General features: G+C 42.5%; 58 protein-coding genes and 1 pseudogene (1 of these 59 only partly in view). 27 read left to right on the top strand and 32 right to left on the bottom strand.

Annotated elements, in window-relative coordinates; translation table 11 throughout:
- Positions 1-387: 387 nt before the first annotated feature.
- The 15 genes and pseudogenes from C3F22_RS02075 to acnD all read right to left on the bottom strand — a co-directional run bounded on the left by C3F22_RS02075 (position 388) and on the right by acnD (position 12377).
- Positions 388-750, bottom strand: a complete 363-nt coding sequence (locus C3F22_RS02075; RefSeq protein ID WP_005237097.1) for a 5-carboxymethyl-2-hydroxymuconate Delta-isomerase — start codon at positions 748-750, stop codon at positions 388-390.
- 115 nt (positions 751-865) lie between these two features.
- Complete coding sequence (locus C3F22_RS02070; RefSeq protein WP_005237099.1) at positions 866-1204, bottom strand: zinc ribbon domain-containing protein YjdM; 339 nt, start codon at positions 1202-1204, stop codon at positions 866-868.
- A 124-nt stretch (positions 1205-1328) separates the two neighbouring features.
- Positions 1329-1775, bottom strand: a complete 447-nt coding sequence (locus C3F22_RS02065) for an SRPBCC domain-containing protein (protein ID WP_005237101.1) — start codon at positions 1773-1775, stop codon at positions 1329-1331.
- Positions 1776-2014: 239 nt separating this feature from the next.
- Positions 2015-2410 (bottom strand): ribonuclease E inhibitor RraB, encoded by a 396-nt coding sequence (locus C3F22_RS02060; RefSeq protein ID WP_005237106.1) that lies wholly within the window; start codon positions 2408-2410, stop codon positions 2015-2017.
- Positions 2411-2646: 236 nt separating this feature from the next.
- Positions 2647-3591: a DUF4041 domain-containing protein gene (locus C3F22_RS02055; RefSeq protein WP_034581229.1), complete on the bottom strand. Its 945-nt coding sequence runs from the start codon at positions 3589-3591 to the stop codon at positions 2647-2649.
- A 569-nt stretch (positions 3592-4160) separates the two neighbouring features.
- Complete coding sequence (locus C3F22_RS02050) at positions 4161-4826, bottom strand: pseudouridine synthase (protein ID WP_005237110.1); 666 nt, start codon at positions 4824-4826, stop codon at positions 4161-4163.
- 87 nt (positions 4827-4913) lie between these two features.
- Positions 4914-5369, bottom strand: coding sequence for a hypothetical protein (locus C3F22_RS02045; protein ID WP_005237111.1), 456 nt, complete (start codon positions 5367-5369; stop codon positions 4914-4916).
- A 745-nt stretch (positions 5370-6114) separates the two neighbouring features.
- Positions 6115-6828: an SIMPL domain-containing protein gene (locus C3F22_RS02040; RefSeq protein ID WP_005237113.1), complete on the bottom strand. Its 714-nt coding sequence runs from the start codon at positions 6826-6828 to the stop codon at positions 6115-6117.
- 126 nt (positions 6829-6954) lie between these two features.
- Positions 6955-7203: pseudogene (locus C3F22_RS18465) on the bottom strand (DUF6868 family protein).
- 149 nt (positions 7204-7352) lie between these two features.
- On the bottom strand, positions 7353-7574 hold the full coding sequence (locus C3F22_RS02030; protein WP_004785142.1) for a hypothetical protein: 222 nt from the start codon (positions 7572-7574) through the stop codon (positions 7353-7355).
- Between the two features lie 129 nt (positions 7575-7703).
- Positions 7704-7910 (bottom strand): hypothetical protein, encoded by a 207-nt coding sequence (locus tag C3F22_RS02025; RefSeq protein ID WP_005237115.1) that lies wholly within the window; start codon positions 7908-7910, stop codon positions 7704-7706.
- 196 nt (positions 7911-8106) lie between these two features.
- Entirely contained in the window at positions 8107-8685 is a 579-nt protein-coding gene (locus C3F22_RS02020) for a DUF4126 domain-containing protein (protein ID WP_005237117.1), read from the bottom strand.
- A 120-nt stretch (positions 8686-8805) separates the two neighbouring features.
- Positions 8806-8949 carry a zinc ribbon-containing protein gene (locus C3F22_RS02015; protein WP_175968102.1) on the bottom strand — a complete coding sequence of 48 codons (144 nt, stop codon included), beginning with the start codon at positions 8947-8949 and terminating at the stop codon, positions 8806-8808.
- Positions 8950-9085: 136 nt separating this feature from the next.
- Positions 9086-9583: a hypothetical protein gene (locus tag C3F22_RS02010; RefSeq protein WP_005237119.1), complete on the bottom strand. Its 498-nt coding sequence runs from the start codon at positions 9581-9583 to the stop codon at positions 9086-9088.
- 187 nt (positions 9584-9770) lie between these two features.
- Positions 9771-12377 carry a Fe/S-dependent 2-methylisocitrate dehydratase AcnD gene (gene acnD / locus C3F22_RS02005; RefSeq protein ID WP_005237122.1) on the bottom strand — a complete coding sequence of 869 codons (2607 nt, stop codon included), beginning with the start codon at positions 12375-12377 and terminating at the stop codon, positions 9771-9773.
- 745 nt (positions 12378-13122) lie between these two features.
- Between acnD and C3F22_RS02000 the strand changes: the two genes are divergently transcribed.
- From C3F22_RS02000 to C3F22_RS01990, 3 genes are all read left to right on the top strand, one after another.
- Positions 13123-15285 carry a multicopper oxidase family protein gene (locus tag C3F22_RS02000; protein ID WP_104425803.1) on the top strand — a complete coding sequence of 721 codons (2163 nt, stop codon included), beginning with the start codon at positions 13123-13125 and terminating at the stop codon, positions 15283-15285.
- Positions 15286-15400: 115 nt separating this feature from the next.
- Entirely contained in the window at positions 15401-16126 is a 726-nt protein-coding gene (locus C3F22_RS01995; RefSeq protein WP_104425802.1) for a YgfZ/GcvT domain-containing protein, read from the top strand.
- Between the two features lie 273 nt (positions 16127-16399).
- On the top strand, positions 16400-17197 hold the full coding sequence (locus C3F22_RS01990; RefSeq protein WP_034171121.1) for a tetratricopeptide repeat protein: 798 nt from the start codon (positions 16400-16402) through the stop codon (positions 17195-17197).
- 72 nt (positions 17198-17269) lie between these two features.
- Here the strand turns inward: C3F22_RS01990 and C3F22_RS01985 are convergent, their stop codons facing one another.
- The 3 genes from C3F22_RS01985 to C3F22_RS01975 all read right to left on the bottom strand — a co-directional run bounded on the left by C3F22_RS01985 (position 17270) and on the right by C3F22_RS01975 (position 20731).
- Positions 17270-18196 (bottom strand): AEC family transporter, encoded by a 927-nt coding sequence (locus tag C3F22_RS01985; protein ID WP_104425801.1) that lies wholly within the window; start codon positions 18194-18196, stop codon positions 17270-17272.
- Between the two features lie 58 nt (positions 18197-18254).
- On the bottom strand, positions 18255-19364 hold the full coding sequence (locus C3F22_RS01980; protein WP_034171119.1) for an NADH:flavin oxidoreductase/NADH oxidase: 1110 nt from the start codon (positions 19362-19364) through the stop codon (positions 18255-18257).
- 104 nt (positions 19365-19468) lie between these two features.
- Entirely contained in the window at positions 19469-20731 is a 1263-nt protein-coding gene (locus tag C3F22_RS01975) for a carbohydrate porin (protein WP_034171118.1), read from the bottom strand.
- A 382-nt stretch (positions 20732-21113) separates the two neighbouring features.
- Between C3F22_RS01975 and mutM the strand changes: the two genes are divergently transcribed.
- Positions 21114-21974, top strand: coding sequence for a bifunctional DNA-formamidopyrimidine glycosylase/DNA-(apurinic or apyrimidinic site) lyase (gene mutM / locus C3F22_RS01970; protein ID WP_104425800.1), 861 nt, complete (start codon positions 21114-21116; stop codon positions 21972-21974).
- On the top strand, positions 21971-22255 hold the full coding sequence (locus C3F22_RS01965; RefSeq protein ID WP_005237136.1) for a peptidylprolyl isomerase: 285 nt from the start codon (positions 21971-21973) through the stop codon (positions 22253-22255). The genes mutM and C3F22_RS01965 overlap by 4 nt, the downstream gene beginning before the upstream one ends.
- A gap of 136 nt (positions 22256-22391) precedes the next feature.
- On the opposite strand, the gene mscL is transcribed toward C3F22_RS01965, so the two are convergent.
- Positions 22392-22829 carry a large conductance mechanosensitive channel protein MscL gene (gene mscL, locus C3F22_RS01960; RefSeq protein ID WP_005237137.1) on the bottom strand — a complete coding sequence of 146 codons (438 nt, stop codon included), beginning with the start codon at positions 22827-22829 and terminating at the stop codon, positions 22392-22394.
- A 152-nt stretch (positions 22830-22981) separates the two neighbouring features.
- Complete coding sequence (gene typA / locus C3F22_RS01955; protein WP_004785176.1) at positions 22982-24817, bottom strand: translational GTPase TypA; 1836 nt, start codon at positions 24815-24817, stop codon at positions 22982-22984.
- Between the two features lie 162 nt (positions 24818-24979).
- Between typA and C3F22_RS01950 the strand changes: the two genes are divergently transcribed.
- The 3 genes from C3F22_RS01950 (at position 24980) to C3F22_RS01940 (ending at position 28914) form a co-directional block, all read left to right on the top strand.
- Positions 24980-26350, top strand: a complete 1371-nt coding sequence (locus tag C3F22_RS01950) for a uracil-xanthine permease family protein (RefSeq protein WP_034171116.1) — start codon at positions 24980-24982, stop codon at positions 26348-26350.
- 66 nt (positions 26351-26416) lie between these two features.
- Positions 26417-27451 (top strand): methyltransferase, encoded by a 1035-nt coding sequence (locus C3F22_RS01945; protein ID WP_104425799.1) that lies wholly within the window; start codon positions 26417-26419, stop codon positions 27449-27451.
- Positions 27451-28914 carry an amino acid permease gene (locus C3F22_RS01940; protein ID WP_104425798.1) on the top strand — a complete coding sequence of 488 codons (1464 nt, stop codon included), beginning with the start codon at positions 27451-27453 and terminating at the stop codon, positions 28912-28914. Before C3F22_RS01945 ends, C3F22_RS01940 begins: the two co-directional genes overlap by 1 nt.
- Before the next feature lie 57 nt (positions 28915-28971).
- Here the strand turns inward: C3F22_RS01940 and C3F22_RS01935 are convergent, their stop codons facing one another.
- Positions 28972-29505, bottom strand: coding sequence for a cysteine peptidase family C39 domain-containing protein (locus tag C3F22_RS01935; RefSeq protein WP_104425797.1), 534 nt, complete (start codon positions 29503-29505; stop codon positions 28972-28974).
- A gap of 103 nt (positions 29506-29608) precedes the next feature.
- Positions 29609-30670, bottom strand: a complete 1062-nt coding sequence (gene omp38 / locus C3F22_RS01930; RefSeq protein WP_104425796.1) for an outer membrane protein Omp38 — start codon at positions 30668-30670, stop codon at positions 29609-29611.
- Between the two features lie 375 nt (positions 30671-31045).
- Here omp38 and C3F22_RS01925 point away from each other — a divergent pair, with 375 nt between their 5' ends.
- The 3 genes from C3F22_RS01925 to C3F22_RS01915 all read left to right on the top strand — a co-directional run bounded on the left by C3F22_RS01925 (position 31046) and on the right by C3F22_RS01915 (position 33498).
- Complete coding sequence (locus C3F22_RS01925) at positions 31046-31567, top strand: GspH/FimT family pseudopilin (protein WP_104425795.1); 522 nt, start codon at positions 31046-31048, stop codon at positions 31565-31567.
- Between the two features lie 112 nt (positions 31568-31679).
- The gene (locus C3F22_RS01920) at positions 31680-32855 is read left to right on the top strand and encodes a thiolase family protein (protein ID WP_104425794.1); all 1176 of its coding nucleotides are present in this window, start codon (positions 31680-31682) and stop codon (positions 32853-32855) included.
- A 187-nt stretch (positions 32856-33042) separates the two neighbouring features.
- On the top strand, positions 33043-33498 hold the full coding sequence (locus tag C3F22_RS01915) for a VOC family protein (RefSeq protein ID WP_104425793.1): 456 nt from the start codon (positions 33043-33045) through the stop codon (positions 33496-33498).
- Between the two features lie 51 nt (positions 33499-33549).
- On the opposite strand, the gene C3F22_RS01910 is transcribed toward C3F22_RS01915, so the two are convergent.
- The 3 genes from C3F22_RS01910 to C3F22_RS01900 form a co-directional block, all read right to left on the bottom strand.
- Complete coding sequence (locus C3F22_RS01910; RefSeq protein ID WP_004785193.1) at positions 33550-34035, bottom strand: DUF934 domain-containing protein; 486 nt, start codon at positions 34033-34035, stop codon at positions 33550-33552.
- The gene (locus C3F22_RS01905) at positions 34028-35671 is read right to left on the bottom strand and encodes a nitrite/sulfite reductase (RefSeq protein WP_104425792.1); all 1644 of its coding nucleotides are present in this window, start codon (positions 35669-35671) and stop codon (positions 34028-34030) included. Before C3F22_RS01905 ends, C3F22_RS01910 begins: the two co-directional genes overlap by 8 nt.
- 226 nt (positions 35672-35897) lie before the next feature.
- Positions 35898-37022 (bottom strand): CaiB/BaiF CoA transferase family protein, encoded by a 1125-nt coding sequence (locus C3F22_RS01900; protein ID WP_104425791.1) that lies wholly within the window; start codon positions 37020-37022, stop codon positions 35898-35900.
- Between the two features lie 213 nt (positions 37023-37235).
- Between C3F22_RS01900 and C3F22_RS01895 the strand changes: the two genes are divergently transcribed.
- The 4 genes from C3F22_RS01895 (at position 37236) to C3F22_RS01880 (ending at position 42336) form a co-directional block, all read left to right on the top strand.
- Positions 37236-38246 carry an AraC family transcriptional regulator gene (locus C3F22_RS01895; protein ID WP_104425790.1) on the top strand — a complete coding sequence of 337 codons (1011 nt, stop codon included), beginning with the start codon at positions 37236-37238 and terminating at the stop codon, positions 38244-38246.
- Positions 38247-38470: 224 nt separating this feature from the next.
- Positions 38471-39676: an acetyl-CoA C-acetyltransferase gene (locus C3F22_RS01890; protein ID WP_104425789.1), complete on the top strand. Its 1206-nt coding sequence runs from the start codon at positions 38471-38473 to the stop codon at positions 39674-39676.
- Positions 39677-39686: 10 nt separating this feature from the next.
- Complete coding sequence (locus C3F22_RS01885; RefSeq protein ID WP_104425788.1) at positions 39687-41819, top strand: 3-hydroxyacyl-CoA dehydrogenase NAD-binding domain-containing protein; 2133 nt, start codon at positions 39687-39689, stop codon at positions 41817-41819.
- A 163-nt stretch (positions 41820-41982) separates the two neighbouring features.
- On the top strand, positions 41983-42336 hold the full coding sequence (locus tag C3F22_RS01880) for a hypothetical protein (protein ID WP_171284712.1): 354 nt from the start codon (positions 41983-41985) through the stop codon (positions 42334-42336).
- A 54-nt stretch (positions 42337-42390) separates the two neighbouring features.
- On the opposite strand, the gene C3F22_RS01875 is transcribed toward C3F22_RS01880, so the two are convergent.
- Together C3F22_RS01875 and C3F22_RS01870 are read right to left on the bottom strand one after the other, a co-directional pair.
- Positions 42391-42828, bottom strand: a complete 438-nt coding sequence (locus C3F22_RS01875) for a GNAT family N-acetyltransferase (RefSeq protein ID WP_034171105.1) — start codon at positions 42826-42828, stop codon at positions 42391-42393.
- The gene (locus C3F22_RS01870) at positions 42822-44042 is read right to left on the bottom strand and encodes a class I SAM-dependent methyltransferase (RefSeq protein WP_104425786.1); all 1221 of its coding nucleotides are present in this window, start codon (positions 44040-44042) and stop codon (positions 42822-42824) included. Before C3F22_RS01870 ends, C3F22_RS01875 begins: the two co-directional genes overlap by 7 nt.
- 102 nt (positions 44043-44144) lie before the next feature.
- On the opposite strand from C3F22_RS01870, the gene trhA reads away from it, so the two are divergent.
- The 3 genes from trhA to C3F22_RS01855 all read left to right on the top strand — a co-directional run bounded on the left by trhA (position 44145) and on the right by C3F22_RS01855 (position 46806).
- Positions 44145-44789: a PAQR family membrane homeostasis protein TrhA gene (gene trhA / locus C3F22_RS01865; protein WP_104425785.1), complete on the top strand. Its 645-nt coding sequence runs from the start codon at positions 44145-44147 to the stop codon at positions 44787-44789.
- Between the two features lie 143 nt (positions 44790-44932).
- The gene (locus C3F22_RS01860) at positions 44933-46249 is read left to right on the top strand and encodes an MFS transporter (RefSeq protein ID WP_004785216.1); all 1317 of its coding nucleotides are present in this window, start codon (positions 44933-44935) and stop codon (positions 46247-46249) included.
- Between the two features lie 143 nt (positions 46250-46392).
- Positions 46393-46806: a hypothetical protein gene (locus C3F22_RS01855; protein ID WP_104425784.1), complete on the top strand. Its 414-nt coding sequence runs from the start codon at positions 46393-46395 to the stop codon at positions 46804-46806.
- Between the two features lie 21 nt (positions 46807-46827).
- Here the strand turns inward: C3F22_RS01855 and C3F22_RS01850 are convergent, their stop codons facing one another.
- Positions 46828-47838, bottom strand: a complete 1011-nt coding sequence (locus C3F22_RS01850; RefSeq protein WP_104425783.1) for a metallophosphoesterase — start codon at positions 47836-47838, stop codon at positions 46828-46830.
- Between the two features lie 101 nt (positions 47839-47939).
- Here C3F22_RS01850 and C3F22_RS01845 point away from each other — a divergent pair, with 101 nt between their 5' ends.
- A complete protein-coding gene (locus C3F22_RS01845; RefSeq protein ID WP_171284711.1) occupies positions 47940-49574 on the top strand; it encodes a phospholipase D family protein in 1635 nt (544 codons plus the stop codon).
- Positions 49575-49609: 35 nt separating this feature from the next.
- On the opposite strand, the gene C3F22_RS01840 is transcribed toward C3F22_RS01845, so the two are convergent.
- A complete protein-coding gene (locus tag C3F22_RS01840; RefSeq protein ID WP_034171100.1) occupies positions 49610-50419 on the bottom strand; it encodes a lysophospholipid acyltransferase family protein in 810 nt (269 codons plus the stop codon).
- Positions 50420-50609: 190 nt separating this feature from the next.
- Between C3F22_RS01840 and C3F22_RS18705 the strand changes: the two genes are divergently transcribed.
- The 8 genes from C3F22_RS18705 to C3F22_RS01810 all read left to right on the top strand — a co-directional run bounded on the left by C3F22_RS18705 (position 50610) and on the right by C3F22_RS01810 (position 55216).
- A complete protein-coding gene (locus C3F22_RS18705) occupies positions 50610-50741 on the top strand; it encodes a hypothetical protein (RefSeq protein ID WP_265735211.1) in 132 nt (43 codons plus the stop codon).
- Between the two features lie 76 nt (positions 50742-50817).
- Positions 50818-52158, top strand: a complete 1341-nt coding sequence (gene hflX, locus C3F22_RS01835; RefSeq protein ID WP_104425781.1) for a ribosome rescue GTPase HflX — start codon at positions 50818-50820, stop codon at positions 52156-52158.
- A 34-nt stretch (positions 52159-52192) separates the two neighbouring features.
- Positions 52193-52564, top strand: a complete 372-nt coding sequence (locus C3F22_RS01830) for a hypothetical protein (protein WP_004785228.1) — start codon at positions 52193-52195, stop codon at positions 52562-52564.
- 9 nt (positions 52565-52573) lie between these two features.
- The gene (locus C3F22_RS01825; protein WP_004785229.1) at positions 52574-53248 is read left to right on the top strand and encodes an LrgB family protein; all 675 of its coding nucleotides are present in this window, start codon (positions 52574-52576) and stop codon (positions 53246-53248) included.
- A gap of 87 nt (positions 53249-53335) precedes the next feature.
- Positions 53336-53782, top strand: a complete 447-nt coding sequence (locus C3F22_RS01820; RefSeq protein WP_104425780.1) for a DUF2147 domain-containing protein — start codon at positions 53336-53338, stop codon at positions 53780-53782.
- Positions 53783-53948: 166 nt separating this feature from the next.
- On the top strand, positions 53949-54119 hold the full coding sequence (locus tag C3F22_RS18240) for a hypothetical protein (protein WP_158651671.1): 171 nt from the start codon (positions 53949-53951) through the stop codon (positions 54117-54119).
- 60 nt (positions 54120-54179) lie between these two features.
- Entirely contained in the window at positions 54180-54629 is a 450-nt protein-coding gene (locus C3F22_RS01815; RefSeq protein WP_005237150.1) for a DUF2147 domain-containing protein, read from the top strand.
- 140 nt (positions 54630-54769) lie between these two features.
- Positions 54770-55216, top strand: a complete 447-nt coding sequence (locus C3F22_RS01810) for a DUF2147 domain-containing protein (protein WP_034171097.1) — start codon at positions 54770-54772, stop codon at positions 55214-55216.
- Between the two features lie 54 nt (positions 55217-55270).
- On the opposite strand, the gene C3F22_RS01805 is transcribed toward C3F22_RS01810, so the two are convergent.
- The 3 genes in view from C3F22_RS01805 to pdxA are tightly spaced (at most 30 nt apart) and all read right to left on the bottom strand, a layout consistent with a single transcriptional unit that may run on beyond the window.
- Positions 55271-56116, bottom strand: coding sequence for a symmetrical bis(5'-nucleosyl)-tetraphosphatase (locus C3F22_RS01805; protein WP_104425779.1), 846 nt, complete (start codon positions 56114-56116; stop codon positions 55271-55273).
- Positions 56117-56121: 5 nt separating this feature from the next.
- Positions 56122-56934 (bottom strand): 16S rRNA (adenine(1518)-N(6)/adenine(1519)-N(6))-dimethyltransferase RsmA, encoded by an 813-nt coding sequence (gene rsmA / locus C3F22_RS01800; protein WP_034704111.1) that lies wholly within the window; start codon positions 56932-56934, stop codon positions 56122-56124.
- 30 nt (positions 56935-56964) lie between these two features.
- Positions 56965-57671: the 3' portion of a 4-hydroxythreonine-4-phosphate dehydrogenase PdxA gene (pdxA, locus tag C3F22_RS01795; protein WP_104425778.1), read on the bottom strand. 262 nt of this gene lie beyond the right edge of the window; the window shows 707 of its 969 coding nt (coding positions 263-969); its start codon lies off the right edge, out of view — the gene reads right to left on this strand; its stop codon occupies positions 56965-56967.

Below are 57671 nucleotides of genomic sequence, written 5' to 3'. Positions count from 1 at the left end.
AATACCTCTCTATAAGGTTTTATTCAGACTTGAAAACCGAGATTTCAAGCATCTCATCATTTTTCAGTCTTTCTTGTTTTTCATTATTTTTAATTATGTGGATGGGTTCTGGTTTTACCCATCCCCCATAGATTAGGTCAAAAGTGTGACCTAATACCTAAAATTACACCATTTTTTAATCATAGGCAAAATTTTCTGATCAACTGCAATCATCAGGTGAATTTTGACTGATTATTTAAATTTTTATGCTCTAGTTTTATTTATCGTTCTTTATATTTCAAAATTGCTTTGATACTTCTCAATTTTTTATTAAATTCTTATACATTCAAGATAAAGAGAGGAACTAGGAAAACTTCATTTCCTAGTCCTCACTTCAATCTAAAAAATTCAAATAATAGCTTTAGTGTAAGTTTCTTTGTCCATTTCCAGAATTTCAACACAGAGCTGAATCTTTAGCCCTGGCTGCGAGACAATGTGCTGCTGCATGACCTGAAGTACCAGCTTGGAAATTGCTTGACGAATGTCCAGACTACGACCAGTCAGGAGAGAAACTTTAGCATGCACATAAGCCTGATCTGTCTTCTGCTCTAGTCCAATCACAAAATCTTGCTGTACAATCGCCCGGCTTTTTAAATCATTCGGGTCATTAATATAACCGGCGTTAAATAAGGCCTGATGAATTGCCAACATTAAAGGTTGGGTTTCGAGCTGCTGAATATTATCTGAATATTCAAAATGAAGATGAGGCATAAAGCATAGATCCAGGCATGATATAGTGATCAGAAGAGATTGATCTTCGAGTTTGAGGAAGAAGCATAAACCTTCAAACCCGAAGACCGAAAGCACTCATTCGTATAAGAACGTATTAGGCTTTTTTCACATATTCAGATTTGAGCTTCATGGCGCCAATGCCATCAATTTTACAGTCAATATCATGTCCATCAGTTGCATCGGGTAATAGACGAATATTTTTGACCTTAGTCCCGACTTTAACCACTGAAGAAGACCCTTTAATTTTAAGATCCTTAATCAGCGTAACTGTGTCGCCATCAGCCAGCAGATTGCCATGCGCATCCTTGATGACCACGGGTTCCTCAGTTGCTTCCCCTTCTTTCCACTCATATCCACATTCTGGGCAGATTAACAAGTCACCATCTTCATAGGTATATTCAGACTGGCATTTTGGGCATTGTGGTAGAGCCATAGCAACCTCGACAAAATAAAAAAATAAAAGAAAAAACAAAAAATTAAAGCTGAATTATAGCATCTTTGGATAGGTTCATGCTCAAGCTTTAAAAGGATCTCCCGCTCAACTTAATTAACTGAACTTAACCATCCAAAATATGTGGATTGACCAGCCAGGACAAAAGCTGCAATGACTCTTGCCAGCTTAAGTAGCATGCAGATGGCGGTACTAGATCCGGATAACCCACCTGAATAATATGCAGGCTGGTGCCTACAGACACTTTTTCAAAGATGAGCGTGACTTCAATTTCACCTTTGACTTCAGGTGTAGAAAAGCAATCGGTATAGCGCAGTAGCTGGTTGGGAATAACTTCATGATAGGTGCCATGTAAATGATGCTGGGTACCGGTAGCAAAATTGGTCAGGGTGATTTTATAGCTGCCTCCCGGTTTGACTTCGGCATGCTCAACTCTGGCAGTGAAGCCATGCGGTGCCAGCCATTTTGCAATAGCATCTGGATGAATAAAGGCCCGGTACACCCGTTCCGGTGGCGCACTGAATACGCGATGCATTTTTAGGGTATAACTCATTTCAGCCTACCTTTTTTTCTTGTTCTTACTGAAAGATTATTTTTATTTATTATTCGGACGGATCATCCTGATTTCGTCGGCCTCAGTATTTAAATAACTGCCCAACATACTGTACGGCCTAAATATAATTGTTATCTATCCATTTTATAGGATGTATAACAAAAAACTACAGTTGACCCGACCAATACCGCAGGCGATAAAAAACCCGGCTTAACCGGGCTTGAATAAGGAAATTTTGATTAGCTGCTACGCAGTTTGCTTTCGCCCTCTTCCGGGTCGACTTCATCATCATAGACATAGGCCATACAGCCCCAGCCGTCATATTCACCCTGAAATTCAGCGGCAATTCTGGTAAACCATTGTTCCAGATCGACAATATTTTCATAGGTAGGCTGCATATAGACATGAATAGTAATTGTCCATTCCAGCGTATCGCTCTCCTCATCCTGATATAGGCTTATCTTTTGTTCTTCTTTAAGCAAGTTCAATGCACAGCGGTCAGCCTGTTCTTCACTATTAAAGGCTATCGAGAATTCAATTTCATGGTCGTCCTGCAGATCATCACCATCCTGATACATTTGCCACAGTACATGACCATTTTCATCGTCAGGGAATTTGTCATAATCGCGTGCCATAGAGATACCCTTATTATGATGTTTTATTATTCGATTCAGCTTAACTTATTTTATTTGAATTATCGAGTACAGAATATGAAAAAAAATTAACTTTCTCTAAATAACCAACTGAATTTTATCAATATAAATTTAATAATTTGAGAAAAAAAGCTGCATTTTCATCTAATTTAAAATACCTACATATCAATCTGCAGATTAAAAAATTTCATCGGTTGATTTGTCTTTTTTAATTGGAGTTAGGAAGCGATTACTGCAGATGGCTCAGACACTTGATTCTGTCGAAGCTCGAGTAAAATGGCGGCGAATTTAAGCTCTTCCAGACGTAAGTTCAGATAAGACTCCTGAATCATGGCTTGGCTCAAGCTTTGTCCTTTATAGTTCATCAGGCGATAATCATCTTTTAAGGATTGCAGCATTTCTCCCAGATTATGAGTATTTAACTGGGACAAATAGAATTCTGCCCTGCTATTAAATGCCAGACTCAAAATCTCGATGGTGCTCTTGCGACGGTCTTCATCAACATAGTTACAGCTAGCCATCTGCTGCTGTTCTTTGGCCTGCTCAATCTGTGTTCTGATAGTCAGTAAATGCCGAGCTGCATCAGTATCATTGTAGCCACTAATGAGCTGATCCAGAAGCTGCGTGACCGGCACATCAAAACCATGTTGATAGCCCTTGATCTTCTGCTCGAGAGCCTCAACTACTTCTTGCAGTCGCTGCTGTTCTTTGGCCTGCTGATAATAAGCCTGTAAAGCTTTTCGGGCCTGCTGCTCAATATCAGCTTCGGCCTGAGCCTGTAAACTCTGTAAATATGCTTTGACCTGAGCGATATAGGCTTTGAGATCATCCAGCATGATGGAAGCATCAAGCTTGGTTACTTCTACGAAATTTTCAGCCTGCAAACTGCGGTTAATAATGTACTGCTCGATGTCACAGATATCCTGATATTTTTTATATTTATTCAGTTCAGTTCTGGCGCTCCCCAACTGCATCCGTAGCTGGGTCATTTCATAATTTAATTCATCAACTTGTGTTTCATAATCAGCTAATTTACTGCGTGAATGATCCAGATTTTCCTGTAGAGACCGAATATTGTTTCTTGATAATTTCAGGCTATTGAATACCCCTAGTAATACAATGATTAAAACACTTGCGAGAACAAAGAGCGCGCCACTTAGCATCATCCTGTCCCTTACCCCTTGCACCATATATAGGCACTAAAAAATTAAAAATTTATGATGTTTTAAAGTTATTCTGCATAATTTAATGATGAGAATCAAAGATAAAAATTGACCATAAATATTTAATATATTTGATCTTTTAAATGATCTTTCACCTATAAAACCTTAATATTTTTATGCCTATCAATTTACTTAACATGAATCTGTTGGTGATAAGCGATTAGAGTGGTTTTTATTTTTATATCAAAAGTTATAAGATCGAATTTCGGATAGGCTGAAAATCTTGAGAAAAACCTAATAAAAATAGACAGATCAAACAGTTAAACTAAAGATAAAGTGATAAATCCCCCTTAAATGATTCCTGCAATGTTTTCTGGTACACATTTTTTATTTCAAAAATTCATTACTTGATAAGACATGATTCAGAACATAATTTTTCTAGAAAACTGTTTAAATTCAACTCCATAATTTTCCGATGATTGAAATAAATTCTAACATTTCTGTTGCAGCTTACTGAAATTCAAATATTTATCAGAATCTATATTCATTTTTTGAATGGTTAAGTCTCACTAAAATGGCGCAGGTGCAAGAATCTCAACTTTATGACCACTCAAGGGTTGAGTAAAAGTCAGTTCACTGGCATGCAAGGCCATGCGATTAAGAGCACTACGCGTTGGTTCCGGATGATAAATTTTATCGCCCGTAATCGGATGACCGATATGCAGCATGTGGACTCTGAGCTGATGTGAACGTCCGGTAATTGGCGTCAGTAATACCCGGCTGATGTCTTGCTCAGGCAGATATTCCAGCCGTTGATAGAGTGTTTTGGCAGCTTTACCCAGTTCAAAATGTACCATTTGCCGTGGGCGATTTTCCCAGTCAGTAATTAAAGGCACATCGACACTGCCCTCGGTCTGAATCTCTCCCTGTACCAGCGCAATATAGTGCTTGCTGACTGTACGTGCCTGGAACATTTTACTGACCGCCACTTCGGCTTCGCGATGTTTGGCAAACATCAGTATTCCGGACGTCGCCATATCCAGACGATGGGTAATTTTGGCATTCGGATAACGCTCTAGTACCCGTAGATAAGCACTGTCATGATGCTCAGGCAAACGTCCCGGAACAGACAACAAACCAGCCGGCTTCTCAATGACGACTAGATCATCATCTTCATACAGAATATGCAATGGGTCTTGAGGCGGCGCGTAGACAAAGTTGTCGTTAATAGGCATGTGCTGTAAGCATTCAGGAGAAAACGCGCAAAATAACAATGTCAGGGAATACTGTCAATCCAGCCCTGTTATAGAATCAATGCCCGACTAAGCTTTGGACGCTGCACTGATGGGAGATACTGAATGACCTGACTGATACTGGGTTTTCAGGCTGTCGAGATCTTCATTTAAGAATGTCATAAGATATTGCTGAACCTGTGACATAGTCAGACTGCGAAATGACACATAGTCTTTGTTTTTCAGGCTAAACAGTCCCAGAATTTTATGCTGAGCTTCGACTTCAATATCACTTTCCAGCCTGAACTCAAGCTGACCTGAGGGCGCCAGTTCATTTAGCGTGATCTGGATCGACTGTTCAGTATCGGAATCTGTTACGGTAAAAGTGGTAATGGCGGCTTGCATCTGTAATTGTAAAATCCGTAACTGTTGCCAATTGATGGACTTAAAAGTAGAGAGAATTTCTTCTGCCGATAAGCTGCCTAGCTGCTCTGCTTCGTCTTCTTCCTGATGCGGATAACTGATTTCTAATTCATATTTTTTCATGAGACGTGCCCCTTTCTTATATGTAAAATTATCATAGCATTCTGTTTTATTTTTCAAGGATATAATTTGTGAGCAAATATTAAACATATTATATTTTAAATTATTTATATCAAATACTTATAAACAACCGGTGACATTAGAATAGTATTTAAATAAAGGATAATTGAAAGCAATAGGCTACAAATAAAATAGATTAGATATGTGATTTTAATAGTATTTGATTGAATCTCAAATGAATTTAAAGCTATTTGAGGAAGAAGATAAGTGACTGGGTAAGGAAAGTATTAAGCAGTTTGGAGGAGAAGATTTATTATTAGAAGAGAAAATTTTGAGGGTGTTGGGAAAACATCTTGATGGTTTACTTCAACTATCACTCTTTGTAAGAAATGATCTTATAGCCTATAAACTTTTGGTCTATAGCGTCCTAAGCCGAATCGAGACCTTTTGGGTTCGTACTGCACTCGCGTTTTGCGCCACTCACAGCATGCTACTCTTTTCGATCCCATCACACCCTTGAGATATATAGTAGCCAAGCTGCGGTAAAATTAATTTCCTAAGATTTTTTAATTTTCCCAGTTTTTGAAAATATTTTTCTTAGAATATATTTATAGAAGAATTTTTTATCTTTTAGCTCAAAATAAAGATCTTTTATTGCGGAAAGAGCAGAATTACTGGAATTTATCTTCACTTAAAACTTCATTCTGCTCTAAATTTTTCAAACCGCTAAGTTCAGTTTTCCAGCCATTTAATCAGCCAGATAATAATCCACTGTAGAAACCACACGAACTTTCTTTAGATAAGGCGTATTGCTGTCACGGTCTTCAATGCTAAACAGACCTTGATTGGCTGTCTTGATTTTCCCGAGACGGCTTTGAGAATCTGCTGCAAACTTTTCTGCCACACTGCGGGCATTTTGTGTGGCCTCTTCAATCATCGCCGGTTTGATGTCATTCAGTTTGGTAAAAATATATTCCGTTCTTTGCCCGGAATCATCACCACCAAAAGCAATACCTTTTTTACCGAGAGCGACCAGACGGGTTTGCGCTGCACGGACTGCATCAATATTGTGGGTATAAACCGTAATGGTCTGATGCGCGGTATAACGTAGCGCGACATTGGCATCACCGCCGTATTGCTGGGCGTATTTATCTGTAGTGACTGGAGAACCTGTGGTAATTTCTTCTGCCTTAAAACCTTCGCCTTTTAAGAACGCCTGAATTTGTTGGGTTTGCAGCTCCATGGTGTCATACAGTTCTGTCAGATCCTGACTACCGCCACTAAAACGGATGGGCCAGACTGCGACATCGGCTTTCACTTCACGTTCCGACAGCCCTTTTACGGAAACAATCCGTTCATATTGTTTAATCTTGACCGCACTATTGCCCAGAATGAATCCGGCAATAATCATTCCCAAGCCGATCAATGCACCTAAAATTAAGGCAGGTTTAAACTGATTCATTGAGCCGAACTCCTTTTCTATATTATTTATTCTGTTTCGAGTATTTTAAGCGTTTAAACTGCTCTGTGTAATGCTAATGCGACTATCAATTTTATTTATTCTTGAAACCTGAGAAAGTTTTGTCTCCTAACTTTTCCCAATTAAATATATGGCTATCAGCGGAACCAGATTGAATAGGAGTATTCCGATTTTATAGAGGGCCATGCCGCCATAATGAACGGCATCAAAAGTCGAATCTGAAAGCTAAAACCATCGACTATGCAATCGTTGTACCCAGTCTCGTAAAAAGACAATGAGCAAGAACCAGAGCATTAAAATGCTGTAATTCAAAGCCAATGTATAAAGTAAAAACCGACACCAGAAATCGAGGTCCATAGTGATTCCCTGCCTGTAGAGCCATCTATCATTAAGTTAACAGATTGATCAAATCTTCAGGAACTACTGATTTGTATCTGTGATCTAAAGGGAAATGGTTTAAATATTTTGAGCTAAAAGTTTCAGTTTTGACTTCCAGCGATCACTTTTTAGCGTACAAACAGATGACGGGTATGATGATTGATATAGGCATTTAAGCCATCACCATACTGGGCCAGCTGTTTCATATTTTCCACATGCTGATAGCCCGCACTGCTATAGCTATACGTATACACTTTCGAGGTTTTCTTGAATTGAACCCGAATGAACTCATTGCCAATCTCATAATTGGCCACACCCGAGTCATGATTGAGATCAAGATAATGTTGCAATTGAGCAGCCCTAAAAAATGATAAATCTATAATTTTATATGAGGTCAAACTGACCGATTTTCAAACAAAATAAATAGTAAAACCCACTGTATAGCGGGTTTTAAATGATGCCCAATATGTCTATAAATCTCATTCTGTACAGCACTTATGACAGCCCTCTACTTTTTCCCTCGGCCAATTCATTCTTGCCCGTTTATAAGCCAGATCATAATTAGCAAAATATCCAATCAGAATCTGGTTATCAAATTCTGGCAGGTCTTCACAGCCTCGTGTTGCGTTATGAATATAGTGCACGCCTTGAGCAGACTCTTGTTCATCTACAATAAATTTAATCATTTACAGTTCCCCTAATATTGTTTTTATAAAGTTCAACCACAAATAAAACCATACAGAAATTATGTCTTTTGCAATTCCATAATAAAATTATGTCTTTATTGAATAAAAATCAAGCAATTTCATAAACAAGATAAGGACCTTTCTTTAAGCAAATATTTCATTAAGAATGAGTGATAAATATTTATTTATCTGACTTTTATAAGGCGGAATTTTCTAGCTTGTTTTTCTTTTTTAGACGTATCCAGCGAATTGCCATTATGGCTAGCATTACAACCAGCAAGGTAGCTAGCACTGGCAAAAGCAATGACAGGATGGATAACAGAATAGCCCCGATCCACTCTCCGGTTGAGAGTACGGGATTCGCAACACCGCCCGTGGTGGCAGTTGATAGTCCGCGTGCTGCAACACTGCTCATTTGCACAGCCCCAGCTGTTCCGCCACCGACAATAATCGCTGCGGCCCAAGCTGCAAACTGAGACATTTTTCCACTGCTGGCAGCCATCGTTATCAAGGTTCCGGCCAGCATGGCTGCAGGCGTTGCAATCGTATCGATGGCATTGTCCACCCAGGGAATATAATACGCAGCGATTTCACAGAGGGTCGCGATGGCTAAAGCCAGACAAACTGCCGGCATGGCCAGCCATTCAAAACCGGTCATCGGTTCAAACCAGCCCATCAATGCAGCAATACTCATCACCATTAAAGGCACAAAAACACGGAAACCACAGGCTGCACTCAAGCCGATACCGATACATAAACCGAGGATTGTTTCCATGCTGCTTATCCTTGAGATTTAAGCCATTTTTATGATGTAAATTATACGCTAACAAAAAAGCCCTATCGGGTGATAGGGCTTTTATTTAAAACAGGATCTTCTGTTTTGAATATCGTGTGCTTAGGCAACCTTATCGTTATATTGGGTGCCGAGGCATTTGGTACACGGTGGTAGTCGGTCTGTACCAATTTCTAAGAAGACGCGATGTCCGCATTGAATACAAAAATAGAAACCTGTTCCCGGTTTTGAGCCAGCTGTAACCATCTTTGTTCTCCGTTGTTTTAGAAAATGGTCTAAGCAGTATAACTCTATTGTGATGAATGTCTATTGTCCATTTTTGTAAATGATGATGGCATTTGGGCGAAGACTAGAAAACTAGCTATTAGTCACTAAGTCAGTTCTAATAATCAGCATTGATATAATTACATAACCTCTCATTCTCATTTTGTAGCCAATGCTCGAAATTATCTGGATCTTGAGAAACTTCAAGCATATTCTTCAACGAAGATCTATCCATTATCAAATCCAATCCGCTTTGACAAAACTTCCACCCTGCTACCAAGTTTTCTTCGATATACCTATCAAGCTCGTCAAAAATCTTTACAATTTCAATAAACTTATCTTCATTTAAAGGAATTGAGGTAAAGTAGACGCTATTTTTATAATCAGACATTGTTGCAGGAACTGCTCCATATCCCTCTAAATGGAAATGAAATGATTGACTCTTTTTTTCAAATCCACCATGAGCAAAAGTGTTACGATATTTTTCTTTTATTTGAATTAGATTGTCATAAATCTTTTTGGATAAACCTTTGCATCCTAACACTTCAATATATTTTTCAGACCAAAATTGACCAATGATTTTTTTAATTTCATATTTTGAATGGCTTTGTTGCATAAAGATTTTGTAAGCTTCTGATTTAAATAGGTTTGTATGAATTTCAACCTAAAAATTAAATGAACAAAATCAGTTGGTTATGTATTTATACAACAAAGCCTGAACGTACATAAAATTTCACAAATAAAAAACCTACATTTATGTAGGTTTTTTATATATTAAAATCAAATAAGACCAATTGAAATCATCAAGCCACATTCCCTTCCAAGAAATCCTGCGCAAAACGTTGTAATACCCCACCCGCTTCATACACAGAAACCTCTTCTTCCGTATCCAAACGACAAGTTACTGGCACTTCAATGGTCTGTTTTTTGCCATCTTCAGTCGCACGCTCAATCACCAGAGTCAAAGTCGAACGTGGCGCAATATTACCAATTACGCTATACAGTTCAGTACCATCCAGCTTCAAAGTTTTACGATCTGTACCCGGCTTAAACTCAAGCGGAAGAACACCCATACCGACCAAGTTTGTCCGGTGAATACGCTCAAAACCTTCAGCAACAATCGCTTCTACACCTGCCAGACGCACACCTTTCGCAGCCCAGTCACGGCTTGAACCCTGACCATAATCTTTACCAGCAACAATGATGAGCGGTTGCTTACGGTTCATGTAGGTTTCAATCGCTTCCCACATACGCATCACTTCACCTTCCGGCTCTACACGCGCTTTAGAACCTTGCTTAATGGTGCCGTCAGAACGTACCACCATCTCGTTATACAGCTTCGGATTTGCCAAAGTTGCACGCTGTGCAGTCAGGTGATCGCCACGGTGCGTGGCATAAGAGTTGAAATCTTCTTCAGGTAAGCCCATTTTCGCCAGATATTGACCCGCTGCTGAATCCAACACAATCGCGTTTGATGGAGATAAATGATCGGTAGTGATGTTATCGCTAAGGATTGCTAAAGGACGCATATTCGCAAGGGTACGTGGTGCAGCCAAAGCTCCTTCCCAATATGGCGGACGGCGGATATAGGTACTTTGCGGACGCCAGTCATACAGCGGACTTGCAGCTTTCTCATGCTCACCTAGATCAAACATCGGAATATAAACTTTCTTGAACTGTTCTGGCTTCACGGACTCTTTCACCAAAGCATCAATTTCTTCATCCGATGGCCAGATGTCTTTCAGGTAAATCGGATTGCCATCTTTGTCTGTGCCTAGTGCATCTTTCTCGATATCAAAACGGATCGTACCGGCAATCGCATACGCGACCACTAAGGGTGGAGATGCCAAGAAGGCTTGCTTCGCATAAGGATGGATACGGCCATCAAAGTTACGGTTACCCGACAAGACTGCTGTCGCATACAAGTCACGGTCAATAATTTCCTGCTGAATTTTCGGATCAAGCGCACCCGACATGCCGTTACAGGTGGTACATGCATACGCCACGATACCAAAGCCTAGTTTTTCCAGATCCTTCAGTACACCTGCCTCTTCCAAGTACAATGCAGCCGCTTTAGAACCCGGAGCAAAAGAAGATTTCACCCAAGGTTTACGCATCAGGCCAAGCTCATTGGCCTTACGTGCCAACAAACCTGCTGCCACGGTATTACGCGGGTTAGACGTATTGGTACACGAGGTAATCGCCGCGATGATGATTGCACCATCTGGCATTAAGCCATCAGTACGGTTTTCTACCACACCTGCAATGCCTTTTTCTTTCAGGTCAGATGTTGATACACGTGCATGCGGATTCGATGGACCCGCTATGTTACGAGTCACGGTAGACAAGTCAAAACGCAATACACGTGGATATTCTGCCTGAGTCATTTCTGATGACCACAGACCAATTTCCTTGGCATAAGTTTCAACCAGTTTCACCTGTTCAGATTCACGACCAGTCAGCGTCAGATAATCAATCGTATTTTGATCGATATAGAACATAGCAGCAGTTGCGCCATATTCCGGTGTCATATTGGAAATCGTGGCACGGTCACCGACTGACATGCTGTCTGCGCCTTCACCGAAGAATTCCAGATAAGCACCAACCACACGTTCTTTACGCAGGAATTCAGTTAAAGCCAGTACGATATCGGTTGCGGTAATGCCCGGCTGACGTTGTCCTACCAGTTCGACACCGATAATGTCCGGCAGACGCATCCACGATGCACGGCCCAGCATCACATTTTCAGCCTCTAAGCCACCAACACCGACTGAAATCACGCCCAGTGCATCGGTATGTGGGGTATGAGAGTCTGTGCCGACACAAGTATCTGGGAATGCCACGCCATCACGGTTCTGAATCACCGGTGACATTTTTTCCAGATTGATCTGGTGCATGATGCCATTACCAGCAGGAATCACATCAACATTTTCAAACGCAGTTTTGGTCCATTCAATAAAATGGAAACGGTCTTCATTACGGCGGTCTTCTACTGCACGGTTTTTCTCAAATGCATCTGGGTCAAAGCCGCCATATTCTACTGCCAGCGAGTGATCGACAATCAGCTGGGTCGGCACCACTGGATTGACTTTAGACGGATCACCGCCCTGATCGGCAATCGCATCACGCAGACCGGCAAGATCGACCAGTGCTGTTTGCCCTAAGATGTCATGACAAACTACACGCGCCGGATACCAAGGAAAATCATGTTCCTGTTTACGCTCAATCAACTGGCGTAAAGACTGTTCTAAAATCGCAGGGTCGCAACGGCGTACCAGCTGCTCGGCCAGCACTTTAGATGTATAAGGAAGTTTGGCATATGCGCCTGGCTGAATATCTTCTACGGCTTGACGCACGTCATAATATTCCAACTGGGTACCTTGCAGCGGTTTCCGGTAGTTATTGTTCATAGCTTGCCTGCCCTCTTTCATTACTCTTTTTATTCATCAAAATATCTTGGTGACTTGTTTTTTAATAAAGGCATTGTACGCTGTCGAAAGTCCATTTCCCAAATCTTATGATTTTCAAAATCTTAAATACTAAAAATGGCATTTTTACCGAAATTTATAACTCATACTTTAGAATTTTGACTCTAAATTGCATTTTTTCTGAAAAATAGGCCTAAATCTGTCTCATTCTTTAGTATGAGATGTTGATAACAGCATAAAAGATAATCAATTTATTGGAATGAGTTTAAGGATAAATTTCATATGAAATCAAAGCTTAGAATCTTTCAATTTTAGAAATAGCTCATTTAATAAAAAGCTGAATCTATGTTTTCTATTTCAGTGTTAAGCGTAGCTCTTAACCAGAAATAGTAAATTTCATTGCAGATATTGCTCGATGAGCTTAAGCGAAAAAATCATTTTTCAGGTTAAGACATACCCCGAAATAAGTTACATTTTCAATTCCATATATTTTTTAAGACTTTCTTACAATTTTAGAAATACGTTAAATATTTATAGGACAATGATTTATAAACATGAGCTTATAAAACGCATCCCTATCTAGAATACTTTACACACGTCATTTTAGCTTACCGTTTGTCGCCCTCCCCCTAATTTGGTGATAACAGTCTGTATCTCAACTTTGTAAATCTACCCTCGAATTACTTCACAACAACACTCATCACAAAAGCACATAAGGGTGATTACAATGATACAACTCGCCATTATCGGTATCGTTGCTGCAGTAATCGCTGTACTGGCAGCAAGCTGGAATGGAGGTAAAAATCCTTCCAATCCTAAACCGCCAACTCCCAACAACCCTAACCCACCAACCACTACCAATAATCCCAACAACCCACAACCTACTCCAACAACACCCGATATATTGATTAGCAATCCGCCACTATTGCAAAAAAATTCCAAAGGCACCCATGAACTGATTGTCGCTTATAAAACCGGCAAGATTTACAATCCGAGAAATAGTACCTGGGATCAACTGTTCGTCAGAGGTTATCTCACTAATGCCAGTTTGTTTAACAAGAAAAAAGCTGGAGAGTCTGTTGAAGACCTTTTAGTTGGTCCGCAAATCCGGGTCAAACAAGGTGAAACCCTGAAAATTAACCTAAATAACCAGCTTCCACCTGAACAGAAAGCCACCTGCCCAGACAAAGTGGATAATGTGAACGATCCACATTGCTTTAATACTACTAACTTGCATACCCATGGCTTCTGGGTAAGCCCTCAAGGCAACAGCGATAATGTTTTCCTGAAATTTAAACCTCAGGAAAAATTTGACTATCAGTACAAAATGGAGCCGAATCATCCGGCAGGAACCTACTGGTATCATGCCCATCTGCATGGCTCAACGGCTATTCAGGTATCGAGCGGTATGGCAGGCCCATTAATTGTAGAAGGCTCAAGAACGCCAAAAGTAAAAAATGGCAAAGTTACTGAAACAGGCGATATGGACATTTTATGGAAAGAAAAAAATAGCTATCCAAATGAAAAAATCCTGTTGTTCCAGCAAATTCAATATCGATGCTCTAACCCTGACCCGGATGTAAAATTCGATATTCCTAACAATTGCGAAGGTAAAGGCTTAGGATTACTGGAAGATTATACAGATATCGCTAATCCTAGCTCTTGGGCCGGCCAGAACTTTTATACGTCTATCAATGGTAAAGTTTTAGGAGAGATTAAAGTTGAACAGAATGCATTTAATCGCTGGCGCATGATTCATGGTGGTGTACGCGACACCATTGGTTTGATTATTAAAGAACTGCCAAACTCCAGTAAATTTAGCGCCGCAGACACCCTTAAAGCCTGTCTGGCATATCAGGAAGCAGATCCAAAAGAGTTTAATGAGAGTTTAAAAAGCTTACCTGTTTATACGATTGCTCAAGATGGTTTGACCATGACTCAGGTACAGCGCAGAACACTGTCTGTGTTCCAGCCTGGTTATCGTCATGATGCAATGGTCACCTTCCCAACCACCAACAAATACTGCATTTATGACTCCAAATTAAATATTGAGGATGAAGTGAATGCACCGATCCCAACGGGTCAAATTACTCCTCAACTAGCTCCGAACCATCCTTTCAATGCTCAACTACTGGGATGGGTCAATGTACAGGCAAGCAAAACAAAAGCGCAGACTCCTGCCCAGTTCCTGCAAGAGCGTGCAAAAAAAATTGGTTTAAGCAAAGAGATTCAGACTCAGTTATCCAAGCTTGATCTTACTGCCTTTACTGATCATCCATCATTGATGACTCCAGCAATTGACAAGCTGGTTGCCTCCAGACCGAAACAGTACAGTAAATTTGAGCTGGCTTTCGCAAATGGTCTTAAATTTGGCTTCCGCCATAAAGAAGATGGTGACTTGCTCAGTTTTGGAGATGCATTTGATGGCGAAGGATCAGTCGGTCGGACTCATGCCAAAGACCCGGATCGTGAATATGTGCGTCAATTACAAATTGGACAGACGGATGAATGGGAACTGACGACCGAAGCTTTTGGTGGCCATCCTTTCCATATTCATGTCAATCCATTCCAGATTGTTAAAATCTTAAAAACTGTCACTGGCCCTAATGGCGAATCCAAAGAAGTTGATGTGAGTGAATTAGCGCCTGACGATAATGATACAGATGATGTGCAATATCGTGGCATGAAAGGACAATTCAAGGATACCCTGTTTATCAAGGCGAATTATAAATTTATTCTTCGAAGTCATTACAAGAAATTTGAAGGCGATTTTGTACAGCACTGTCATATCCTCGATCATGAAGATCAGGGCATGATGGAAACGGTACGGGTCTGTGGAGGAAAATTCCCTTGTGATTCACCTCTGCCAACCTCATCTCATCATCACTAAGTAGACACTCTTTAAAAGGCCAACGATCCCGATTGTTGGCTTTTTTGTTTGCCTCTATTAAATGCTTGCTGCACAATAGCTTGATTGATTTTGAGTATTCAAACTGAGGCTGATCATGGCAACATCTCCTGCTTTTACCTTATTTACGCTGAATGGAGTAGATGCGCAAAAATTCCTTCAGGGTCAAGTTACTTTAAATGTCGAAATTCTGGCTGAAAACCTGACCCGCTATACAGCGATCTGTAGCTTGAAAGGACGTATCCAGTTCGGTATCTGGTTGAAAAAAATTAATCCGGAAAGCTTTGAAATTGTCAGCCCTGAAGATCAGGCAGAAGAACTGGCCAGCCATATTAAAAAGTTTGGCGCTTTTTCAAAAATGAAACTGGAACAGGTTGGCCCGGTTTATCCAGTTATCAATGATATCCAGACTGATTTTTTTGAAACTGAAACGGATATTATCCTTTGGCAACAGCAAGCCATTGCCTCAGGTCAGGCCTGGATTCAGGCAGCTACTGCGACCCTGTTCCAGCCACAGGAATTGCGTCTGCATCAACGTGAAGGCATTCACTATGACAAAGGTTGTTATCTGGGTCAGGAAGTGATTGCACGTTTATGGTTTAAAGCTAAGCCAAAACACTGGTTGCATTTGATTCAAGGTACAGGTGAAGCACCTGCTGTTGCGACCAAGCTGCACAATGACATCGAAGTGGTCAATAGTATTGGTACAGATCAGGGTTATCAGGCTTTAGTGGTTGCCAAACCTGAAGCATTGGCTGAGCTGGATGTACAAGTTCTTGAATTGCCTGAAGCTTTAAGTGGTGATGTGGCACGTCCACAATAACTAACTTTTCTCTTGATGCAAAAGCCAGAATTCAATTCTGGCTTTTTTATTTTTATTAGGCTAAACAATTAAATAGACAAAGATTGACTAAATAAAACACACCTTAAACCGAGCACGCTTTTATTGATTCATCTCCTCTATGATTCTCAAATAATTTGTAATTAGTCACATATTCAGTATTTACAAACCCTGAAATCGTCTTATGATGTAGATGAAAACGACAAAAATCGCACCATGGAATTAGGTGTTAGAAAAATTAAGGTTATCGGAACAATGAAAAAATTAGTACTTGCTGCAATTCTTGCTGTGTCCAGCCAATTTGCCCTCGCAACCACTTCAAATGCCCCAGTTGATCCTCAATTTGCCAAAATTGAAGAGATGGTGAATGCTAAGAATTTCAAGGGTGCCTACGATGCTTTAAGCAAATTGGCCAGCCAGGGAAATGCACAAGCCATATATAACTTAGGCTATTTAACGCAAACTGGCCAAGGCACGGCCAAGGATGAAAAAAAGGCCATCCAACTATATGAACAGGCTGCCAGCAAAGGTTATCCGGTGGCCAACTATGTACTGGGCAAGAATTATACTGGTGGTACTTTAGGTCTTAAGCAGGATTTGGGCAAAGCCAAGCAATACCTAGAACGCGCATCGGCAGCCAATTTTGATGAAGCGACGGTAGATCTGGCTATACTTTTATTTGCTGAAGGAACAACAGCTTCTGACCAGCAGGCTTTGAAAAAATTACAGCCTCTTATTAGCAAGGGTAATATGCCGGCCATTCATGCCAAAGCCTTATATGACATCAGCAACGGCTTTAAAACCAAGAATGAAAAGCCGATCCAGCAAGGCTTGAGCAGTATTCAGGATCTGGCGAAAAAAGGCTATATCCCTGCCCTGATGGCGATTGGCAATATGTTTGCCAACGGTAGTATTGTTCCGCAAAACCTACCTGAAGCGAAAAAGATCTTTGCAGCCCTAGCACAGGAAAATATTCCTAAGGCCAGAGAATCTCTAGCAGCAGTGGATAAAATGATTGCCGAGCAGAAAAAAGCACCTGCCAAAAAAAGTTAATCAAATTTTATCAAAATAAAAAAGCTCCTGTTGGAGCTTTTTTATGGGCTATAGATTTATAAGCCAGCTTGGTTAACTCCACCACAAAGTAATAAGTCCACTGGCAACCACAAAACCTGCAAGGGTACTCATTAATAATGGCGTTAGAGTCCGCTCATTGAGGCCGTACGCCTGCCCTAACATACCAAAAATCGTTGGCATAGGTAGGGCTGCGATCAAGGTACCCGCATAGATCATTTCCTGACTTAAATGAGTCAATCGACTCAGGCCCAGATACATCAGGATCGGCATCAGGATATTGCTGGAAAATACCAAATAGAAGCTTTGCAGATTCACATATTTCAGACTCATGCCCACGATTCCGCCACCAATCGCGAACAGCGCCAAAGGTGAGGCAGTCTGTCCAATCATGGCAAAGACCTGATCCAGATAAATTGGCAGGCGAATTTCAAAAATCGCACAGGCCATACCCAGCATCACCCCCATAAATAAAGGGTTCTTAAACAGCATCAGAAGAGCACTTTTCACAAGACTCCCCAGATTGGCTTGATGTTGGGTACCGAGTGCAGCCAAGATTAAGACCATCGGAATCAGAATCATGCTTTCAATAATGACCACCAATGAGGTATAGGTCATCGCATGCTGTCCCACCAATAAAGTGAGTACTGCTGTACCAATCAATCCGGTATTGGACATCGCTGCGCCCAAGGACAGAACAGCACTATGCGAAGAGGTATTCTTGAACTGACGGCGCATCAGCCAGAAGCTGAAACCATAAAGTAATAAAGTGACAGAGATATAGATCGCAAAGTATTCAAAATACCAGATTTCATGCAGATCTTTAGAGGCTAGAAACTGAAAGAACAGTAACGGTAAGGCCACTTTGATGACAAAGGCCCCTACCATTTCAACCTGTTCTTTTTTTAGAATTTGACATCTCACACTCAGGTAACCTAGTGCCAACAATAAAAATATAGGCACAATTACCGCAATAATCATATGAAATGTCCTGTTGTTTGAGATGCGTTATTATAAGCCTTTCTAAGAAAAAATGGCCTTAAAACGATTCAAACAACTGATTTAAGCCATGCGGTGCAGAACGTAAATATTGTGGAGAAATTGCTATTTTTTCATCCAGCGTTACTGCAGCATGCCAAGGCCAGCGTGGATCATAAAGCAAGGCACGTGCAATCGCGATCGCATCAGCCTGTTTATACTCCAGTATGCCTTCTGCCTGCTGTGCATCGGTAATTAGACCCACTGCAATGACTGGAATATTTACGTCCTTTTTAATCGCTTCAGCAAAAGGGACCTGATAATTTGGATGCACATCAATTTTCTGGTCGACATGTAAACCTGCACTCGACACATGAATATAGACTGCACCCAGTTTCTCCAGAGCTTTGGATAGTTCAACTGAAGATTTTACATCCCAACTTTCTACGCCATCCATCCAGTCTGTTGCTGAGATACGAACACCAATTGGAAAACCTTCTGGTACTGCAGCTTTAATTGCTTCAAATACTTCAAGCGTCAGACGAATACGGTTTTCAAATGAACCGCCATATTGATCCTGACGATGATTCGATAACGGTGACATAAACTGATGCAGCAAATAACCATGTGCTCCATGTAGTTCAATCAGTTCAAAGCCTGCTTCAACCGCTCGCTTTGCACTGGCAGCAAAATCCTGAATCACTTGCTGGATTTCATCAACACTTAAAGACTTAGGTGGATGTTCATGAGCCTGGAAAGGAATATCACTGGCAGAGACAGTTTGCCAACCGAGTGCATGATCTGGGGCAAACTGCCCTTTGCCACCCCAAGGTTTATCTGTAGAAGCTTTACGGCCTGCATGTGCAAGCTGTATGGCAAAAGGCATAGGAGAAATTGACTTGACCTTTTGCAATAAGGTTTTGATCTGACTGGCTTGCTGATCATTCCAAAGCCCTAAATCGGCATAACTGATACGCCCTTCAGGCTGTACAGCGGTGGCTTCCACAATGCAAAGACCTGCACCGGATAAGGCATAATTGGCCCATTGTTGTTCATGCCAGTAAGTGATTTCACCTTGCACGGTTGCAGAGTACTGACACATCGGGGCAATCACAATTTTATTTTTAAGTTGCAATGATCCAAACTGAACCGACTGAAATAGTAGTGACACGCGGTATTCCCTCTTTTTGTGAAGTGGCTTTTCAGAACTTTTTACTAAAAAATAAAAAACAGGCTCTGATGAGCCTGTTTATTTATAACGTGATTAAATTCTTTTTAGAAGATCACTCGTGTAGTCAAACCTAACACCAATGCATTATCGACTTTGTTGCTAGACCCCGGATTTATAACGTATTGCAGGTTTGGACGTAACATCAGCCATTTTGTTGCGTTATAGCTGTAGTTGAGTTCGATATTGTATTCGGCACTCGCATCATATACTGGACGTGAATCTGCAAAGCGGTCATTTACATGTACGCGGTTAACTGCCAGACCCAAAATATCATTTGGCTGGCTATCCACCAGACCAATATATTTCAGACCCAACTGTTGTGAATTATCTACTTTATTGGTATCACGGTCATGCCAGGTAAAGTTAGCGAATGAGTGTAAGCCCTGACGGCCATTACCTGTTGAAGTCAACTGCTGCTCTACAGCTAACCAGCCCGCAAAGGTGCGGTTTTTTCCTTCACCTGTCGCAACATCTTTCTGGTTGGCAACATCATCAGCAGTGTTATACATACCGCCTACACGATAGCTGCCAGGCAAACCATTTACTAATGATTTTGGTGTCCAGATTACTTCTGCAGGAATCGTCACGCCATCAGCATTGTCGGTATCCAGACTCCAGCCGTGACCTTCTTTAGCACCATTGCCGTTATCTGGATTAAATTCATAAACACCGACTTGTACAGCAACGTCAGGGTTTAGCTGCTGTTTTACACGTGCACCCCATTGTGCGACTGGGGTATTCATCCAGATATTGCCTTGCCATTTGCCCATCTGCGCAGCACAAAATGCTGTACTGGCAAAATCACAAGCCATCACGTTGAAGTCCATACCCAGACCCAGACGACCAGCTTTAATACTCAGGCCTTGTTCCTTATAGTTCTTTTCAATTGAAAGTTCGGTTAAACGGCTGTCCTGATTACCACGACCAAATGTTCCTTGAACATTGGCCCATTGAGCTGCATCACCTTGTAAATCACGTACCGATGTACTTTGTCCCTGACGCGCAGTCGCAACTGCACGAACAGTTACGCCATCCCAGCCAGCCAGTTTTTCCATGTCTAACTGTGTACCTAACCATAACTGTGCTGAAGTTAAAGGATCAGCTCCTTCATTACGGCCGCCATCAGCCAGATACGCTGTATCTGTCAGCAAGTTTGCTTCAAACTTGATGCCTTGTTGAGCAAGTTCAGTACGTTTTCCATTCCAGTCGCCTAATAGGTACTGCCCTTGAGAATCAAATGCAGACTCAGCCTGCGCAGAGGTCATGGCTGCCATCAATGGCAATAAAGCTAGACTTAACTTTTTCATATAAAACCTAAACATATAGAGAGAGTAAACGCAACCTGATGCATGCCCTGTGTGACTTGATACAGAACGTTACATAACTTTTCACTTAAAAACTCAGCATTTTTTTTATTATTAGTAAAACTTTAAGTTATAAGAAAAGATATTTTATATAACAATAAATTTACATATTTTATATTTTTCAGTAAGTTAAATACTAAAAATCAACCAATATATTTCCTGTTTTTATTATTTGAATCTAAAACCATCTCAATATTAAAGTTTATTTTTTAACCAATTGTTAAAATATTTTTGAATGCCCTGCTCATAACTTCTATTCAAACAGGACTTGCATTCAGACTTAAAACGCCCAATATTAGCCTCATGATATTAGCTGCTAAGTGTTATGCCTGAATTACCCGAAGTTGAAACCACCAAAACCAGCCTCCTTCCCCTTCTTAATCAGCAAGTGGTAAAAGTTGAAGTGCGTCAGCCTAGTTTACGTTGGCCAATTCCTGATGATCTCGCGCGTCTGCAAGGACAACGCCTGATTCAGCTTACGCGTCGCTCCAAATATATTTTGGCGCAATTTGAACAGGATACGATGCTCTGGCATCTGGGTATGTCAGGCAGCTTTCGCTTGTGTGAAACCAATGAAGAATTGCGCAAGCATGATCATCTGATTATTCAGTTTGAAGAGATCCAGCTGCGTTACCATGACCCGCGCCGTTTCGGCTGTATTCTCTGGTTAAATGCTCAATCACAAAGCAAACTGATTGATACGCTTGGGCCGGAGCCATTAAGCGATGCTTTTAATGCCGAATATCTATTTGAAAAACTAAAAAATAAAAACGTTGGCACCAAAGTTGCAATTATGGATAACCATGTCGTGGTCGGCGTAGGCAATATCTATGCAACTGAAAGCCTGTTCAATATGGGTATTCATCCGGCCCAGCCAGCCTCAAGTTTGAGTTTCGAACAGATTGAAAAACTGGTGGTTGAGATTAAGCGTATTTTGAAACAGGCGATTGACTTAGGTGGTTCTACTTTACGCGACTATACCAATGCCATGGGAGAAAATGGTTATTTTCAGCAGACGCTGCTGGCTTATGGCCGTGCAGGAGAAATGTGCGTGAACTGCGAAACGACACTGCAAAATATCAAGCTCGGCCAGCGTGCATCAGTTTATTGTCCTGAATGCCAGCCGCTAAAAAAGGTCAAGCTTTCACCTAAGCGTATGGTTGCTGTACGAGGTAAGAAATCATGAAGACCGCGATTGTCCGTCATATTCTGGTTAAGGATAAAGATACTGCCGAACAGCTTAAGAAAAAGATTCTGGCAGGTGCAGATTTTTCCAAAATTGCCAAACAATATTCGACCTGTAACTCTGCCAAACGTGGTGGTGAACTCGGTGAAGTAAAAAAAGGCCAACTCGTTCCAGTGATTGATAAACTGGTTTTTACTGCTGCAGAACATGTTCTACATGGCCCAGTCAAAAGTCAGTTTGGTTTTCATCTGGTAGAAATCAAGTTTCGGATGGATTTTTAATTTTATAAATCCCTCCCAACCTCCATTTAAGAAAGGGAGGAGTCCCCCTTTGAAAAAGGTGAGAAGCACTGCTTCGCAAGGAGGGATTCAATAAAAAACGGCGCACTCAGCGCCGTTTTTTATTTACTCGAAAAGCTTAAGCTTCAGGACGTTTTTTTAGCTCGTCACGGATTTCACGTAATAATGCAATATCTTCCGGAGTAGCTTCTGGCTCTGGTTCTGCTTCTTGTTTACGGCGTAGTTTGTTCATCAGTTTCACCAACCAGAACACCACCCATGCCAATAACAGGAAATTAATGAGAATGGTCAGGAAATTACCATAAGCAAAGACATTTAGACCTGCCGCCTGTGCCGCAGCCAGATTGGTCACATTATTTGGATTATCACCTAATACGACAAACCAGTTAGAGTAATCAACATCACCACCCAAGATCCAACTCACGACAGGCATGATGATGTCTTTCACCATAGAATCGATAATTTTACCGAAAGCACCGCCAATGATCACGCCCACTGCGAGATCCATGACATTGCCTTTTACCGCAAATTCTTTAAATTCTTGAATAATGCTCATAAAGTCACCAGTATTTTTATGCAATTTTGTGATGGATTATACATTAGTTAGGGATTTCTATTTAAAACTAATTTATTAAGTGTATGTAATTTCTACCCAATAAAAAAGCCGCTGAACTGATTCAGCGGCTTTTTTCGTACGAGTGACTAGTCTTATTTAGAACGGTTACGTTTACGTTCGTTTTCAGTCAGGTAACGTTTACGGATACGGATTGACTTAGGTGTTACTTCAACTAGCTCGTCATCTTCAATGAATTCAAGCGCTTGTTCTAGCGTGTATTCAAGGTTTGGAACAAGAGTCAATGCTTCATCAGTACCAGACGCACGTACGTTAGTTAACTGTTTCGCTTTAGTTGGGTTAACCACCATGTCGTCAGAACGTGAGTTGATACCTACGATCATACCTTCATAAACTTCTAACTGTGGTTTAGCAAACAGTCGACCACGGTCTTGAAGTGTGAACAGTGCATAGCCCAGACAAGTACCTTGAACCATAGAAATCAGTACACCGTTTTGACGTTTCGCAACAGTACCTTGTTTAGCAGGACCGTAGTGCGAGAAGCTTGAAGTCATAATACCAGTACCAGAAGTCATGGTCATGAATTCAGAACGGAAACCGATCAAGCCACGTGAAGGAACAGTTGCTTCAATACGGATACGGCCTTTACCGTCAACTTCCATATTGGTCATTTCGCCTTTACGGTGACCCATTTGTTCCATTACAGAACCTTGGTGCTGTTCTTCAACGTCAAACGTTACGTTTTCGTACGGTTCTTGCATTTGACCGTCGATTTCTTTCATGATCACTTGCGGACGTGATACACCAAGCTCGAAGCCTTCACGACGCATGTTTTCGATCAGTACAGAAAGGTGAAGCTCACCACGACCAGATACTTTAAAACGATCAGGACTGTCAGTATCTTCAACACGAAGTGCTACGTTGTGGATCAATTCTCGGTCAAGACGCTCACGGATATTACGTGAAGTTACGAATTTACCTTCTTTACCAGCGAACGGGGAGTTGTTCACCTGGAAAGTCATAGACACAGTCGGTTCATCTACAGAAAGTGCTGGAAGCGCTTCAACATTTTTAGGATCACAGATTGTATCTGAAATGTTCAGTGCATCGATACCAGTTACACAAACGATATCACCTGCAGAAGCTTCTTCAATGTCAACACGTTCTAGACCATGGTAACCCATGATTTTCAAGATACGGCCGTTACGGGTTTTGCCTTCTTTGTCGATCACAGTCACAGGAGTGTTCAGTTTTACAGAACCGCGCTGGATACGACCAACACCGATTACACCTACGAAGCTGTTATAGTCCAAAGATGAAATTTGCATCTGGAATGGACCGTCAACGTCAACTGCTGGTGGCTCAACGATGTCTACGATTGTTTGGAACAATGGAGTCATGTCATCAGCAAGTTCTTCTGGAGAAGGACCAGCAACACCACGAAGACCAGAAGCATAAACTACTGGGAAGTCTAACTGTTCGTCAGTACCGCCAAGGTTGTCGAACAAATCGAATACTTGATCGATTACCCAGTCTGGACGCGCACTTGGTTTATCAACTTTATTGATAATTACGATTGGTTTCAAACCACGCGCGAACGCTTTTTGCGTTACGAAACGAGTTTGTGGCATAGGACCTTCTTGTGAGTCTACAAGAAGCAGTACGCAGTCAACCATCGACATTACACGTTCAACTTCACCACCGAAGTCGGCGTGTCCCGGGGTGTCCACGATGTTAATACGGTATTCTGTATCTGTACGTTTATCTAACCACTTGATTGCAGTGTTTTTTGCAAGAATGGTAATACCACGTTCAGATTCTAACGCATTCGAATCCATGACACGCTCGATCTCACCCGCGCGATCACCGAGAGCACCTGATTGTTGCAAAAGTTTGTCTACAAGAGTGGTTTTACCATGGTCGACGTGCGCGATAATGGCAATGTTACGGAGAGTTTTAATATCTGACATGTAAATTCGATACGTTTTAAATTTGAGGGCAAATTATACAGAAAAATACAAAATTTTGACAGTGACTGTTTGTAGAGAGCGTCAATTTTTTTTCCAATTACTTTTGTAATGACGTGTAACTCGATTAGAATAGCGCCACCCAGCCTTAATTTGCATTGACACATGTCTGATTTTAATCAATCTCCTCCTTCTAAAGATCAACTTGACCTTGTGTACGGCCTTGAAGATCATCCTAAACCGTTTATCGCATTTTTAGCCGCATTCCAGCATTTATTGGCCATTATTGTCCCAATTGTGACCCCTGGCCTGCTCATTTGTCTGGCGCTGGGAGTCTCCAGAGAAGACACTAACATGATCTTATCCATGTCTTTGGTGATTTCGGGGATTGCGACTTTCTTACAATCCAAGAAAGTAGGTCCCTTTGGTGCAGGCTTGCTGATTGTTCAGGGTACAAGTTTTAACTTTATTGGCCCGATCATCGGGATCGGTTCAGCGATGGTCGCTGCAGGCACACCGGTAGAAGCGGTGATGGCTTCGATCTTTGGTGTAGTGATTGCAGGTTCATTTATTGAAATGGGCGTGTCACGCATTTTACCGTGGGTGAAGAAACTCATTACTCCACTAGTAACGGGTATTGTAGTTCTATTGATTGGTTTAACCTTGATTAAAGAAGGTCTGATCAGCATGGGTGGTGGTTATCAAGCCATGGGCGACAAAACTTTCGCCAATGCAGATAACCTGATCATGTCATGTACCGTTCTGGCATTAATTATTTTACTGAACCGTGTACGCATCACTTGGGTAAAAAGCTCAGCAATTCTGATTGCACTGGTTGTGGGTTATATCCTTGCCGGCTTTATGGGTCATCTCAACTTTGATGGTTTAAAAGATGCACCTCTGGTTCAGATTCCAACCCCAATGCATTTTGGTTTAAGCTTCTCTTGGAGCTTATTCATTCCAATGTCATTCATTTACCTGGTGACTTCACTGGAAGCCATTGGTGATATTACAGCCACATCAAAATTATCGAATCAGCCAGTGGATGGTCAAACCTGGATGAATCGCATTAAAGGCGGTGTATTGGTAAATGGTGCCAACTCCCTGCTTGCAGGATTATTTAATACCTTCCCGAGCTCAGTTTTCGCACAAAATAATGGTGTGATTCAATTGACTGGTGTAGCTAGCCGTTATGTCGGGATCTGGATCGCAGCACTCCTTGTGATTCTAGGTCTACTTCCAGCAGTAGCCGGTGTGATTCAGGCCGTTCCTCAGGCTGTGCTTGGTGGCGCAGTGATGGTGATGTTCGGTGCAGTCGCTGCATCTGGGATTAATATCCTGTCTGGTATTCACTTGGACCGTCGTGCCCTGCTGATCATTGCAATCTCACTTGCACTTGGCTTGGGTGTTGCGCAAGTGCCTCAGATTCTGGAACATCTTCCTGAATTATTCCGTAACATCTTTAGTTCCGGTGTTGCGACAGGTGGTATTGCAGCCCTCGTATTGAATATTGTACTTCCTGAAGTAAAGAAGTAATTTCATGTCCAAAGAACACTGTCTGAGTTGGACTCGGACAGTGTTTTTTCTATTGGAGAGAGATCTATGGATCCTAAAAGCGAAGTTTTATTAAGACAATATGATTATTTGTCTGGTCGCGTATTGCTGGTGAATGCCCCGACCGATGAGCTTCTTGCTGAATGTGGTGAATCTATCCAGCCCTTTGTTTGGACATGGAATTATAATGATTTTCAGTATTTCCAGTCACAGCAGGCCCAGGTTCATTTCGGCGCAGAATTTCCTGATCAAGAATTTGATCAGGCAGTTATTTTCGTACCTAAATCAAAAGAATTATTGAATTATCTGATTCACAATATTGCAGCCCGATTAAAACAAGGCAGCAGTGTCTTCCTGGTGGGTGAAAAGAAAGGTGGTGTAGAGCGTGCAGCAAAGCAGCTACAGGCTTATGGTAAACTCATCAAGCTCGACAGCGCACGACATTGCCAATTGTGGCAATTGACTCTAGACTACACGGTCGAAGCAAAAGCGTTGGCAGATTGGGCACAGACCTATACAGTGGCGACACCAAAAGGTGATTTGCAGATTTGTGCACTTCCAGGTGTATTCAGTCAGGATCATCTGGATGTAGGAACAGCGGTGTTCTTACCCTATTTATCTCAAGTGACTTCAGGCAAGATTGCCGACTTTGGCTGTGGCGCAGGTGTGATCAGTGCTTATTTAGCCAAACTGAATCCTGAGAACCGTATTTTTGCTCTGGACGTAGATGCCTTTGCCTTGGCTTCTACTCAAATGACATTTGAGAAAAATCAGCTCAGTCCTCAGCAGCTGGAAATTAAAGCTGTGTCAGGTATTGAAGATGCACCGCTCTTTTTACATGCCATTGTCAGCAATCCCCCTTTCCATCAGGGAATCCAAACCAACTATGCGGCTAGCGAAACTCTATGTAAGACTTCGCGTCGTCATCTCAAGTCTGGCGGTGAATTGTGGATTGTGGCAAACCGCTTCTTAAATTATCCAATTTTAATTGAACAAAGTTTTGGCCAATGTACAGTCAAAACTGATCAACAAGGTTTTAAAGTGCTCTTCGCCAGCACTCAAAAAAATGCTAAGGAATCATGATGAGCGAAACTCAGAACAGCGTGCAGCTGCAGCGTAAGCTTGGTGCTCGTCATCTCAATATGATCGCGATTGGCGGGTCTATCGGTACAGGTTTATTCCTGGCCTCAGGTGCGACCATTGCCAGCGCAGGCCCGGGGGGCGCACTCCTCGCCTATGCCTTGATTGGCGTAATGATTTATTTCTTGATGACCAGCCTTGGAGAACTTGCGACTCATAATCCGACCTCGGGCGCATTCTTTACCTACGGCACCAAATATGTCGAAGGTGGCTTTGGTTTCGCTTTAGGCTGGAACTACTGGTACAACTGGGCGATTACCGTTGCCTTTGAACTGGTTGCCGTACAGTTCATTATGAAATTCTGGTTCCCTGATATTCCGGGCTTTTACTGGAGTGCGATCTTCCTCGCTGTGATCTTTGGGATTAACGCTCTCACAGTAAAAGGTTTTGGTGAGTCAGAATTCTTCTTCTCTTTGGTGAAAGTACTGACAATTATTGCCTTTATCATCATCGGGATCTGGATGATTGCCAAGATCATGCTCACACCGGGTGCTTCAGCATTTGCAAACTGGAGCGTGGGTGAAGCGCCTTTTGTTGGTGGTTTCCAGGCCCTTATTGGTGTTGCCATGATTGCCGGATTCTCGTTCCAGGGAACCGAGATGGTTGGTGTAGCCGCTGGTGAATCTAAAGATCCGCAAAAAACCATTCCAGTCGCAATCAAGCAGATCTTCTGGCGAATCCTGCTGTTCTATATCGTGTGTATTTTCATTATCGGTACATTAGTTGCTTATAATGATCCACGTCTATTACAGGCAGCTGCAACAGAAGACGTTACCCTTTCTCCATTCACTTTATTGTATGAGAAAGCAGGTTTTGCTTTTGCAGCCAGTATGATGAATGCGGTAATTCTGACGGCGATTCTGTCTGCGGGTAACTCAGGCATGTATTCTTCTACCCGTATGCTGTTCGATATGGCGCGTAAAGGCAGTGCACCTAAGCTGTTTGCCCATCTGGATCCACGCGGTGTACCGATGAATGCCCTGTATGCGACAACGGCGATTGCGGCACTATGTTTCTTGACCACATTCTTTGGCGAGCAGGAAGTGTTTAACTGGTTGCTGAATATGTCAGGTATGTGTGGCTTCATTGTCTGGCTCGGGATTGCAATCTCACATTATCGCTTCCGTAAAGGTTATCTGGCTCAAGGCTATCAACTTGAAGGTCTGGCCTATAGAGCTAAATTTTTCCCGTTCGCACCTTGGTTTGCCTTCATTCTTTGTTCAATTGTGGTATTAGGTCAGAATTATCAAGCTGTCCTAGATGGTGAGTGGTTGGCTGTCCTTTCTACTTATATCGGTATTTTATTATTCTTGGTGATTTGGCTGGGTTATAAATGGAAATATAAAACCAAACTGGTTTCTTATCAGGAGATGGATGTTCAACCGATGAATATTGCAAAAGACTAATATCTCACCTTTATTAAAAAAGCAGCTCAAGTAGCTGCTTTTTTTTATATTCTGAAATCAGCTATGACGCATGACAAAATTACGATCATCAATCACGATGACTTGCTGACAAATACCTTCTACTCGACGCTGCTGTTCGAAAATCTCTCTAGGCATTGCATCAAAACTATCAAAGAAACTGATTTCTTTTTCATTGATTTCATAAATTAATGAATGGTTCCCCACCTCTTCCAGCGTGTCGTAGAATACAATTACAAAACGGGCTTTATCCACTAATTTTTGAATATCTGTATAAGAAAGTGGATATTCATGAACAGGCACTTTGAGTTCTTGTGCTTTTTGATAAAACTGGATTTCAAGCGGCTGTTTATCGGGATCAGTTTCTGTAAAAAACTCAACATCGAGTCCCAATGTTTTGAGGGCAACAGCGAGCGCAATACTTGAAGTTCCCATCTCATCATTATGTTGTGTCAATTGCACTAGATCAGGAATATGCAGATCCACTCCATAATGATGAAAAATCATCCAGATCGCATAAATACCACTATTAGCTTCCAGACTTTGTAAGTCTTCAGGGAGTTCTATGCTCATGCTTTAACTCAAAATCAGTTTCGAGCAGCAAGTGTATGCAAAAAACAGCCATAAAAAAAGCGACTCAAAGAGTCGCTTTTTTTAATCAGTGTTCAATAACGAATTATTGAGCAACTGGTTGTTCAGCTAGAACAGTACGGCTACCAGTGATTGTCGCGAATACACGACGGTTCATAGCACGACCTTCTTTAGTGTTGTTGTCAGCAATCGGTTGATCCCAAGCGAAACCTTGAGTAGACAAACGAGATGCATCTACGTTGTATTCGTTAACAAGTGCAGATTTAACAGAGTTAGCACGAGCTAGAGATAAACGTTCGTTCAATGCACGTGGACCAGTGCTGTCTGTGTGACCTTCAATACGAGCAGTTGCGTTTGGATATTCAACTAGCTTCTCAGCAACTTTCGCGATTTCTGGTTTGTATTGGTCTTTGATGTTTGATTTATTCGTATCAAAGAACACGCGAAGTTCCATGTTCAGGTCTTCAGTCAACTCTTGTGGAGCTGGAGCAACTGGAGCTACTGGCTCAACTGGAGCAACTTCTACAACGTCAGCAGCTGGTTTCAAACGACCACCTAGAACTACGTTAAGACCAGCAAGTGCTGTATAGTTCCAGAATTTTTCGTCGAAGTGGTAAGTACCACGAGCTTCAGTACGTAGCGCTAAAGCATCGTTGATGTGCCAGAATGCACCGATACCAGCATTACCTAGTGTACCTTCTTCTTCAAAACCACGACCAGTACGACCTAAAGCAGCTTCTGAAGCACCATCAAACTCATATTTATAGTGACCAGCACCTAATAATGCATATGGCTTGATTTTGCTGTCATAGTTGCCAGTAAATACGTCAGAAGTTGCATAGAAATTACCTGCAATGTTCTGGCCTTTGTATTCAGCACCTGCTAGATCTCGCATATCGCCTTTAACTTGGCTATATTCAGCTTCAAAACCTAACCATGGAGTTAGTTCAACACCAATTGCAGCACCAACAAATAGATCATCTTCCATTTCACCAGAAGTTGTTAGTTCGCCATCATCACCGCCATTGTTGTGTTGGGTGTCTTGCCAAGTATAACCTAACATTAATGGAGTAACAGTTACACCTGCGTTTGCAGCAGCAAAAGGAGCAGCTACAAGCATTGCTAAAGCAATACGACTCATTTTCATGGATTTATCCTCCAGAGATAACAATTGTTGTTCAAGCTCAAGCCTTCTAATAGGCCATTCTGAGATAGGCTTTTTTTACCCCAGTGTTATTTTTAAGCTATTCACTGCGCATCATACAAACACTTTATTATTTTTCCAAGTGCTTGATTAATCTAATCAAGTAAATTATTGACAAAATTACTTACAATTTCCGTTGTAATTCAGTAATTTTTTACTCAATTTTTTGTTGTGAATCGCCTATTGTCATTGCCAATTTATTTTTAAGCGCCTTTTTGAATTTTGAGTAAGGCATTTCTTACTCGCTCAATTAAGCATAAAAAACGCACAATTAATAGCATGTTTCAAATAAAAATAATATATAAATCAGGTAACTCTATGTATAAAAAGATAACAAGAGCGTTCACTATTGTTGAGTTAATTATCTGTATTGCCCTTATGGCAATTGTGGTCACAATTGCCTTGCCTTACTTTCATGATTATCTATCCAAGCAGGAAGCTAAAAATATTCCGATGAAAATTACAGCAACCAATCGTTATGCACGCAGCCAGGCAGCTGTGTTTCACCAGAATATTGTGATTTGTCCCAGTCAAGATTCATTAACCTGTCAAGCAAACCAATGGAATAAAAATTTGCTGGTATTTATTGATAAAAACCGTAATCGTCAAGTCGACAATGACGAACAAATTTTACACATTGAACAACTTAATCTTAAATACGGTAACTTGAGTTGGCGAGGTGCTTTAAGTATGCCGAACGTAACTTATCAGGCCCAAACGGCTTTACCGATTGGATCAAATGGCAGCTTTTATTATTGTTCTACTCACCTTGCATCCCAACAACGTATTGTCTTGAATAAAATGGGGCATATCCGAATCGAACATCTGGCCTCCTGTTAATAAAACCCTAGAGTCTATGATTTATCCAGATTAGGACTTTAATCCTGTACTTTTTTCAATATACTGCTTAGGTTCGAGAAAAAATGATCAAAACTTATAGGGAGATATAACAATGACTGACATCGTAATTGTCAATGGCGCACGTACAGCGATGGGCGGCTTTCAAGGCAGCTTGGCTAGCGTTACTGCACCTGAACTAGGCGCTGCCACCATCAAAGAGGCGATTGCTCGTTCAGGCTTGCAGCCAACCGATATTGAAGAAGTCATTATGGGTTGTGTACTCCCGGCAGGTTTAAAACAAGGCCCCGCCCGTCAAGCGATGCGTAAAGCAGGTCTGCCTGATTCTACCGGTGCTGTCACCATCAACAAATTATGTGGTTCAGGCATGAAAGCAGTCATGCAAGCGGCAGATATGATTAAGGCAGGTTCTGCAACTTATGTGGTTGCAGGTGGTATGGAATCCATGACCAATGCCCCATACGTATTGCCAAAAGCACGTGGCGGTTTCCGTATGGGTCATGGTGAAATCAAGGACCATATGTTCCTGGATGGCCTGGAAGATGCCGAAACTGGTCGCCTGATGGGTTCATTTGCTCAAGATATGGCGAATAGCAAAGGTTATACACGTGAACAGATGGATGAATTTGCAATCCGTTCACTGAAACGTGCTCAAACTGCAGTCAATGAAGGCTACTTTGCTGATGAAATCGTGCCAGTCACTGTTTCCACCCGTAAAGGTGATGTGGTCGTTGATAAGGATGAGCAACCTTTCAATGCCAATATTGACAAGATTCCAACTTTACGTCCTGCTTTTGCAAAAGACGGGACGATCACTGCAGCAAATGCCAGCTCAATTTCAGATGGTGCCTCTGCCCTTGTACTGACTTCAGGCGACAATGCATCAGCTAAAGGTTTAGCGCCTTTGGCTAAAATCATCGCTTATGCTTCAAACTCTCAGCATCCATCTGAATTCACGATTGCTCCTGTTGGCGCTATTCAGAAAGTTCTGGATAAAACTGGCTGGAAAGCTGAGGAAGTTGACCTTTGGGAAATCAACGAAGCCTTTGCCATGGTCACCATGTGCCCAATGGATGAGTTCAAGCTTGATCCTGAAAAAGTCAACATTAACGGTGGTGCATGTGCACTCGGTCACCCGGTTGGTTCTACAGGTTCACGTATTATCCTGACCTTGATCCACGCATTGAAACGTACAGGCGGTAAACGTGGTATCGCTGCGCTATGTATTGGCGGTGGTGAAGCAACTGCGGTCGCAATCGAACTGATCTAAATTCTTTTATAATCAATTAGTACAGAGGGCTTTTATAGCCCTCTTTTTATTTTATAAATATTTCATTTTTTTATTATCTGTCCATAAATTAAATTCTTTTAATTACATTTTCATAAAGCTTCTTTATTAATCAAATTCAATTCAGGGCGTAAATTAAAGGGATTCAGAACAAGAAAAGGAATCCTACATGCGACTTAATCATTACCTTAATTTCCAGGGTGAGACCGAAGCTGCCTTTACCTTTTATCGTTCGGTATTTGGTGGCGAATTTTCCAGTCTAACCCGTTATGGAGATACGCCTGGGCAGCAAGGAATTGATTTATCAAGTGAAGAAAAAAATCTGATTTTACATATCTCACTTCCAATTAATGAATACACAGAGCTCATGGGTTCGGATATCAATGACAAGCTCTGTACTGAAAACACACCAGCATTTAGGAAAGGTACTAATCACTATATTGCGATTATTTTAAGTGCCAATGAACAGGATGAAGCCAAACGACTCTATGAAGCTTTATCGGTGAATGGTCAAATCGAAATGCCTTTAGAAAAAACATTTTGGGGTGCACTTTATAGTGCCTTTACGGATCAATTCGGAGTGCAATGGATGATTAATTGCCTACTTGAAGAACGTGCAACCTAAGGTTTAAATACAAAAAAGCCTCCAGATGGAGGCTTTTTAGTTGAAGGCGAATTAAGCCCCAGTTTGATAATTCGGTGTTGGTACGGCAGTTGAAGCTTGGTACGGATTAGTGAAATCACCCAAGCCTGCAGCTGCTTCCTGAATATCTTTACCTTCTTTAATGACAAAAGTATCGAAACCAGAACGCTTCATGTAGTTCAAGACATCTTTGAACACATCACCAGTCGCACGCAGCTCACCCTGGAAACCTTGACGGCGAAGCAATGCAGCAAATGAATAACCACGGCCATCATTAAAACCTGCAAACTCAATAAAAATCGCATCAAGTTGCTCAAGCGGAAATTCATTAGTTTCAGGTGAAGCATCAACCGTTAAGTACAATGCTTTTTTACCAGTAATATTGGCAATCTGGTCTAACTGCTCTACAGTCAGAACTACATCACCCTGTGGCAATACACCATCTTCACCAATTAGCTGGTAAGTGTTATCTGCAATTGTGCCATCTTTAGAGAGCACTTGTAGTGCGGTATTAAGCATATGCGCGCTCCTTGAATGGTTGAATGCCGACACGACGATAAGTATCGATAAACTCTTCACCATCCTGACGCAAGTCAAGATAAGTATTCAGAATTTCTTCTACGATATCCGGCACCACTTCTGCAGCAAATGATGGCCCAAGAATGTCACCAATAGAGGCATCATGATCCGCATTACCACCTAAAGTGATCTGATAGAATTCAGCGCCTTTTTTATCTACACCCAGGATACCGATGTTACCCACGTGATGATGACCACAGGCATTCATACAACCTGAAATGTTCAGGTCCAGTTTACCCAAGTTGTAAATAGTATCCAGATCATCAAAACGGCGTGAAATCGCTTCAGAAATTGGAATGGATTTCGCATTCGCTAGTGAACAAAAATCACCGCCTGGGCAGCAAATAATATCAGTCAAGAAACCGATATGCGCACGTGCCAGGTTATGCTGATCCAGCGTCTGCCACAATTCAAATAAGTCTTTTTGTGGTACATCTACCAGCGCAATATTTTGCTCGTGAGTTGTACGCAGTTCACCGAAGGTGTATTTGTCTGCAAGGTCTGCAATCAGGTTCATTTCTTCAGTGGTCATATCACCCGGTGCAATACCCGCACGTTTCAGTGAAATCGTGACAATACGATAACCTTTCACTTTATGTGCATTGGTATTGATATTGAACCATTGCTTGAACTTCGGATACTGGGCAAACAGTTCAGTGAAGTCTTCATCCGCATAATCTTGGTAGTCAAATGGAGTGAAGTTTTCATCCATTTTCGCCAGTGTTTCAGCATCAATCTTTAATGTCTTGACAGTATGTACAAATTCGGCTTCAACTTTTTCAGCAAAAACTTCTGGCGTTAATGCTTTTACCAGAATCTTGATACGTGCTTTGTATTTGTTGTCGCGGCGGCCGTGCAGGTTATACACACGTAGTACCGCTTCAAGATAAGCAATCAGGTCTTCACGTGGCAGGAAGTCACGAATAAAACTGCCAATTACTGGCGTACGGCCCAAGCCGCCACCCACTTTAATTTTATAGCCGATCTCGCCTGCTTCATTTTTCACGATATAGACACCGATATCGTGGAATGAAGTTGCTGCACGGTCAATCTCTTCCAGCGCAGATACCGCAATCTTGAACTTACGTGGCAAGAAAGCAAATTCCGGGTGGAAAGTTGACCATTGACGGATCAATTCACAAGTTGGACGTGGATCTGCAATTTCACCTGCCACGACACCTGCATACTGGTCAGTGGTAGTATTACGGATACAGTTCCCTGAAGTCTGGATCGCGTGCATTTGCACGGTTGCCAGTTCAGCCAGCATATCAGGCACGTTCTCTAGTGCAGGCCAGTTAAACTGGATATTCTGACGGGTTGAAACGTGCGCATAGCCACGATCATACTCTTTCGCCAGATCAGCCACTTTACGAAGTTGTTTAGAATTCATCAGGCCATAAGGTACCGCAATACGCAACATTGGCGCATAACGTTGTACATAAAGACCATTTTGAAGGCGGAGCGGACGGTATTCATCTTCCGTCAATTTGCCCGCTAAATAACGTTCCGTCTGGTCACGGAACTGTGCAACACGTTCATTAATCAGTTGCTGATCGAAATCAGTATATAAATACATGGCGTACAGCTAGTAGTTTCTATTATATCGTCGGCAAGGATAACGACATTGAATCTATCAATAAAATGCTTTTTATACATATTTCATAGCGATTTTATTGATAAGCCTAGCAAACTTTCAATGATATAAAGCTTTAGATCAGCTTCCTCTGATTTTTAATGTGAATGATTTATTTTTTAAATCTTTAGCAGTTTTTTTCATAAACCAAAATGAGAAGGTTGCTCAATTACCACTCTTCGGTTTCGCCTAAAGCCTGACCAATAAATTGATATCGCATAGTTGATCTTGAAAACTTAATCGGGCAAGCCAGTTGAGCTTCGGTTTGCTCCTGCTGATCCGCTTTAACTGGCACCTGCACCACCCATTCACGTTGCTGCGCCAGCTCAGAATGCAGGGCTTCATCAAGCTTTAGTACAGGTTCGACACAGAAATCTGCCTGAGAAAATAAGGCTTGCCAGTGAGATAGAGGTTGGGAACTGATTTTATCGCGAATCGCCTGTTTCACTAAAGCATGATCTTCAGGTGCCAAAGAAGCACCTTTTTCCAGAATAATCGGCAAATCCAGCAATTGTGCCAGACCTTGCATGAATTGAGGCTCCAGACTGCCTATTGATAGATAGCGATCATCCAGAGTCTGATAATAGTCATAAAAGGTACCGCCATTTAAGTAACCTGATTCTATCTGCTGATGCTGATTACCCGCCAGACTGGCAGAAGCTGCCATATTATTTAATGTCGCCGCGCAATCGGTCATGGAAATATCAATATATTGTCCCTGACCACTGCTCTGCCGCTCAATCACCGCTGCCAGAATGGCAACCAGCGCATGCATAGAGCCGCCCGCGACATCAGCAATCTGGATTCCCATTGCCGGTGGTCCGCTTTCAAGCCGGCCACTATGCCCAGCAATCCCAGATAAAGCCAAATAGTTAATGTCATGCCCAGCCCGATCTATATAAGGGCCGGTCTGACCATAACCGGTAATCGAGCAATAGATTAAGCGTGGATTGAGCGCACTGAGTGTTGGATAATCCAGGCCAAGCCGTTGCATCACACCTGGGCGAAACTGTTCGACCACAATGTCATAATCTGTAATTCGGGATTTGATCTGTTCGAGATGTTCGGGATTCTTTAAATCCAGTGCGACAGAATGTTTGTTTCGATTCAGATAATTATGCGTTGTGGCCTGTCCATGTGCAAAAGGTGGCATTAAACGCACCAGATCAGGACGTGTGGGTGATTCAATATGCACAACTTCTGCACCCATGTCTGCAAGATATAATGTGGCAAATGGACCGGGTAATAATGTAGAAAAATCTAATATTTTCAAACCTTTTAATGCATATGACATTGGAGTTATTACTCTATTTATATTGCTTTTTGCCTCATCATAAGAACATAAATGCCCAAAAACAATGTCATGTTCAGCCATTTACCTTGATAGTTTCGGCAATTTAACATGTAAGAAAATGGTAATTGCATTCTTGTAAATTGCCATTGATTTTTTATTTTTTGTCATTTAGGTCAAATATTAGTGAACATTAAAGAGACTGAAGGATTAAACATGAGTCGTGATACGATCAGTATCCATTTCGTCAATGCAGCCTTATACGGCGTTAAGCGCCTGGGCATGGATGTCGATACTTTATTGTCTCACGTTGGGATTGAAGCCGAGCTTCTGCATCAGCCGAAGGCCCGTATTTCGCCTGAACAATATACCCGTTTTATCAAGATGCTCTGGATGGTAACCCAGGACGAACATGTCGGTTTTGACAAACAGCCGCGTCGTCTGGGCACTTTCGCGATTATGTGCCAGTTGATCATCCATGCCAAAACGCTGGGCGATGCACTCGAGCTTTCTTCACAATTTTACAAACTCTTTGGTGATGACTGGTCTGTAACCCTGGAACGTGACAAGCACGAAGCGCGTCTGGTTCCCCTGATTCCAAATTCGATGGATCCGGAACACTTTATTACCGAAAGTATGCTGATGATCTGGCATGGTCTGGCATCGTGGTTAATTGAACGTCGGCTGCCACTAGAACGTGTACATTTCAGCTACCCGCGCCCTGCGCATGCAGATGAATACGATGCGCTGTTCTTTGCACCTGTGATGCAGTTCGATATACCGCGTACTGAAATTACCTTTGCAGCGGATTATCTGGATTTGCCAATTCGCCAGAATGAAGAAACGCTGGAAGAATTCCTCAAAGCAGCTCCGGCTCAACTTCTAGTCAAATTTAAAAATACCAACTCGCTGACTTCTCGGATCCGTGATGTATTAAAGAGCCAGATTGGTGAAGAAATGCCGACCTTGAACGATGTCGCATCGATACTCTACCTGTCTCCGCAAACCCTGCGTCGCCGTCTGGCTGCTGAAGGCAAGAGCTATCAGGGCGTGAAAGATGCACTGCGCCGTGATGCTGCAATTCACTTATTACTTAACCCAGATCTGACTCTGGAAGATGTTGCACAACAGGTTGGCTTTAGTGAAACCAGTACTTTCCACCGTGCTTTCAAAAAATGGACAGGGGTAACACCAGGCCTATACCGTCAGTTACACGGTTACCATTAAAAACCTTGCTATAAAATTGTATACTTGAAAAGTATCGTTTATTAAGCGCTACAAGCCCCTCGCCCAAGCTCCAGACTTGGGCTTTTTTATGCCCGCTTTTTAATCCATCAAGACTGACCAAATTGCTCAAATGATCTGGTCCGTTCTCGTCATTGCACTTCAAGATTTAATCATTACACTCGAAGCATTAGAACAATTTCAGTAAAGCAAGAAAAGGATATTGTATGAGCGAGGCCTATATTATTGATGCCATTCGCACGCCACGCGGAAAGGGAAAAAAAGACGGATCATTACATGAAGTTAAACCAATTAGTTTACTGACTACGCTCTTAAATGAACTGAAAGAACGCCATAACCTGGATACATCTCAGGTGGATGATATTGTGCTGGGCTGTGTGACTCCAATCGGTGATCAGGGTGCAGACATTGCCAAAACTGCTGCAATTGCCGCAGGCTGGGACAATGATGTGGCTGGCGTTCAGATCAACCGTTTCTGTGCTTCGGGCCTGGAAGCTGTAAATCTGGCAGCACAAAAAGTTCGTTCAGGCTGGGAAGATCTGGTCGTTGCGGGTGGCGTTGAATCCATGTCTCGTGTTCCGATGGGTTCTGATGGCGGCCCGTGGGCTTTAGATCCTGAAACCAATATGGCTTGCGATTTTATTCCACAAGGCATCGGGGCTGACCTGATCGCGACCATTGATGGTTATAGTCGTGCATATGTAGATCAATTCGCCGAGCAATCACAAAAGAAAGCGGCAGCAGCCCAAGCGAATGGTTATTTTGATAAATCCATTATTCCAGTAAAAGATAAAGCTGGCGTCGTGATTCTAGACAAAGATGAATTCATTAAACCGACAACAACTGCAGAAGGCTTAAGTGCATTAAAGCCAAGTTTTGCAACGATGGGCCAGATAGGCTTTGATGCCATCGCTCTACAGAAATATCCGGAAGTAGGCTCTGTAAACCATGTACACCATGCGGGTAATTCTTCAGGCATTGTGGATGGTGCAGCAATCGTATTACTTGCCTCCGAACAGGCAGTACAACAGCAAAATCTCAAGCCACGCGCCAAAGTACTGGCAACGGCGCTGGTTGGTGCCGATCCAACCATTATGCTGACTGGCCCCGCCCCGGCTGCACGTAAGGCTTTAGCCAAAGCCGGACTCACCATTGATGATATTGATCTGTTTGAAGTCAATGAAGCTTTCGCTGCTGTGGTGATGCGCTTTATCAATGAAATGAAGGTTGATCCTGCCAAAGTCAATGTCAATGGTGGTGCCATTGCCATGGGACATCCACTCGGTGCGACCGGTGCCATGATTCTAGGCACTTTACTGGATGAACTGGAACGTCAAGGTAAGAAACGTGGACTGGCCACCCTGTGTGTGGGTGGTGGTATGGGCATCGCAACCATTATTGAGTTGGTATAAGGAGATCAGCATGAGCGCAATTCAATATCAAAAAACTGAAGATCATATTGTCATTCTAACCTTTGATTCTCCAAACCAGTCCGCCAATACCATGAATGCCGACTTTCGCACGGCTCTGGAAGAAGTCGCTGCCCAGTTACAGGCAGATGAACAGATCGCCGGAATTATTTTCCGATCAGCTAAAAAGACATTCTTTGCTGGCGGTGATCTGGATGAGCTGATTCAGGCGACGCCTGAACATGCCACTGAATTCTTCAATATGATTGAAGACATGAAAGCCAAATTACGCTATATCGAAACGCGTGGCATTCCTGTGGTGGCAGCTTTAAATGGCACCGCACTCGGTGGTGGTTGGGAAATCGCTTTATGTGCCCATCATCGTATTGCCCTCAACGATGCCAAAACCAAGTTTGGTTTACCTGAAGCCACTTTAGGCTTGCTACCAGGCGGTGGTGGTATTGTCCGTATGATTCGTCTGCTAGGCCTGCAAAATGCCTTACCTTTGCTGATGGAAGGCAAACAGTTCGGTGTAGAAAAAGCCAAGTCTTTGGGACTGGTACATGACACAGCCGACTCACTGGATGAGTTACTAGATAAATCTATAGCCTGGATTAAACAATATCCGCAATCCCAACAGCCTTTCGATGTAAAAGGTTACAAAATTCCGGGAGGCTCTCCTTCTTCGCCTGCCGTTGCACAGATGCTGGCCATTGCTCCTGCGATGCTGCGTGATAAAACCAAGGGCTGCTATCCAGCTCCTGAAGCCATTTTATCCGCTGCGGTTGAAGGCGCTCAGGTTGATGTTGATACCGCACTGAGAATTGAGTCGCGTTATTTCACCTATCTCGCTACCGGCCAGATTTCCAAGAACATGATCGGTACATTCTGGCATGGCATGAATGCCATTAAATCAGGTGCCAGTCGTCCTAAAGACTTTGCGCCATGGAAAGCCACTAAAGTAGGTATTTTGGGTGCAGGTATGATGGGTGCAGGTATTGCCTATGTCACTGCCAGCAAAGGCATTCAGGTGGTACTAAAAGATATTTCGGTCGAAGCTGCTGAAAAAGGCAAAGCCTATAGCCAGAAATTACTTGATAAAAAAGTAGCCCAAGGCCGCTTAACAGCTGAAAAACGTGACCAGATTTTAAGTCTGATTCACACCACGACAGAAGCAGCAGATTTTCAAGGCTGTGACCTGATCATTGAAGCAGTATTTGAAAATCAGGAACTCAAAGCCAAAGTTACTCAGGAAGCAGAGCAATATTTAGCATCCAACGGTGTAATGGCATCCAATACCTCGACTCTACCCATCAGTGACTTGGCTCAAGCCTCTCAAAATCAGGTGAATTTTATCGGTCTGCATTTCTTTAGCCCAGTCGACAAGATGCAACTGGTCGAGATCATTAAGGGGAAAAATACTTCAGCAGAAACACTGGCCAAGGCATTTGACTTTGTGCAGCAGATTGGCAAGCTACCGATTGTAGTGAATGACAGCCGTGGCTTCTTTACCAGCCGTGTCTTTGGAACCTTTGTACAGGAAGGTTTACGTTTGCTCGCCGAAGGGGTGCATCCAGCCCGTATTGAAATGGCTGCGCTGAAAGCAGGTATGCCGGTCGGACCACTTGCTATTCAAGATGAAGTCTCTCTGACACTTTCTGAGCATGTAGCTGCAGAAACCCGTAAGGCTCTGGCAGCACAAGGCAAAGAACGCCCAAGCACCGATGCAGATGCCGTGATTCAAACCATGATTCATGAGTTTAACCGTAAAGGCAAAGCTGCTGGTGCAGGTTTTTATGATTATCCTGAAGGTGGCAAAAAGCAGCTGTGGTCTGGCTTGGAGCATTGGTATAAAGAAGTGGATATTTCTGAACAGGAAATGATAGACCGCTTCCTGTTTGTTCAAGCGCTGGATACCGTACGCTGTCTGGAAGAAGGTGTGCTGGAGTCAGTGGTCGATGCCAATATTGGTTCAATCTTTGGAATTGGTTTTGCCGCTTGGACGGGAGGTGCAGTGCAGTTCTTGAACCAGTATGGTTTAACCAAGGCCTTAAATCGTTCTGAGATATTAGAACGTAAATATGGCGAACGTTTCAAAGCGCCACAGTTACTCAAACAGAAAGTTGCTGAAGGTCAGCGCTTTTAAAAACTGGGTCTAAAAATGAGGAGCTTGACTCCTCTTTTTTTATTTCGACGCGATAAACTCTCGAAGTCTATTGCATTCAATCAATGACAGATTTTGATCTGCTTTCCAGACAATTTATGTTATAAAGTTACATGAGTTAGACATCCACGATGGGTATATGCATATGACTGATCACAGTTCACCTGAAAAATCACCTTGGGGTTGGAAAGCACTGATTATCTTCTGTATTTTAGGTGGATTATTTATGTTGTTTTTCTGGCTTGCGGTCAGCAATGAACCAGACTACATGCCAAGCCAGCAAAAGAAAGAAAATACCCAGCAGCATGCATTTAAGAATGCACCTGCAATGTCTCCAGAAGCTTTAGCCAAAGCACAGGCTGACCGTGAAGCTCGTCAGGCTACCTCTTCATCTCATCAGACTCATGAGATGAGCGCGGAGGAGCATAATATGTCTGCTGAAGAACATGCACAGATGGACAGTGCTAGCCATGACGAAAATACGGCTCATGGTCACTAGACAGTTCCAAGATCAAATTTAAAAAAGCGAGGTTTTCCTCGCTTTTTTATTTTTTTAGTCTTTTAAGCTGAGATACATATCTATATGTGGAATGCCGCAATCCAGATATTCCTCACCCCGCACGTCAAAACCCAAGTTCTGATAAAAGCCAATCGCATGTACCTGTGAAGAAAGCTTTACGAATTTACGTTGCTCTGCCTTGGCCTGATCAATCACAGCCCGCATGGTCTTGTAGCCGATGCCCGTACCACGTGCCGACTGTAATACAGCTACGCGACCAATACTGTGATTCTTTAATAAGCGTGCAGTCGCCACGGCTTGATCCTGTAAATAAGCCACAAAATGCGTAGAGATTGTATCCTCCGCATCCCATTCATCTTCAGGAGCAATTTGCTGTTCCTGAATAAAAACGGCTTCACGTATCACTCGGGCATCTTGAGCTAAATCATCCCAGCTGCCTGACACGATTTTAAGATTTTTATCATCTAGCATTTAGAACCAATTCCCTGCTGATCCCACTGGTCATTCAATAACAATTCCAGTGAATGTTTTTGAATCCCATACATCTCTTTCAATGCCTGAATCTGGGCGAGAACAGCCTGATCGGGCTGTTCATAATCCTTACGTTTGGTCGCCAGAATCATTTTATTTTTACTGGTGTGTTCTAGGGCCACAAATTCAAAGACCTTGGTTTCATAACCATAAGCCTTCAGCAATAAGGCACGAATGGTATCCGTCAGCATTTCGGCTTGCTGCCCAGCGTGAATGCCAAACTGCAACATTGGCGACAGCACTTTCGGACTCTGTAATTGCGGTCTTAACTCTTTATGACAACATGGAGCACACATGATGATTTGTGCATTCAGGCGTATACCGCTATGGATCGCAAAATCGGTCGCCACATCACAGGCATGCAGAGCGATCATCACATCCAGACGTTCCGGTTCATAGGTACGCACATCACCCTGGAAGAAATCCAGCTGGCTAAAACCGGATTGCTGTGCAACATTCTGACAGAACTCGACCATTTTCGGATTCAGCTCTACGCCGGTGACATACGGCGTCTGGCCATGTTTTTGCATATAGTCATACAGTGCACAGGTTAAATATCCCTTACCTGAACCGAAATCGACGATACGTAATCCTTGTTCCTGCGGCTGGATTTGAGCCAGTGCGCCGGAGAAAATCTCGACAAATTTATTAATCTGTTTCCACTTACGCGCCATGCTCGGAATGATCTGGCCTTGCTGATCGGTAATTCCTAAATGCTGTAGGAATACACTGTCCTGATCGACATAACGCTGCTTGATCCGGTCATGGCCTTGCTCGACTTTTGCCTTTGTGGAGGCAGGTATAGCTTTACTTCGTGTCAGCATGGTCTTTTTCTTGCTTTTCTTCAGCTGCAACCCTTCCTGATCAGTAAACAGGTTAGCTTGCTTACAACAGGTCAATAATTCCGTTACTTGAGTTAAGGCTTCATTCAAAGGATAATTTTTAGTGACATCCTGAGTCTTGTATCGATAGACACAGCTCAAAACCTTCTGCTCATTGAGCGAAATGACTCTAAAGGTCATTTTCTCCAATTGTTCAAGTTCACCTTTATACTGACTCAAAATCAGACGATCAAAATGATCAGTTTCAAAGACTTGCTGAAAAGTCTCCAAGAATTGTTGTTCCTGAACCGAGAGAGAAGTCGATGTCGACATAAGAAAAACCTGATATGAATTGCTGCTCAAGTTTAATTGTTCTTAACTTAAAAGCAAAATTGAATTATTATACAAGTGTATATTTAAACAAGAATGACAATCATGCAGAATGCTCCCCTAGTTCCAGATTATAATCACAATGAGGAACGGATTAATTACATTAGTCATGGCCTCGGTTCTGCGCTGGCTTTGATTGCCGGTATTTTATTGATTATTAAAGGCTCTTATTTGAGTACCGGACAATGGATTGGCCTTTGGGTCTATGCTTTCAGCATGATTCTGCTGTTTTCCGCTTCGATGCTCTACCATATGTCTACTGCTGCTGACCGACGCTATTTTTACAAAAAAGTTGATCATACGGCAATTTACTACCTGATTGCAGGTACCTATACCCCGTTTCTATCGATTGCGATTCCAACAGCCAAAGCCCAGTATTTACTGATTGCCTTATGGGTGATTGCTGTACTTGGAACACTATTCAAGTTCATTTTCATCAACCGTTTCCAGAAACTTTCTTTAGTTGCTTATCTGGTCATGGGATGGCTTGCACTACTGGTTATGGACGATATGCAGCAGTACTTAAGTGCTCAATCTTTAACCTTTCTGATCATTGGTGGCTTAGCATACACCGTAGGTGCATTGTTTTACGCTTTAAAAAGAGTAAGATATACCCACGCTATCTGGCACATTTTTGTATTGATAGGCGCAGGATCACATTTTCTGTCTATCTATCTTTACGTGATTTAATCATCTCATTTCTTCATTTCAGTGACCCTGAGCGAGTTGAAACGAGAAGATTGCAGTTGTTTTTTTAAAAAATTACGCCTTTTTTTAAAAAGATTACGCTTTTAAAACTAAGTTTTTTATTTTTAGTAAGTGTAAGGTTATTCATGGCGTCTTCAGATTCTATCGCTGTAACAGAAATTACAGCAACCAATTCAAAATTTCGTGTTTTAACAGCAAGTTTAGTGGGCACTACAATCGAGTTCTTCGATTTCTATATTTATGCCACAGCTGCCGTTATTATTTTCCCTTATCTGTTCTTCCCTACAAGTACAGATCCTATGACTGCGACTATTCAGTCGCTGGCAACCTTTGCGATTGCCTTTATTGCCCGCCCAATCGGTGCTGCACTCTTTGGTCACTTAGGAGACCGGATCGGACGTAAAGCGACTCTGGTCGCCGCTTTACTGACTATGGGCCTTTCTACCGTTGCCATTGGTTTATTGCCAACTTATGCACAAATCGGTATTGCTGCGCCATTATTGCTGGCTCTTTGTCGTTTAGGCCAAGGCCTTGGTTTGGGTGGTGAATGGTCAGGTGCGGTTCTACTGGCAACTGAAAATGCGCCAGAAGGCAAACGTGCCTGGTATGGTATGTTCCCGCAACTTGGTGCACCAATTGGCTTCATTCTGGCAACAGGCTCATTCTTGACCCTTGGCGCATTCATGTCTGAAGCAGAGTTCATGCAATGGGGCTGGCGTATTCCCTTTATCTCTAGTGCACTACTGGTGATTATGGGTCTATGGATTCGCTTGAAACTGCATGAAACCCCTGCATTCCAGAACGTATTGAAAAAGCAGAAAGAAGTGAATGTACCCTTCTTCGAAGTATTCAAAAAGCATTCTAAAATGCTGGTATTGGGCACTATCGCAGCGATCTGTACATTCGTAGTGTTCTACCTGACTACTGTATTCGCATTGCAATGGGGTACCAAACAGCTCGGCTATACACGTGAAGAATTCCTTCAGTTGCAGTTAGTTGCAACTCTGTGCTTTGCTGCGTTCATTCCACTTTCAGCAGTTCTTGCAGAAAAATTCGGTCGTAAGACAACTTCAATCGCGGTATGTGTGGTCTCTGCTATTTTCGGTATTTTCTTTGCCGATATGCTTGAATCAGGCAGTACGCTGGTTGTGTTCTTCTTCTTATGTATCGGCCTAGCGATCATGGGTCTAACTTATGGCCCGATTGGTACCGTATTGTCTGAAATCTTCCCGACTTCAGTACGTTATACCGGTTCTGCCCTGACCTTTAACCTGGCAGGTATTTTTGGTGCATCTTTCGCGCCATTGATTGCAACCAAACTGGCAACAACTTATGGCTTGTCTGCAGTAGGTTATTACCTCACAGCAGCTTCTATCCTGTCATTGCTTGCATTCTTGCTGATCCGTGAAACTAAAAATGATGATGTAAACAATCAGATCTAAGGATCTTGACAGATTAAGTCATCTCAATCGAAGCCAGCAGTTCATGCTGGCTTTTTTTATGATTTCACAACAAAAATTTGCTACTTCTTTGCGGATATTTCGGGAACAATCCAATAAATAAAGCCAGAGAATGAGGCAGAGTGATGCAGGATCTTATTGAGCAACTTACTCAAGAACAGCTGGTAAATATTGTGATTCTGCTAGAGGATGATAAAAAACTGGACGCCATTCGCTATATCCGGACGCATACAGCTTTAGATGAATCACAGGCGATACAGGTCATTGATGAAATTGTCCGCGAGCATGATCTGGCGCTGAATCGGAACAATAAAGGCAACATTGGCCCACGCTTTACAGATGATGCAGATGAAAATATTTCAGTGGTAACTACACCTTTGGAAGTTCCAGATTATCCCAACCTTAGCATCGCCAAAGATACTGAGGTAGCTGCACAGCAAGTCGGCAAACGCGTACCCGGCCGTGAGATTGAAAAGAAAATCTGGATCACCGCAGCCGTGATTTTACTGATTATTATTGTGCTCTGGTTGCTGCTTTAGCAGCAGTAAATGAATCCTTTTTTATACCAATTCAATAATATCAATGGTTGGTGGTACGCGAAAACGAAATGGTACCCCTACCATGCCCGTTCCCACAGTCACAAATACATCTGCATGTTCATGCCGGTACAGACCTTTTTTATGGCCCAGAATGGAAACCTTTTTCATCACATAATCCGTCAGCCAAGGTAACTCGACCTGCCCGCCATGCGTATGCCCAGAAAGCATCAGTGGCCGTGTGGGCAATTTCGGCACCATATCCACGGTATCTGGATTGTGCGACAGAATCACCCAAGGTTTGTCTTGAGGCAGATCCGGCATTGCACGCATATCGGTTTTTCCAGCCCAAAGATCTCCTACGCCTAAGAGACGAAATTCATCAAACTCGACAATCTGCCCTTCAATGTCCATAACCTGATTCACTTCCAGCGCATAGCGGAGCAGTTCCTGAATCGGAGGGCCAGGATACTGTTCATCATGATTCCCTGTCACCGAATATACCGGCGCATGAATTTCCTTCAAGACCGCTAATTCCTGAGCCAGTTTATTTTCCGGTTCATAGGTCCAGTCTCCTGCGACCACCACCAAGTCCGGTTTCAGATGATTCAGCTTATGTACAATCTGTCTTAACTGGCGTTCATGTCCGGAAAACAGACCAATATGTAAGTCTGCAATCAGGGCAATCCGTACCGGTTTTTTGAGCTTCTGTTGAGGATTGATTTGATAAGGCGTGGTTTTGACCCGAATCAAATGCGGCTCGATAAAACGTGCATAACTGAGTACGGCACTAATCACGAAAATAAAAATAGACTCATGAATCGAATAGTAGCCTATCCATCCTGCATAAATACTGAAGAACACCAACGGAATCAGCAAATAGGCCAGATAGAAAGCCAGCAGGTGACAAAACGCTTTAAAGGGATGAATGGTTTCTGTACGCGACTGACTCGACCAGGCCTGATACACTGCCCAAACGGCAAGAATGGCCATGCCTAGATAAAAATAAAAAAGTACGGAACTGGTATCCCACATAGATTTGCCTTGTCGAGTCGAGGAGCTGATTAGTGGCTTTATATTTATCTTTTCATAGCTGGCAATTATACTCAATCCAAATTTTTCAGTCTTTGATGTTTATGGCAAATGCTCCCCACGCTTCCGCTCATTCAAAACCCTCTGGCTTATCAAAAGCTTACCGCTATAAAGCTGGCATTTTACTGAGCTGCAGCCTGGTACTCGGCATTCCTGCTTGCAGTACGCTGCCTCCGCAAACCGAACAGCCTAGCCGGATGGCATTTGAAACGGATACCTCGCAAACCAGTCTGGCCCAGATTGTTGAGCCCTTACGTCGGCAGAATATTGGCCTGACCGGTTATCACGTGCTTCCAGATCCGCTCGAAGCACTCGCTGCACGTATCCAGCTGATTAATAAAGCCGAACGCAGTCTGGACCTGCAATATTACATCTGGGATAACGACCGTATTGGAGCATTGGCCTTGCATGCCCTCATTCAGGCAGCAGACCGTGGCGTAAAAGTCCGTTTATTGATGGACGACAACAATGCCAAGAAAATGGAAGGTATTTATCTGGCGCTGGATCAGCATCAGAATATTGAGGTCAAACTGTATAACCCCTACCGTTTCCGTAAATACCGTGCCATGGATATGCTGCTGGATCTAAAACGGATCAACCGCCGCATGCATAACAAAAGCTTTATTGCCGATAACCAGATTGCTCTGATTGGCGGCCGTAATATGAGTAATCAGTATTATAACGTCAGTGACAGTTATCAGTTTTCTGATGTAGATGTGATGTTGGTTGGTGCCGCTTCTGATGAAATCATTCATTCTTTTGATGAATACTGGAATGATGATTATGCCTATCCAGTTCGACAGATTGTTAATCCTCGCCATCACATGCTACGCTACCCGAGCCTGAAACAGCAGCTGGAAGAATATAGTCATGATACTGCAATCCAGAATTACCTGAATCTGGCCAATCGCTCCCAGGCTTTCGATAAATGGCTGGAACACAACATTCAGCTTGATTGGGTGGAAGCTGAAGTCGTCAAAGACCCGCCAAGTAAAATCAAGTCAAAGGCTAAAACTGAAGATCACTTGAACTTCCAGTTATTACAGCATCTGGAAAAACCGGAAGAAAGTGTGGATATCGTGTCGGCCTATTTTGTACCGGAAAAACAGGGGGCAGAACGTCTCAAGAAACTGGCTTCAGAAGATGTCAAAGTCCGAGTACTGACCAACTCTTATAAGGCCAATGACGTGCCGCTGGTCCATGCCTTTTATGCCAAATATCGTCAGGAACTGCTAGAAAATGATGTAAAACTTTATGAGTTTTTGGCCGCGCCAGATGCCGACAACCTGAATGCCAATACTGAAGAGCTGGCACAAAAAGCGAAGGTCAGCTTAAAAGGCCTGAGCCGTTCCAGCCTGCATGCTAAACTGATGGCCATTGATCAGAAACAGGTATTTATCGGCTCTTTTAATTTCGATCCGCGTTCGGCTTATTTGAATACTGAAATTGGCGTATTGCTAAATAGTCCTAATCTGGCCCGTGCGGTACATGAAACCATGGACAAAAACTTAAGCAAGTATGCCTATAAGTTGGTTCTGGATGCCAACCAGAACATTAACTGGAAAATTCGCAATGCCAAAGGTGAAACAAAGACCTTTAAAAAAGAGCCGGGAATGAAGTGGTATCAAAAAGCCTCAATAAAATTCCTGTCGATACTCCCAATCGAAGGTTTTATGTAATGAATATCTCTGAGTATTTCTAATAAAAAAGCCTCTTAATGAGGCTTTTTTAATACTTTGGCTTGCAACCTTTGCAAACCCTCCAGCATATTTTCATGCACTAGTGCAGTCAGGCTTTCTACTGTATGCCCTTCGGTCGCAATTGCCGGCAAGGCCATCAGATGAGCTGTTACTTTAGGCATTTCCAGAACATTTTGTACATGTTTGGCAAAACTGATGTTCCCAATAAAAGGCGCCACCATATCCAGTTCACCCTGCTGATTTACATAACAGATCAGGCAGATTTGTACCGGACGTTGCGCTTCAATCGCTGCCCCCAGAATACGTCCATAAATTTTTTTAATTGAGCGTCCATCAGATGTGGTTGCTTCAGGAAAAAACAGGACCGGAATATTCTGCTTCAGGAAGCCGGTAATCTGTTCACGGATTCTGACCGAATCTCCTGAACCACGCTTGATAAATAAGGTGCCACCGCCTTTAGCCAGCTTGCCCAAAATTGGCCAATTTTCAATTTCAGCTTTGGCCAGAAAAAACACTCGCGCGCCTGAACCCAAAACGGCGATATCCAGCCAGGATACATGATTGCTCACCCATAATGCAGGCTCACGTGGAATCACACCATGGACCTGAACCTCGATATTAAACACCTTGCACAACTGGCGACAGAAATACTGCACATATCGGGTATTGTTCGGGTTATTCGGGTCTTTATACAAACCGTGACGGTAAACCAGATAAAACCCCTGGCTGATGGCTGCTAATGCAGAAGTCGTTTTTCTTGTATAAAGAAAGAATTTTGCTAAACCTTGTATCTCAGGTGATTGATTTTGTACAGTCGAGTTCATAAAAAGATCACTAAATCCTAAACAAGATACAGGGAATATCCACGAATTAAACCCATTTTATACTGTTCATGTCCAACTTGCATTGATAATAAAAAACGACCAAGTACATCTATATTTTCAATTTAAATTCGTTAAATGAATTAAATAAAATAAATCAATCGAAATATTAGATTAAAAAAGGATGCTCATCATGCAAGATGAAACAGTTAAATCAGCTGAGATGATTCGGCTCTTAAAAGTATTAAGTTATATCTTGGGTGGTACCCTGTTATATACGGCGTTGCTCGTAACACTTGCACAACTGTTTGTCACGGCACTCTAAAACAAAGCTCGCTATTTCAGTATCTGTAAAGTTCATTTTCAACTAAAATGAAGTTTTCAACTGGAGATTGGCCTGAGTGGAATATTTTGAGCAACATCAGGGAAAAGAACGCGTCATACTGGTCAGTGTGAGCGTACAAATGCTGGATGACCTTGATGCTGAAGAGTTTCATCTGTTAGCTCAATCTGCAAATGCCGAAATTCTGGAACATCTTTTTGTTCAACGCTTAAAACCGGATGCCAAATTCTTTGTGGGTTCAGGAAAAGCAGAAGAAATTGCTGAACGGGTCAAAGAACTCGATGCTAATCTGGTCATCTTCGATCATGCACTGACACCTGCCCAAGCACGTAACCTGGAAAATGTGGTGCATTGCCGGGTAGTCGATCGTACCGAACTTATCCTCGATATCTTTGCACAGCGTGCCCGCACCTATGAAGGGAAACTGCAAGTTGAGCTGGCACAATTACAGCATCTATCTTCACGACTGGTTCGTAGTCGTACCAATCTGGATAGCCAGAAAGGCGGGATCGGTCTGCGTGGTCCGGGTGAAACCCTACTAGAAACAGATCGCCGTTTATTGCGTATCCGCATGGGACAGCTTAAAGTCAAAATAGAAAAAGTCCGTCAAACCCGTATTCAGGGCCGTGTTGCACGCCAAAAAGCGGCTGTTCCAACTGTGTCTTTAGTAGGTTATACCAATGCGGGAAAATCTACCTTATTCAATATTCTGGCCGATAGCGATGTTTATGCAGCTGACCAACTATTTGCGACTCTGGACCCAACTTTAAGACGCCTGCAATGGGACGGCGTCGGCAATCTGGTACTGGCAGATACGGTAGGTTTTGTACGTAATCTTTCACACTCACTGGTTGAATCCTTTAAAGCAACTCTGGAAGAAACCGTTGAAGCAACCCTGCTTTTGCATGTAATTGATTCCAGCAGCCCAGAAATGCTTGAACAAATTGAAGCGGTTGAAAAGGTGCTCAAGGAAATTGGCGCCGACGTTCCGGTTTTAAGGGTTTATAATAAAATTGACTGTAGCGGTGAAGATGCCAAAATCATTTACCGTCAGCCCGGTCAGCCTGAACGGGTCTATGTTTCAGCACATAGCGGTGAAGGTCTGGATCTGTTACGCAAAGCGGTGCATGAAGCCTTAATGGGTCAGATTCAGCACTTTGAACTGGTATTGAAACCTGCCTATGGCAAACTGCGCAATCAACTTTATGCGCTGAATGTGATTCAGTCCGAACATTATGACGATGAAGGTCAATTGCATATCAGTGTAAAGATTGCACCTCCGAAGCTGGAACAGCTGATCAAACAGGCCCATTTACCGATAGAAGAAATTCTGGGATCTCAAGCACTTCAATTCCAGCGTCCACTTGAAGAGTTTGAAATTCGGCCTAAGATCGAGTAAAACTTGATAAGTAAACTTTTAAATGACATCACCAATGAACTGGATAAAACATATTGACTGGCCAGCATGGATCGGCACTCTACTCTTAATTATTGTATTTCGTGAAGCTTCAGTCTGGCTAATGACCCAGCTAGATCACCCTGAACTGGGCAATCTGGTCGGACTCATCAGCCTGCTAGTAACCTTATTTGCCTGGCGCTATTTTGGCAAAATTCCAGCGCGTCTGGTGGATACCAATAACAAGCTGATGAAAGAAAGTGCCTTCGCTTTTTTACCAATTAGTGCAGGCGCGCTGATTATGCTGATGCATATGGGACAAAAAATTCCGGCCTTTATGCTGGTGTTATGCCTGAGCACTCTGCTCCCTCTTTGGATCTACGCCAAAATGGCAAAACGCTGGTTATAGGAGTCGCACATGTTTTCTGTTCTTTATGGCTTTGCGATTACCTTAATTGCTTATCTGCTTGCTAAACCCTGCAATCGTGTTATTCCGCAAATTCCTGTGATTGTGTTTAGCATGTTCTTGGTGCTGGTGATTTTATTGGTGCTCGGTATTCCTTATGAGCATTATATGGATGAAGTCAACCCACTGTTTAACCATTTGCTCGGTTATGTCACGGTTGCACTGGCGATTCCACTAGCGGCCATGCGTTATGATGACCTGCCGCTGAAAGCCATTATTGGAATTCTCGTTTTTGCCAGTATCAGCGCGGTCGCCTTACCGATGGGCCTCGCCTATTTGCTACATATGTCTTCTGGTGACATTATGGCCTTTGCCACCCGTGCAGTCACAACACCAATTGCAATTAATATTGCGACCTTACTGGAGGCACCTGTTAGTCTGGCCATTCTGATCGTCATTTTGTCTGGCGTAATTGGCGCAGCATTTTCACCATTTATCCTACGACATATCAATGATGAGCGTGCATCAGGTCTGGCTCTAGGTCTAGCAGCACATGCGATTGGTACAGCTCAAGCTTGGCAGCGTGGCAGTGTTGCCGGACGTTATGCTGCGTTTGGTATGGCAGTGAACGCCGTTTTTACCGCGATCTGGTTGCCAACTTTTATACTTTATCTGCAAAAAATGTGACTCATCAATCAATATTTAACGTTTGTTTCTGAATGAAACTATTCTTACTATAGGGAAATAAAGAATTTTTCACTCAGGAACAGACCTATGAAAAAGTTTCAATTATTATCCGTTTTAGCCCTGACCTTTTTCAGTCATCTGGCTTTCGCTTCTGATATTTCAGGTACCTGGAGAAGTATTGATGATAAAACAGGATCCGCCAAAGCGATTCTGGAAATTCGTGAAACTTCAAATGGTGTTTATACCGCCAAAATTACCAAGATTACGCCTCGTCCTGGCTACACACCGCGCGAAACCTGTGTTTCCTGCCCTGCACCTTATACTAATAAACCGATTCTTGGTCTGGATGTACTTACCGGCTTAAAGGATGCAGGTAATAATAATTTCTCTCAAGGTAAACTAATTGACCCCCTATCCGGTAATATTTACAACACCAAAGCTAAATTAAGTGCTAATGGCAAACGTCTGACCCTACGTGGTTATGTGGGTGTTTCAGCCTTAGGACGTAGCCAGACTTGGATTAAACAAGATTAATTCATGACTTAGTGCACAGAAGCTTGCATTTTCATGCATTAAGTTGTATCAATATTAGACAGATGCTTTTTTTATACAATATAAAACATGCATATAAATATTAGATTCATTTGCCTTAACAGGCTTAGCATCAAACGGATTTTGATGGGCAATATAAGGAGATAGAATGCAAGACATTACCATGTTAAAGATCTTATTGAATTTCTCTGCTTTTACTGAAAATTCAGCCACAAAGCAATTAACATCGGCATATTTCTGTCATGGGGAATCAACAGGGTTAAAGCAGATTGATCGAGCAATCTGCAACGCTCATTACTCTAAAATCAACCAAAATTAAAAAACCACACGCTTGTGTTTGGGATAGTTTGTTTCATCTATGAAAAAAGGATAAATATAAATGAATAAATCTAAATTAGGATTAATGCTCATTGCTACATTCATGACTGGGACCATTTATGCACAAGACTTGACCGGGACATGGCAACAAATCGATGATAAGACTGGTTCACCCAAAGCACTGATTGAAATCCGTCAGGACAGCAATGGTACTTATGCCGGCAAAATTGTCAAAGTAACGCCTCGTCCAGGTTATACCCCACAAAAAACCTGTAATAAATGTCCTGCTCCTTATACCAATCAGCCGATCCTGGGGATGGACGTACTGACAGGTTTAAAACAGGTCGGTGATAGCGTGAATTATGAAAAAGGTCGTGTGATTGATCCATTGACAGGTAAAATTTACGATGCCAAGGTTCGTCTGAGCAGCAACGGCAAACGTTTAACCCTACGCGGTTATGTGGGTGTATCTGCTCTGGGTCGTAGCCAAACCTGGATTCGTCAGGAATAAGTTCACACTTTTTCTCAAAGCTGCCAAACAGGCAGCTTTTTTTATAAATTTAATTCCATGTTTTTAATTATTTATTGACTATTTATGCAATCTTCCTAACATGTGCGGGTAATAATGAAAAGTTCTTTGGAATGATGGATATGTTAAAGAAGATATTCCTTGCCACATTGACTACAGGATTCATGATGAACCTGTGGGCTCAAGATATTAGCGGAACCTGGCAACAAATTGATGATAAAACTGGAGCAGCAAAAGCCATCATTGTCATCGAAAAAGAAGCAAATAATACTTACTCAGGCAAGATTGCGAAAATCACGCCACGTCCAGGTTATACACCACGCGAAAAATGTAATAAATGTCCAGCCCCTTATACCGATCAACCGATTTTAGGCATGACTATTCTAAAAGGCCTGAAACATGTTGAAGGCACCAAAAATTATGAAAAAGGCCGTGTCATTGATCCATTGGCAGGTAAAATTTATGATGCCAAGGTTCGTCTAAACAATACCGGCAAGCGTTTAACACTACGTGCCAGTATGGGTGTTTCAGTTCTGGGCCGCAACCAGACCTGGATTCGTGTAGACTAATGATCAGCACATAAAAAAGCCACGTTGAACGTGGCTTTTTTAGCTTTGAATTTTTTAAAATACCGGATTATCGACGGCAAACATTTGCTGGTCTTCCAGTCGATAAGCCATCAACTGATTACCCCAGACACAGCCACCATCGACATTCTGAATTCGCCCAGAAATGGTTTTACCCTGTAAAGCGGCCCAGTGTCCAAATACAATTTGATGGGTTGCTGCAGTTTTCGATTCAAATTCAAACCAAGGCTTAAAACCTTCTGGCATCGGATCATCCAGTGAATCTTTAAAACTATATTCCAGACGCCCTTCTGCATCAGTTAAACGCATCCGGGTCAGGTAATTCACGATACAGCGTGTACGCTCATGACCTTCTAATTCATCTGACCAGAGTGTAGGCTCTTTCCCAAACATTTCCTTTAAGAAAGTATCCACCACCTCAAAATCATCATGGGCAATAATGGCTTCTACTTCTTTAGCCAATTCAGCCGTCTTGGCTGCATCCCAGATATTGGGAATACCGGCATGGGTCAGTACCGTCTGTTCATTCGGAAACAGACACATCGGCTGTTTACGGATCCAGTCAATTAACTCATCACTGTCGATCGCATCAATCACATCACGGACATTATCCTTGTCTTTAATCGGCTTAATACCGCGTGCATAAGCCAGCAAAGTCAGGTCATGATTACCCAGCACTGTTGCCGCCACGCCATTATCGACAAGCTTTTTAATGAAGCGTAATGCACCCAGCGAGTTTTCCCCTCTTGCCACCAGATCACCAGCAAACCAGACAAAGTCCTGATCAGGATCAAAACGGATTTCTTTCAGCAGTGCCTTCAAGGCTTCAAAACAGCCTTGTACATCACCAATCACATAATTGTATCGAACAGTGCGGGTCATTATTTTTAAGCTACCATTTGATCAGATAATGCCACAAATTGGGCAAGTGACAGTGTCTCTGGACGTGCCATTGGATCCACACCTGCCTTTTCAAAACCATCTTCAACCAGCATCCCTTTCAGGCTATTACGCAAAGTCTTACGGCGCTGGGTAAATACATGCGATACCAGACGAGCCAAAGCTTTTTCATTTTTTGCCACGATCGGTTTTACATCATATGGCTCCAAACGGAACACGGCAGATGTCACTTTTGGTGGCGGATTAAAAGAACCTGGCGGCACTTCAAACAGGAAGGTTGGCTTACAATAATATTGGATCATTACCGATAAACGGCCATATTCTTTGGTGTTCGGTGAAGCTGTAATACGATCGACCACTTCTTTTTGCAGCATGAAGTGCATGTCTTTCACTTTGTCACCAAATTCCAGGAGATGGAACAATAGTGGCGTTGAAATGTTATAAGGCAGGTTTCCGACTACACGTAGCGGACGACCTTCTTCAAACAAATTGGTGAAATCGTATTTCAGTGCGTCTGTTTCAATAATGGTTAAACGTTCAGGATGCGGCACACGACCCGGCAAACCAGCGGCCAAGTCACGGTCCAGCTCAAGTACGGTCAAGGCATCACATTCACCAATTAAAGGAGATGTCAAAGCAGCCAGACCCGGGCCAATTTCAACAATATTTTCGCCTGCACGCGGATTTACGGAACGCACAATTTTGGCAATGACACGTTGGTCATGTAAGAAGTTTTGACCAAAACGCTTGCGCGTGTGATGCCCTTCATCTTTTGGGTTTAAGGCATTAATCTGATACATAGACATTTCCAACGTGTAATAAAGACGAGATCATTGACGCGCTAAATCCAGCGCCAAGTCCACAGCCACATGTAAGCTTGAGCTTTTCGCAAGGCCTGTACCTGCGAGGGAGAGTGCTGTGCCGTGATCGACAGAAGTTCGGATAAACGGTAAGCCCAAAGTAATATTGATGGCTTCACCAAAGCCCTGAGATTTTAACACAGGTAAACCCTGATCGTGATACATCGCCAGAACAGCATCGGCATCTTTCAAATTTTCAGCGGTAAATAAAGTATCTGCAGGCAGGCTCAGACTCATATTGATACCTTGAGTACGGTAAGTCTCCAGTACTGGATTGATGACTTCAATCTCTTCCATACCCAAATAACCGTCCTCACCTGCATGTGGATTTAAACCACAGACCAGAATATGCGGATGCTCGATTTTAAACTTGGATTTTAAGTCATGAATCAGGATATCAATCACCTGATGCAAGCGTTCCGGAGTAATGGCATCGGCAACTGCACGAAGTGGCAGATGGGTGGTTGCTAAAGCAACACGTAAAGTTTTAGTCGCTAGCATCATCACCACACGCGGTACACCAGCAAATTCCTGGTAATACTCGGTATGACCACTGAAATGGATGCCTGCATCATTAATGACTGACTTCTGCACTGGCGCTGTAGCCACTCCGACACTTTTGCCTGACATGGCATATTTGGCTGAACGACGCAGCTGTTCCAGTACATAAGCGGCAT

Source organism: Acinetobacter sp. ACNIH1 (assembly GCF_002934695.1).
GTDB classification, from domain to species: Bacteria; Pseudomonadota; Gammaproteobacteria; order Pseudomonadales; family Moraxellaceae; genus Acinetobacter; species Acinetobacter variabilis.
Note: the sequence above shows the minus strand (reverse complement) of the source record. Positions and strands in the feature narration are given on the sequence as shown.

Bases quoted from the DNA above. Each gene is read 5' to 3' on its own strand.
- C3F22_RS01805 (WP_104425779.1), bottom strand. From the start codon at position 56,116: ATGACCCGCACTGTTCGATACAATTATGTGATTGGTGATGTACAAGGC.
- C3F22_RS01825 (WP_004785229.1), top strand. From the start codon at position 52,574: ATGTTTTCTGTTCTTTATGGCTTTGCGATTACCTTAATTGCTTATCTG.
- C3F22_RS02055 (WP_034581229.1), bottom strand. From the start codon at position 3,591: ATGCTAAGTGGCGCGCTCTTTGTTCTCGCAAGTGTTTTAATCATTGTA.
- C3F22_RS01885 (WP_104425788.1), top strand. From the start codon at position 39,687: ATGAGCGCAATTCAATATCAAAAAACTGAAGATCATATTGTCATTCTA.
- C3F22_RS02000 (WP_104425803.1), top strand. From the start codon at position 13,123: ATGATACAACTCGCCATTATCGGTATCGTTGCTGCAGTAATCGCTGTA.
- C3F22_RS01935 (WP_104425797.1), bottom strand. From the start codon at position 29,505: ATGAGCATAGAACTCCCTGAAGACTTACAAAGTCTGGAAGCTAATAGT.
- omp38 (WP_104425796.1), bottom strand. From the start codon at position 30,670: ATGAAAATGAGTCGTATTGCTTTAGCAATGCTTGTAGCTGCTCCTTTT.
- C3F22_RS01820 (WP_104425780.1), top strand. From the start codon at position 53,336: ATGAAAAAGTTTCAATTATTATCCGTTTTAGCCCTGACCTTTTTCAGT.
- trhA (WP_104425785.1), top strand. From the start codon at position 44,145: ATGCAGAATGCTCCCCTAGTTCCAGATTATAATCACAATGAGGAACGG.
- C3F22_RS01975 (WP_034171118.1), bottom strand. From the start codon at position 20,731: ATGAAAAAGTTAAGTCTAGCTTTATTGCCATTGATGGCAGCCATGACC.
- C3F22_RS01845 (WP_171284711.1), top strand. From the start codon at position 47,940: ATGGCAAATGCTCCCCACGCTTCCGCTCATTCAAAACCCTCTGGCTTA.
- C3F22_RS18705 (WP_265735211.1), top strand. From the start codon at position 50,610: ATGCAAGATGAAACAGTTAAATCAGCTGAGATGATTCGGCTCTTAAAA.
- C3F22_RS01915 (WP_104425793.1), top strand. From the start codon at position 33,043: ATGCGACTTAATCATTACCTTAATTTCCAGGGTGAGACCGAAGCTGCC.
- C3F22_RS01905 (WP_104425792.1), bottom strand. From the start codon at position 35,671: ATGTATTTATATACTGATTTCGATCAGCAACTGATTAATGAACGTGTT.
- C3F22_RS01855 (WP_104425784.1), top strand. From the start codon at position 46,393: ATGCAGGATCTTATTGAGCAACTTACTCAAGAACAGCTGGTAAATATT.
- C3F22_RS01895 (WP_104425790.1), top strand. From the start codon at position 37,236: ATGAGTCGTGATACGATCAGTATCCATTTCGTCAATGCAGCCTTATAC.
- C3F22_RS02050 (WP_005237110.1), bottom strand. From the start codon at position 4,826: ATGCCTATTAACGACAACTTTGTCTACGCGCCGCCTCAAGACCCATTG.
- C3F22_RS01840 (WP_034171100.1), bottom strand. From the start codon at position 50,419: ATGAACTCGACTGTACAAAATCAATCACCTGAGATACAAGGTTTAGCA.
- C3F22_RS01890 (WP_104425789.1), top strand. From the start codon at position 38,471: ATGAGCGAGGCCTATATTATTGATGCCATTCGCACGCCACGCGGAAAG.
- C3F22_RS01910 (WP_004785193.1), bottom strand. From the start codon at position 34,035: ATGCTTAATACCGCACTACAAGTGCTCTCTAAAGATGGCACAATTGCA.
- C3F22_RS02065 (WP_005237101.1), bottom strand. From the start codon at position 1,775: ATGAGTTATACCCTAAAAATGCATCGCGTATTCAGTGCGCCACCGGAA.
- rsmA (WP_034704111.1), bottom strand. From the start codon at position 56,934: ATGTATCAGATTAATGCCTTAAACCCAAAAGATGAAGGGCATCACACG.
- C3F22_RS01940 (WP_104425798.1), top strand. From the start codon at position 27,451: ATGAGCGAAACTCAGAACAGCGTGCAGCTGCAGCGTAAGCTTGGTGCT.
- C3F22_RS02070 (WP_005237099.1), bottom strand. From the start codon at position 1,204: ATGGCTCTACCACAATGCCCAAAATGCCAGTCTGAATATACCTATGAA.
- C3F22_RS02075 (WP_005237097.1), bottom strand. From the start codon at position 750: ATGCCTCATCTTCATTTTGAATATTCAGATAATATTCAGCAGCTCGAA.
- C3F22_RS02025 (WP_005237115.1), bottom strand. From the start codon at position 7,910: ATGATTAAATTTATTGTAGATGAACAAGAGTCTGCTCAAGGCGTGCAC.
- C3F22_RS02045 (WP_005237111.1), bottom strand. From the start codon at position 5,369: ATGAAAAAATATGAATTAGAAATCAGTTATCCGCATCAGGAAGAAGAC.
- mutM (WP_104425800.1), top strand. From the start codon at position 21,114: ATGCCTGAATTACCCGAAGTTGAAACCACCAAAACCAGCCTCCTTCCC.
- C3F22_RS18240 (WP_158651671.1), top strand. From the start codon at position 53,949: ATGCAAGACATTACCATGTTAAAGATCTTATTGAATTTCTCTGCTTTT.
- C3F22_RS01810 (WP_034171097.1), top strand. From the start codon at position 54,770: ATGTTAAAGAAGATATTCCTTGCCACATTGACTACAGGATTCATGATG.
- C3F22_RS01990 (WP_034171121.1), top strand. From the start codon at position 16,400: ATGAAAAAATTAGTACTTGCTGCAATTCTTGCTGTGTCCAGCCAATTT.
- C3F22_RS02060 (WP_005237106.1), bottom strand. From the start codon at position 2,410: ATGGCACGCGATTATGACAAATTCCCTGACGATGAAAATGGTCATGTA.
- mscL (WP_005237137.1), bottom strand. From the start codon at position 22,829: ATGAGCATTATTCAAGAATTTAAAGAATTTGCGGTAAAAGGCAATGTC.
- C3F22_RS01850 (WP_104425783.1), bottom strand. From the start codon at position 47,838: ATGTGGGATACCAGTTCCGTACTTTTTTATTTTTATCTAGGCATGGCC.
- C3F22_RS01950 (WP_034171116.1), top strand. From the start codon at position 24,980: ATGTCTGATTTTAATCAATCTCCTCCTTCTAAAGATCAACTTGACCTT.
- C3F22_RS01830 (WP_004785228.1), top strand. From the start codon at position 52,193: ATGAACTGGATAAAACATATTGACTGGCCAGCATGGATCGGCACTCTA.
- C3F22_RS02010 (WP_005237119.1), bottom strand. From the start codon at position 9,583: ATGCAACAAAGCCATTCAAAATATGAAATTAAAAAAATCATTGGTCAA.
- C3F22_RS01945 (WP_104425799.1), top strand. From the start codon at position 26,417: ATGGATCCTAAAAGCGAAGTTTTATTAAGACAATATGATTATTTGTCT.
- acnD (WP_005237122.1), bottom strand. From the start codon at position 12,377: ATGAACAATAACTACCGGAAACCGCTGCAAGGTACCCAGTTGGAATAT.
- C3F22_RS01995 (WP_104425802.1), top strand. From the start codon at position 15,401: ATGGCAACATCTCCTGCTTTTACCTTATTTACGCTGAATGGAGTAGAT.
- C3F22_RS01985 (WP_104425801.1), bottom strand. From the start codon at position 18,196: ATGATTATTGCGGTAATTGTGCCTATATTTTTATTGTTGGCACTAGGT.
- C3F22_RS02015 (WP_175968102.1), bottom strand. From the start codon at position 8,949: ATGGTTACAGCTGGCTCAAAACCGGGAACAGGTTTCTATTTTTGTATT.
- C3F22_RS01880 (WP_171284712.1), top strand. From the start codon at position 41,983: ATGACTGATCACAGTTCACCTGAAAAATCACCTTGGGGTTGGAAAGCA.
- C3F22_RS01965 (WP_005237136.1), top strand. From the start codon at position 21,971: ATGAAGACCGCGATTGTCCGTCATATTCTGGTTAAGGATAAAGATACT.
- C3F22_RS01925 (WP_104425795.1), top strand. From the start codon at position 31,046: ATGTATAAAAAGATAACAAGAGCGTTCACTATTGTTGAGTTAATTATC.
- C3F22_RS01860 (WP_004785216.1), top strand. From the start codon at position 44,933: ATGGCGTCTTCAGATTCTATCGCTGTAACAGAAATTACAGCAACCAAT.
- C3F22_RS01870 (WP_104425786.1), bottom strand. From the start codon at position 44,042: ATGTCGACATCGACTTCTCTCTCGGTTCAGGAACAACAATTCTTGGAG.
- typA (WP_004785176.1), bottom strand. From the start codon at position 24,817: ATGTCAGATATTAAAACTCTCCGTAACATTGCCATTATCGCGCACGTC.
- C3F22_RS02040 (WP_005237113.1), bottom strand. From the start codon at position 6,828: ATGAATCAGTTTAAACCTGCCTTAATTTTAGGTGCATTGATCGGCTTG.
- C3F22_RS01900 (WP_104425791.1), bottom strand. From the start codon at position 37,022: ATGTCATATGCATTAAAAGGTTTGAAAATATTAGATTTTTCTACATTA.
- C3F22_RS01920 (WP_104425794.1), top strand. From the start codon at position 31,680: ATGACTGACATCGTAATTGTCAATGGCGCACGTACAGCGATGGGCGGC.
- C3F22_RS01875 (WP_034171105.1), bottom strand. From the start codon at position 42,828: ATGCTAGATGATAAAAATCTTAAAATCGTGTCAGGCAGCTGGGATGAT.
- C3F22_RS02020 (WP_005237117.1), bottom strand. From the start codon at position 8,685: ATGGAAACAATCCTCGGTTTATGTATCGGTATCGGCTTGAGTGCAGCC.
- C3F22_RS01815 (WP_005237150.1), top strand. From the start codon at position 54,180: ATGAATAAATCTAAATTAGGATTAATGCTCATTGCTACATTCATGACT.